We start from the raw sequence: 51,314 nt of genomic DNA on the forward strand, positions 1-51,314 counted from the left end.
GAGATGGTGATGCCGGGTGACAACCTGAAGTTCGACGTCGAACTGATCGCGCCGATCGCCATGGAAGAAGGCCTCCGCTTCGCCATCCGCGAAGGCGGCCGCACCGTCGGCTCCGGCGTCGTCTCCAAAATCGTCGCGTAAGACACCACACAGGTAGGTCGGACAGAATTGTCCGACCTACGGAAATTCGGGGACGGTCCAAAGCCGTTCCGACCGGTTCGAAGAAGGCGCAGGGTGGTCTTGCGTGGTCCTCTCAACCGCAACGCCAGTGAAGGCAAAGAAAAATGCAAAGCCAGAACATCCGTATTCGGCTCAAGGCGTTTGACTACCGTGTGCTCGACGCGTCGACACAGGAAATCGTCAACACCGCCAAGCGGACCGGCGCGCAAGTGCGCGGCCCGATCCCGCTGCCGAACAAGATTGAGAAATTCACCGTTCTGCGTGGCCCGCACGTGAACAAGAAGTCGCGCGACCAGTTCGAGATCCGTACGCACAAGCGTCTTCTCGATATCGTCGACCCGACCCCGCAGACCGTGGACGCTCTGATGAAGCTCGACCTCGCCGCAGGCGTGGATGTCGAGATCAAGGTGTAAGGAGAGTACGAGATGCGCTCCGGTATCATCGCAAAGAAAGTCGGTATGACCCGGCTGTTCCAGGAAGACGGAAAGCAGATCCCTGTGACCGTTCTCCAACTCGACAATCTTCAGGTGGTGGCACAGCGCACCCCTGATCAACATGGCTATTCGGCGGTCCAGCTTGGCACCGGTTCGATCAAGGCAAAGCGCGTGTCCAAAGCGATGCGCGGTCACTTCTCTGCCGCGAACGTGGAACCCAAGCGCAAGGTCGCGGAATTCCGTGTCGCGCCCGAGAACCTGATCAACGTGGGTGAAGAGATCACCGCTGACCACTACTTCGAGGGTCAGTTCGTGGACGTCTCCGGCACCTCGATCGGTAAGGGTTTCGCCGGTGCCATGAAGCGGCACAACTTCGGCGGCCTGCGTGCCTCGCACGGTGTATCGATCTCGCACCGCTCGCACGGCTCCACCGGTCAGTGTCAGGACCCCGGCAAGGTCTTCAAAGGCAAGAAGATGGCCGGCCATATGGGTGCCGTGAAGGTCACCACGCAGAACCTGCAGGTGGTCAAGACAGACGCAGAGCGTGGCATCATCATGGTCAAGGGTGCGGTTCCCGGCTCCAAAGGTGGCTGGGTGACGGTCAAGGACGCGGTTAAGAAACCGACGCCCGACAACGTGATCCTGCCAGCTGCCCTGCGCTCTGCCGCAGCGGAAGCCAAGCGTTTGGCCGAAGAGGCCGCCGCACAAGCCGCCGCTGAAGAAGCCGCCGCCGCAGAGGCCGCAGCTGCCGAAGCAGCAGCCGCAGAAGAAGCCGCGCTGAAAGAAGCCGAAGCTGACATCGCCGCCGAAAAGAGCGACGACGCAGCCGAGGCGCCTGAGAAGAAGGAAGGCGACGAATGAAACTCGACGTGATCAAACTGGACGGCGGCAAAGCCGGGTCGGTCGAGCTGTCGGACGAGGTTTTCGACCTCGACCCGCGCGCCGACATTCTGCACCGCGTGGTCCGCTGGCAGCGCAACAAGGCGCAGCAGGGCACCCACAAGGTGAAGACTCGGTCCGAAGTCAGCTACTCCAAGAAGAAGATCTATCGCCAGAAGGGCACCGGCGGCGCACGCCACGGCTCCCGCAACGCGCCGATCTTCCGCAAGGGTGGCGTCTACAAGGGCCCGACCCCGCGCAGCCACGCGCATGATCTGCCCAAGAAGGTCCGCAAGCTGGGCCTGATGCACGCTCTGTCCGCGAAGGCCAAGGAAGGCGCACTGGTCGTGATCGACACAGCCGAATCCGATGGCAAGACGGGCGCACTGGCCAAACAGGTCGCAAACCTGGGCTGGAAGCGTGCGCTGATCATCGATGGCGCGTCGGTCAATGAAGGCTTTGCCAAGGCCGCAGCCAATATCGACGGGCTCGATGTGCTGCCGTCGATGGGCGCAAACGTCTATGACATCCTCCGCCGTGACACACTGGTGCTCACGAAAGCGGGTGTCGAAGCACTGGAGGCTCGTCTGAAATGAGCGCGAAAGCAGAACACTACGACGTGATCCGCAAGCCGATCATCACCGAGAAAACCACGATGGCGTCCGAGAACGGCGCGGTGGTCTTCGAAGTGGCGATCGACGCCAACAAGCCGCAGATCAAGGACGCCGTCGAGGCGCTCTTCGGTGTGAAGGTGAAGGCGGTCAATACGACGATCACAAAGGGCAAGTCCAAACGCTTCCGCGGGACCATGGGTCGCCGGAAGGACGTGAAGAAAGCCTACGTGACGCTGGTTGAAGGCAACACGATCGACGTGACCACGGGTCTCTGATCGGGTTGGGCTGAGGTCCACGTTTTGAGAATGAGAAAGCCCCTCGCCAGTGATGGCGGGGGGCTTTTTTTGTTAGTTGCGAAGGCAGTTCAGCATAGTTTTGTGCGATGGGTAGTTTTGGATAATGATCGCACGACTCACAGGTACTGCGTCTCCGCAGGTGGCTCGGACAACCAAACCTGTAATGAGCTGATCCGAAGGAATGTGGGCCACACCTGAAAAAAGGCGCTCTTTTGATGACTGCTCTGAGGTTTCACGAACGACAAGCCCATGCCGATTCAGGATCGGTGCCAGCTTTCGCATAGCTGATGTGTGTGTTTCGAAGAAGCTTCCAAGAAGAAATTCAGCCGGTCCGCTCCAATAGAAGCTGAATGACGTTTTGAACCCATTCGGCAGCTGGATCGACCGACCTTCCAGAACCTGAGCGCCACGATACAGCGTGGCGTTTTGCTGTTTCGGATAGAAGCGGGTCAGTTTGAAATTTTCAATCCATGCGCAAACTTCGTAGTCGTCAATGCTTTCACATGACACATGCCCTTGAATTGGGGTTTTGATCTCAAATACTCCAACGCGATCTTCCAGAGATGTGCAACTGGACAATAAAAAACCGAAGACAGCACAAAAAAGGGACATATCGAAAATAGCCTCAGATGCAAGTTGTGGTCATTCGCGTTTTAGTTCTTGAAGGTAGCCGTGAATTCAATGATTTATTTATTTGTCGGAGTATTTCTTTGACAGGTAAACTTTGATTTCTCCGATGGTGTGTCCATTCCTTTGGGCAAGCGAACAGCGGCGCAGCCTCCGGGCCATCGCCAGACTGCCAGGACGGGCTGGCGATTTGGTGCAGCCAGTGCGTCGCTCGGATCATCCGCGAATTTGGTGAGGATGAAGCGCGGCTGAAGGCCGGTTGGATCGTCATCCCGCGGTCTGGCGTTGTTCTGCCTCAGGGACCCTTCGACTTCTGGGCCTCAGCATAGGCTTTCAACACGGCCGCCATACGTTGGGTGTAGCCGCGCGGATCGTCGCCCTGAAAGAACTCAATCACGTCCTCCGGTAGGCGAAGACTGACGACGGGTTTGGTGCGGGGTGGGGTCACCTTGGCGTTTTCCCAGAACTCCGGTCCGAGTTCGGGGATATCCGAATAATCGATGTCGCTGTCTGGCACCTTTGCCAGTTCATTAAGTATCAGGGCTCTCTTGTATCGCTTGCTCATAGCGTGCGCGTTCCGTTGTGTTGGCCTTTCGAGCCGATATGTCCCGTGCCGGTCCGTATGAACCACCAACAATACCGCGACCTGTTCGATCTGACCAAGTGTCTTGACCCGGACCTCGCCGTAGTCAAACCGGGTATCTTCAACGTCTAGTGTGAAGCCTTCGAAGATACGACAGGCGACGGCGAAGTCGATGCCGTGTTTGGTGATGTTGATGTGGTTTTTGTCTTCGTCCCATTCAAATTTCTGCATTATTTGTATTACATTTTGTCTTAAATTGCAACCTGAGCGTGTTCGCTAACTGTTCCTTTGCTTTGGTTAAGCTCGGGTTAAGAGGGCTGTGAGTTGCATCAGTTGACCCGAATAGCTGCGCAGCTGCCGGGCCATCGCCAGACTACCCGCACAGGCTGGCGATTTGGTGGGGGCGGGGCTTCGCTCGGACCATCTGCGGATCCGGGAGGGATTAAGCGCGGTCGAACCGCGACTTACTTCAGCGCACGGGCGAGGAAGGCTTGGGTGTCTGGGTGCTTGGGGGAGCCGAAGAGCGTCTCAGGCGGGCCCTCTTCGACGATCTTGCCGTCCTTCAAGAAACACACCTTATCCGCCGCCTGACGGGCGAAGCCCATTTCGTGGGTGGCGAGCAGCATGGTCATGCCTTCGGCCTTGAGCATCAGAAGCACGTCGAGCACTTCGCCCACCAGTTGGGGATCCAGGGCAGAGGTGATCTCGTCAAAGAGCATCACCTCGGGGCGCATCGCCAAGGCGCGGACGATCGCGACGCGTTGTTGTTGGCCGCCGGAGAGTTGGTCGGGGTAGTTCTGCATACGATCCGCCAGACCGAAGCGGGTAAACAGGGCTTCCACTTCCGGGCGCAGGTCGTCGCGGCTGCGCCCGAGCACGCGGCGGGGGGCGAGCATTGCGTTCTCCAGCGCGGTCATGTGGGGGAACAGGTTGTAGCTTTGGAACACCATCCCGATCCGCGCGCGCACACCTTGCGGGTCGAGACCGGGGACCGAGATATCCTCGCCATCGAGGTAGATTGCGCCGTCCTCGATGGGCTCCAACAGGTTGATGCAGCGCAAGAGTGTGGACTTGCCCGCCCCGGACGCGCCGATGAGGCAGACCATGTCGCCGGTATCGACCTGCAGGTCGATCCCATCGCACACTGTATTGTCGCCAAATCGTTTGACAACGCCGCGCAGGTCCAGCTTGGCCATCAGCGCCGTTCTTTCATCTGCTTTGCCATGAGGTAGTCGGCATATCGGGTGGCCGGGATGGTCACGGCGAGGAAGATGATCGCCGCGCCGACATAGGGCGTGAAATTGGCGGTCAGGGATTTAAAGACGCCCGCCTGACGGAAGATCTCGACCGGGCCGATAAAGCTCAGCAGCGAGACGTCCTTTTGCAGTGCGATGAGCATGTTCATCTGCGCGGGCACGACGTTCCGGACGGCTTGCGGCAACACCACGTCGCGCATGACTTGCCGTTCGGAAAGGCCCAGCGACAGCGCGGCAGAGCGTTGCGAGTGATGCACGGAGTCGATGCCGGAGCGGAAAATTTCGGCGACATAGGCGGAGTAGGTGAGGATCAGCGCAAGGGACCCCCAGATGTAGGGTGAATTCCACGGTCGTGGCAGGCCGAGGCCCGGGATGCCAAAACCGATGAGGTACACGGTCAGGATCACCGGCACGCCGCGAAAAACGTCCGTGAAGGTCGCTCCGAAGATGCGCAGGGGGAAAAGGGCCGGGGACTTTGCGTCGCGGGCGAGGGCGATGAGCAATCCAAGCACGGCGATGGCGGGGGCACACCACGCGAAGATCATGACGTTGATCAGAAACGCATCGAGCAGTTTCGGAAAGGTGTCGACCAGCACGTCGGCGTTGAAGAAGCTGCGTTTCACCTTGTCCCAGCCCGGCGTCAGCGGGACGAGCACAACAAGCGCGACCACCGCCAGAACGGTGCTTGTGCTTGCCACAAGAACCGACCGGCGGCGTTGCTGCGCCTCGTAGATCTCGCGGCGGGTGAGCCCCGCCGCTTTGGGTGTCTTCATTTTACTGGATCAGCGGCACACCGGTGGTGTCCTGAAGCCAGGTCGCTTCGATTTCAGCCAGACGTCCGCTGTCCTTGAGCGCACCCAGGGCGGCGTCGACGCATTCCTTGAGCGGGTTGCCGTCTTCCATCAGCATGCCGAAATGGTCCGGGTTATCGGTTTCGTCCGGTGCAAACTGGCCGATGACCTTAGAGCCTTCGATCATCACCGCGCTCAGGAAAAGCGCGGTCGGCAGGTCGAACAGGGCGGCGTCGATCTGGTTGGCGCTCATGGCCGCGTTGACGTCGGCATTGTCGCCGTAAAGCAGTGGGTCGCTGTCGGGCTGGATCACGTTCATCAGTTTCGGCACAGCTGTGGTGGAGCCGACAGCACCCCATTTCAACGCCTTGAGTGCCTCCATCGTGGGGGCGGTGTCGGTCGCGCCGGGGCTGACGAGAACGGCCATCGGGGCCGTGTAGTAGGGCTCGGAGAAGTCCACAACCTGCTCGCGCTCCGGTGTGATCGAGTATTGCTGCATGTTCACGTCGAAATTTTTGGCACCCGGCTGAATCGCCTCGTCGAAGGAGGACCGGACCCAAACGACATCCTCGGCGGCAAACCCCATCTCTTCGGCCACCGCATAGGCAACGGCGGCTTCAAACCCTTCGCCGCTTTCCGGCGCATCGTTGAGCACCCAAGGGTAGTAGGCGGGGTTGCCCGTGGCGATGGTGAACTTGCCATCGGTGAGCGTCTTGCCTGCCGCGCAATGCCCTGCGGCCATTGCGACTGTGGTGCTAAGCGCGAATGCTGTGAGTGTGGAGAGAACGTAGGCTTTCATGGATATGGACCCCGTGTTGGACTGTTTGCGAAAAAGGTATGAAGCGGACGGGGATGAGTCCAGCGCGATGCTCGCCTGCGTGCTAGAAAGCAGAAGCTGAGGCTACGCTTGCTTCTGACCGTGCAGGTCTGCGGTGAAGTGTGCTTGACCTCATAGGCGTCATTGCCTAGTAAGCCCCAACCGCGCAGCCCCGGATTCGTCCGGGGCTTCGTTGTTGCGATCATCGGGGACCTTCGGGGCCCTACAACACGCCGGGTAAATGCCCGGTCTACATAGGCGGGGCAACCCGCCGTCTGCTAAACGGAAGACAGAAAGCATGGCACTCAAGTCGTACAAGCCGACGACGCCGGGCCAGCGCGGGCTGGTGCTGATCGACCGTTCGGAGCTGTGGAAAGGCCGTCCGGTCAAAGCCCTTACAGAGGGTTTGACCAAGTCGGGTGGCCGGAACAACACCGGACGTATCACATCCCGTCGTCGCGGTGGTGGCGCCAAACGGCTCTACCGGATCGTTGATTTCAAACGCAACAAGATGGATGTGGGCGCAACCGTCGCGCGCATCGAATATGATCCCAACCGGACCGCGTTCATCGCGCTGGTGCAGTATGATGATGGCGAACAGGCCTACATCCTCGCGCCTCAGCGCCTTGCCATCGGCGATCGCGTGATCGCGTCTGCCAAGGCCGACGTGAAGCCGGGCAATGCGATGCCGTTCTCGGGCATGCCGATTGGTACAATCATTCACAATATCGAGCTGAAGCCGGGCAAGGGCGGTCAGATCGCACGCGCCGCAGGCACCTACGCCCAGTTCGTGGGTCGTGACGGCGGCTACGCGCAGATCCGTCTGAGCTCGGGTGAACTTCGCATGGTCCGTCAGGAATGCATGGCCACCGTTGGTGCCGTGTCGAACCCCGACAACTCGAACCAGAACTTCGGCAAAGCGGGCCGTATGCGCCACAAGGGCATTCGTCCGTCCGTCCGTGGTGTCGTGATGAACCCGATCGACCACCCGCACGGTGGTGGTGAAGGCCGGACTTCGGGTGGTCGTCACCCGGTGACCCCATGGGGCAAGCCGACCAAGGGCAAGCGCACCCGCAACAAGAACAAGGCGTCGCAGAGCCTCATCATCCGCTCGCGTCACGCTAAGAAGAAAGGGCGGTAACTGATGTCGCGCTCTGTATGGAAAGGCCCGTTTGTCGATGCCTATGTCTTGAAAAAGGCAGAAGCGTCGCGTGACTCCGGCCGCAATGAAGTGATCAAGATCTGGTCGCGCCGCTCGACGATCCTGCCCCAGTTTGTGGGTCTGACGTTTGGCGTCTACAACGGTCAGAAGCACATTCCTGTCAACGTCACCGAAGACATGATCGGTCAGAAGTTCGGTGAGTACTCACCGACCCGGACCTATTACGGTCACGCGGCTGACAAAAAAGCGAAGCGGAAGTAAGTCATGGGCAAGGAAAAGAACCCCCGCCGCGTGGCTGACAACGAAGCCATGGCGAAGCTGCGGATGCTGCGCACCAGCCCGCAGAAACTGAACCTCGTCGCTGGTCTGATCCGCGGCAAAAAAGTCGACAAGGCGCTGAACGATCTGACCTTCTCGAAGAAGCGGATCGCGGTGGATGTGAAGAAATGTCTTCAGTCCGCAATTGCCAATGCCGAGAACAACCACGGCCTCGACGTGGACGAATTGATCGTCGCTGAGGCCTATGTGGGCAAGAACCTCGTGATGAAGCGCGGCCGTCCGCGGGCGCGTGGCCGGTTCGGCCGCATCATGAAGCCGTTCTCGGAAATCACAATCAAGGTGCGTCAAGTTGAGGAGCAAGCCTAATGGGGAATAAGACAAACCCGATCGGTATGCGCCTGCAGGTCAACCGCACCTGGGACAGCCGCTGGTACGCCGACACGAAGGATTACGGTGATCTTCTGCTTGAAGACATCGCGATCCGCGAATTCATCGAAAAAGAATGCAAGCAGGCCGGTGTGGCGCGCGTGATCATCGAGCGTCCGCACAAGAAGTGCCGCGTGACCATTCATACCGCCCGTCCGGGCGTCATCATCGGCAAGAAAGGCGCGGATATCGAAACGCTGCGCAAGAAGCTGGCCGCGATGACCGATAGCGAGCTGCACCTCAACATCGTTGAAGTGCGCAAGCCGGAACTGGACGCGCAGCTCGTGGGCGAAAGCATCGCGCAGCAGCTTGAGCGTCGTGTGTCCTTCCGCCGTGCCATGAAACGCGCCGTACAGAACGCTATGCGCATGGGTGCCCTCGGCATTCGCGTGAACGTGGCCGGTCGTCTCGGCGGTGCGGAAATCGCACGGACCGAATGGTACCGCGAAGGCCGCGTGCCGCTGCACACTCTGCGGGCCGATATCGACTATGCCAATGTCGAGGCGGAAACGCCCTACGGCATCATCGGCATCAAGGTCTGGATCTTCAAAGGCGAGATCATGGAACATGATCCGTCCGCACGGGATCGCAAGGCGCAAGAACTACAAGACGGTCCCGCACCGCGTGGTGCCGGCGGCGGTCGGAGGAACTAATCATGCTTCAGCCAAAGCGAACGAAATTCCGCAAGATGTTCAAAGGCCGGATCAAGGGCGAAGCCAAGGGCGGATCCGATCTGAACTTCGGGACCTACGGTCTGAAGGCTCTTGAGCCTGAGCGTGTCACAGCGCGTCAGATCGAAGCCGCCCGTCGTGCCATGACGCGTCACATGAAGCGTCAGGGCCGTGTCTGGATCCGTATTTTCCCGGACACTCCCGTCACAGCCAAGCCCATCGAAGTGCGTATGGGTAAAGGTAAAGGCTCTGTCGACCGTTGGGTCTGCAAGGTTAAACCGGGCCGCGTGATGTTCGAGATCGACGGCGTGAACGAAGACATCGCCCGCGAGGCCCTGCGCCTTGCCGCGATGAAGCTGCCGGTCAAGACACGGGTTATGGTCCGCGAGGACTGGTAAGCCGGTTCGGTGCGTCACATCACGCACCCTACGAATTAGAAAACCCCTGGTGCCGAAGTGCCGGGGGTTTTTTATTAAGCGCCAAGGCCGTTCGAACGGCCTTGTGATGCGATTTCGAAATCGCGTTTGAAGCGTCTTCGAAGACGCTTTGGCCTATTCCCACTTGTAATTGAAGCTTACCGAAACGCGTTCATCCTCGGACTGGTTCATCACCACCTCATGCCGGAGCCAGCTTTCCCAGAGCAGGACATCACCGACCGCAGGCGAAACGTAGATGAAGTTCCGCATCTCCTCGCGCGCGTCTTTGATGCGGGGTGGGGCGGCCATCATCATGGCGTGGCGCGGGTCTTCGAGTTTAAGGGCGGATGCGCCTTCGGGCATGGACACGTAGGAGGTGCCGGAAATTACCGAATGCGGGTGGATGTGGGCCGAATGAAATCCGCCTTCGGGCAGGATGTTGATCCAAAGGTCTTCTAGTACCAAGGCGCGGCCGTCGAGGTCGAACTCCAGGTCTGTGGCAAAAGCCGCGACATGGGCGTCGAGGGATTTGACCAGATCGGCGAAGATCGGGAACCGCCATGGCAGGTCGGTGAGGGAGGCGTAGGATGTGTAGCCGGGATAGCCTTGCTCTTCGCACCAGTCTTGGCCCGCTTCATCGTCTTGGGCAATGGAGAAGCAGGAGGCTTCCATTTCCTCGGCGTCGATTTTTGGGCCATGCTCGGACAGGGGGGCTTGGTAGAGGCGGGTCACAAAGAGGGAGGAAATTTTGGTCATTTGTACTTTCTAGTTGAGCAAAGCGTCGTCGCAAAGTAGCTGGTCTAAAATATGCTTGTTCTTCTGTGTGGGTCGCTGATCCAACGAAACGGGAAGCGAGACTTATGGGTGAATTTGGTTATTACCAAGCTCAATTAGACTTAAAGTACGCAGCGCGTTTTTTGGTAGAGAAGCTGAAGAAAGAAGTGTCCTGTCTCTCGGACAAGACCGTTGACGGTTTAGGCTGCAGCGAGACCGATGTTCTTTCGGAGTGGAACGTAAGTCTCAGCCAAGGCGACCTTGACGCTGCTCTGACTTTGGTATGGGCAGATGACTCCGCTCAAAAGACTCTGTTAGGTACATGTCTTGCGTTAGTAGACAGGTTTGAACATCCTTCAAGAGGGACCGACTTCGACTGGGAGTGGCACAGTTTCCAAAGTGTCTACAAATCAGCGCCAGCTCCGTTACGCAGCGCGATAATGAATGGGCTTGAATGGGCGCGCAGATACCAAAAGGTAAGCGACACGGTATGTCCATCTATCACGGATCGCACCACTCGTTCTGTTGAAGACATTCTTCCAAGATTGAAAGCCATCGCACGGCGCATGACAGAACAACAAATCGAAAGGGTTGCCTTGGCGGATTACGGACAAGATGTTCAAAAACACAAGACCGCGTTGTCCTCTTTGATCGCAAGTGAGAGTTTGTTGTACCCTGATGGCGACGTCTGGTTCCCGGCTGAGGTGGTTGAATTGACGTCTCATTCTCCATCACAGCCGGCGTTTACAGAGTGCACCGCGATTGTGTTGATCAACTCTCTCGCCGACGACGATTGGGTAAGCAACGCAGAATTCCGCTTTTCGCAAAATGCAGGCGCTTACAATACCCTTTCTGAGCATGACCGAGGTGCGATTATTCAAGCTCTGAGGTACTTCTACGAAACGAATAATGAATGGCAACCGTTTGAAGGTCGCGCAGCAGCGCGCTTGCCGGTAAGCTCTTTTCTTCCGTGGGAACCACCAAGCGATACGCTGGAAGATAACAAGCGCAGCAGCTTCTAACACAAAACCACTTGCACCAACACACCATCCCGCCTATACGGCCCGCTCATCCACCTCCACCGGGAATCAGGGTGACCCGCACCAATGACGGGGCTCTCCGGTGATGTTGATAGAAAGGACTGGCGACATGAACGCCAAAGAGCTCGGTGAGAAGACACCGGACCAACTTCGTGATGAGTTGGTCACCCTCAAGAAAGAGGCTTTCAACCTTCGCTTCCAGCAGGCCACCGGCCAGTTGGAAAACACCGCGCGCATCCGTCAGGTGCGCCGTGACGTGGCACGCATCAATACCGTGCTGAACCAAAAGGCAGCGGCTGCTGCCAGCGACGCGTAAGAGGAGGCCTGATAGATGCCCAAACGTATCCTGTCCGGCACCGTCACATCGACAGCCAACGCCCAAACCGTGACTGTCTCTGTCGAGCGCCGCTTCAAGCACCCGGTTCTTCAAAAGACGATCCGGAAGTCCAAGAAATATCGCGCCCATGATGAGGCCGAGAAATTCGCAGTTGGGGACACAGTCCGCATTCAGGAATGCGCCCCCAAGTCGAAGACCAAACGTTGGGAGGTTATCGCTGAATAAGCGATAGCCTTTCGGCTTTTACGAAACCCCCGGGCCAATGTCTCGTCTGAGCGGTCCGGGACGTCGGGAGAAACACTATGATCCAGATGCAGACCAATCTGGATGTTGCTGACAACAGCGGCGCACGCCGTGTTCAGTGCATCAAGGTTCTGGGTGGGTCCAAGCGGAAATACGCGTCGGTGGGTGACATCATCGTCGTATCCGTGAAGGAAGCCATCCCGCGCGGTCGCGTGAAGAAGGGTGACGTCCGTAAGGCCGTCGTCGTGCGCACCGCCAAGGAAGTTCGCCGTGAAGACGGCACCGCCATCCGTTTTGACCGTAACGCCGCCGTTATCCTGAACAACGCAGGGGAACCGGTGGGCACGCGTATTTTCGGACCGGTCGTGCGCGAACTGCGCGCGAAGAACTTCATGAAGATTATCTCGCTCGCTCCGGAGGTGCTGTAATGGCTGCGAAACTCCGTAAAGGCGATAAGGTGATCGTGCTGGCCGGCAAAGACAAAGGCAAGCAAGGCACCATCGCGTCCGTGGACCCGAAGGCCGGCAAGGCCGTGGTTGACGGGATCAACATGGCAATCCGGCATCAGCGTCAGACCCAGAACAGCCAGGGTGGCCGCATGCCGAAGGCGATGCCTGTCGACCTATCGAACCTCGCCATCGTCGATGCAAACGGCAAGGCGACCCGCGTTGGCTTCCGCATGGAAGGTGACAAGAAAGTCCGCTTTGCCAAGACAACAGGGGATGTGATCGATGCTTGATGCTGCAAACTACACCCCGCGTCTGAAGGCTGCGTTTCATGATCAGATCAAGCCTGCTCTGAAAGAAGAGTTCGGCTACAAGAACGACATGATGATCCCGCGCCTTGACAAGATCGTACTGAACATCGGGTGCGGCGCCGAAGCTGTCAAAGACAGCAAGAAAGCCAAGTCCGCTGTTGAGGATCTGACGAAGATCGCCGGTCAGCAGGCCGTGACCACCAAGGCAAAGAAATCCATCGCGGGCTTCCGCGTTCGGGAAGAAATGCCGCTGGGCGCGAAAGTGACCCTGCGTGGTGATCGCATGTACGACTTCCTCGATCGCCTGATCACCATCGCGATGCCGCGTATTCGTGACTTCCGTGGCGTGAAGCCGTCCTTTGATGGTCGTGGCAACTTTGCCATGGGCATGAAAGAACACATCGTGTTCCCCGAGATCGACTTCGACAAGGTCGACGAGGTCTGGGGCATGGACATCATCATCACGACGACCGCTCAGACCGATGCGGAAGCCAAGGCGCTGTTGAAGCATTTCAACATGCCGTTCAACGCCTGAGGAGTTTAGACGATGGCGAAGAAAGCAATGATTGAACGCGAGAAGAAGCGCCAGAAGCTGGTAGAGAAGTATGCCGCCAAGCGTGCTGAGCTCAAGGAAATCGCGAACGATGAAAGCAAGCCGATGGAAGAGCGCTTCAAGGCGCGCCTCAAGCTTGCGAAACTGCCGCGGAACAGCGCGCCGACGCGCCTGCACAACCGCTGCCAACTCACCGGGCGTCCGCACGCCTATTACCGCAAACTCAAGGTCAGCCGTATCGCGCTTCGCGAACTTGCCAGCAATGGTAAGGCCCCCGGCATGGTCAAGTCGAGCTGGTAAGGAGGGCATGATATGAACGATCCTATCGGCGATATGCTCACCCGTATCCGCAACGCTCAGATGCGCGGCAAGTCGACCACGTTGACACCGGCGTCCAAGCTGCGTGCGCGTGTGCTCGATGTGATGGCGGACGAGGGCTACATCCGCGGTTACGAAGAAACCAAGGATGAGCGCGGCCACCCCGCATATGAAATCAGCCTCAAGTACTACGACGGCACCCCTGTGATCCGCGAACTCAAGCGCGTGTCCAAGCCGGGCCGTCGTGTGTATCTGGGTGTGGGCGACATCCCGCAGGTCCGTCAGGGCCTTGGCGTGTCGATCGTCTCCACCTCCAAAGGCGTCATGACCGATGCAAGCGCCCGCAGCCACAACGTTGGCGGCGAAGTGCTCTGCACCGTGTTCTAAGGAGGTCTGCAATGTCTCGTATTGGCAAACAACCGGTCGAGCTGCCCTCGGGGGTCACGGCATCCCTGTCTGGCCAGACCATCGAAGTGAAGGGCCCGAAAGGCACCCAGAGCTTCACCGCAACCGACGATGTGACCATCTCGGTCGAGGACAACGTGGTCCGCATCGACCCGCGTGGCAAATCCAAGCGCGCGCGTCAGCAGTGGGGCATGTCCCGCACGATCGTGGCGAACATGGTTCACGGCGTGACCGACACCTTCAAGAAAGAACTTGAAATCCAGGGTGTTGGTTATCGTGCGCAGCTTCAGGGCAATGTCTTGAAGCTCAACCTTGGCCTGTCGCATGACGTTGATTTTCAAATTCCGGACGGTGTGACCGTAACCGTGCCCAAGCAGACCGAGATCGTGATCGAAGGTCACGATCCTCAGCTGGTGGGCCAGGTGGCGGCGAACATTCGCGACTGGCGTCGGCCCGAGCCCTACAAGGGCAAAGGCATTCGCTACAAGGGCGAATACATCTTCCAGAAAGAAGGCAAGAAGAAGTAAGGACCGAAGGCAATGGCAAACAGTAAAAGACAGCTGTTCCAGAAACGCCGCCTGCGCGTTCGGAACAAACTTCGCAAGGTCAATGCAGGGCGTGCGCGCCTGAGCGTGCACCGTTCGAACAAGAACATCAGCGTTCAGCTGATCGACGACGTTCAGGGTGTGACGCTGGCAGCGGCCTCGACCATGGAAAAAGACCTCGCTGGCAAGAACACCGTCGAAGCTGCGGCCAAGGTGGGTGCGGCGATCGCCGAGCGCGCCAAAAAGGCTGGCGTCGAAGAAGCGTATTTCGACCGCGGTGGTTTCCTCTTCCACGGCCGCATCAAGGCACTTGCCGATGCAGCCCGCGAAGGTGGTCTGAAGATCTAAGCGAACGGTGCGTGTGAACACGCACCCTACAAACACCGTAGGCCGGGCATTAGCCCGGCTCACGATTTGCGGAAGGCCAGGTCCTTCCCGATGATCCGGGAGCGCTGATGCTCACCTGGATTGGACAACCGGGCAAAAAGCCCACAACACAAAGGATGCCTGTACATGGCAGAACGTGAAAACCGTCGGGGCAATCGCCGCGACCGCGAAGAACAAGCCCCGGAATTCGCCGACCGCCTGGTCGCGATCAACCGGGTGTCCAAAACCGTGAAGGGTGGTAAGCGCTTCGGCTTTGCAGCCCTCGTCGTTGTGGGCGACCAGAAAGGCCGCGTCGGCTTCGGCAAAGGTAAAGCCAAGGAGGTCCCCGAGGCCATCCGCAAGGCAACCGAGCAAGCCAAGCGCAAAATGATCCGCGTGCCGCTGCGCGAAGGCCGCACGCTGCACCACGACATCGAAGGCCGTCACGGTGCCGGTAAGGTGGTCATGCGCACAGCACCGACAGGTACTGGTATCATCGCAGGTGGTCCGATGCGCGCCGTGTTCGAGATGCTGGGCGTTCAGGACGTGGTCGCCAAGTCGATCGGCTCGCAGAACCCCTACAACATGATCCGCGCCACGCTGGACGGCCTGTCGAAAGAGGCAAGCCCGCGCTCCGTCGCGCAGCGTCGTGGCAAGAAAGTCGCCGACATCCTGCCCAAGCGTGAAGACACGCCGCAGGAAAGCGGCCAAGTCGCTGAGGAGGCCTGATCCCCATGGCTAAGACAATCGTCGTTAAGCAGGTCGGCTCGCCGATCCGCCGCCCGGAAATCCAGCGCAAGACGCTGATCGGCCTGGGCCTGAACAAGATGCACAAGACCCGTGAGCTTAAAGACACACCCGCCGTGCGCGGCATGGTCAACAAGATCCCGCACCTCGTCGAGATCATCGAAGAGCGCGGCTGACACGGTCGCACCGGTCTTAAAGACTGTTTAAGAAGGCCCTTCGTTGCTACGAAGGGCCTTCTTTTTTGTGCTGTTTTCGGAGAAAGCGGTCATTCCTGATTTGCACCGAAAAGTGCGCGACATTTCACCTGGGTTTGTTCCAACCATCGGGCTCGCTCCTCGGGTAAGCTGCCATTCACCGGGCGAAAGATCAGACGTTCGAAATGCTCAACTCCACAATAGGGCAATACGCAATTGCCCCAGATCAGTTGAAGAGGATCACCGAGATCACGATCCTCGCGCTCTGCCTCGGTATCTGATGTGTTGATGACCAAAGCCTTCGTCATTCCCAATAACCCGTCGGGCAAACCGTCCGTAGACTGAAGACGATACGCGACGCCAGGAACCAGAATACGATCTATCCAGCCCGCTAATATCGCTGGCGGCTTCCCCCACCAATTCGGATGAACAACCAGTAATCCTTCAGCTTTCCCAACACCCTCACGATGACTTCGCAGCACTGGATCAGCAGCCCGGGCGAGCGCTTCCTCGAGTGTGTCTCCGATCGTGTAAGCCTCATCAGGTGAAAGACACGGATCGAACCCTTCCTCGTAGAGGTCGTGATGCTCGATGGTGTGTCCCGCGGCCGACAGCGCGGATCGCGCGGTTGCAGATATCGCATGGCAAAAGCTATCCGAGCGAGGATGAGCAACGAGAGAGAAGATGTGCATACGGCGTCGTCCTATGTAAGCGGATGTGCCGTGAACAAGTGAGAAACACCTTCGGTTGCACCTAGATAATCCTGTCTCATCCGCGTGAATCACCGATCAGTGCGGCAACTCGGGCGATGTTCGGGTCGTCTTTCATGCAGCTGTCATACCAAAGAATCGAGCCCTTACATCCACGATACACCGCTGGCGTGACGCTATCGGAGCCTCATGTGGAGCAAAATCAGACTCCACGCTGTCAAGAAAGTCGACCGTACGGCGAAGCAACCGGGTTTTCTCATGCGACAGCGTACCGGGTTCATCACCGATCATCTCTTCAATGAACATCACTCCAGCCTGTTTCAGAAAAACGGACTCCGGCCGGCCATCGCGGGTGCAAACGCCGTATACGCCGTTAAGGAAGTGTCCCCAGGTCGAGTTTGCGTGCTCATCATCGAACTGATCCCCGACCGTCGGAGCCTGTGACTGCAACTCAGCGCCGAGAGGGCTCGAAAGGAACGCAGCTTTCGCATGGTCATATCGGCTGAAGAAATGTCCTCGGGCACGAGCTTCGGTATCAAGGCCCAATTGGGTGATGTCCCGATACCAATCGGTATGCCCGCGAAGATGAAATCGATACGTTTGCCGATCTGTGAAATCCGCGACGAAAGATACCGACCGCCCCTTGCCCTCATAAGCATAGGATGGGGCGGGAAAGACCTTTGCATCGATGAGGGCGTGAAGGTCGTCGGTCGTCGTGCCGACGACATCTGCAAACTGAGATTCTTCCATGAAGTTTGTGAACAGATAATTCAGTAGCATGGGACAGCCCTCGATGGTGGTCGTTGGCATGACCCTATCAAGCGCTGCTTCCCAAACGCTTCGTTCCGGATCGAAGTGTGAACGACAGCCCCCATCGGTCGCGCATCGCGGGAATAACGGGCTCATGCCCGATAATCGTCGTTGCCTCAATCCAATGCATCATCGCGCCCGTACGCTGCGAAAAATGCTCATATCCGCCTGACGTTCGCGCGCTCCGGGCAAGCGTCCGAGCATCCACGCGCCGATGATCGCGCCGTTGAGGACAAAGAGGTACATCGGGTAGGCCAAGAGCAGCCAATCCAGCGGCCCGACCGCAAGCAGCGCACAGCAGGACGCGATAAAGGACAAGACCCAGGTGGACATGGTTTCACTGTCCGGAAACCAGTAGGTCTTCTGCACGGTCAGCATGCCGCCCATCAGGCTGATGGTGATCGAGATCATGAGTGCATAAGCGGCGGAGTCGGTGATCGCCCATAGCCCGACACCAATGGCGGCAACTGCCAGAACAACGCCATCCGCACGTCCCATGAAGGTGCCGCTGCCTCGGATTACGGACAGCAGAAACACGATGGTCGTGCTCCCGGCCTGCGCCGCGGCAAACCCGAGGGACGCACCCGCGCCTTCGTAGAGTTGCGACAGAAACGAAATGATGGAAAGCACCGACCAGATCAGCCAGCAGGCGCGATGCGGTCGTGTTCGTCCGCGCAAGATGTTGGCGATATAGGGCAGATACGCAAACACACTGAGGATCGAGGCAAGTGCACCATAGAATACAGGGCCGTGCACGGCTTGCGATAACAATTCTGGCATCAAAAGGGCCCTAAGCGACCGAATGAAAAAGGTGGCGAATGAAAGGTCTTAAGTCTTGAGGTTCAACCTGCGCGAAACCGTGCTCTGTGGGAATGGGGGTATTCCTTACCTTGCGTCACCTTTTTCGCTGTTGCTGATGGAACAGGCGGCTTTTGCCCCCACCGCGTTTTTGCCGGGCAATCCTCGCACCGGTCTTGGCCGCTGGCCTTGCGAAAAAAGGCGGCTCAGCCTTCGGACAGAATTTCTGAACTTTGCAGGGTTTCAGGATCGCGCATCGCGCGACCAATGACCGGGCAACCAAGGGTCGTCTGCAATGCCGCGGCAAGTTCGTCGATGGTGTCCGTCGTGACGTAAAGCCCGCCGGTGGCATCGGCGAGGCAGCGCGTGACGTTTTCGTTGCCGAAAGTCTGTTCGGGATTGTTCCACTGGAAATAGGCGTCATGCGGGTTGAGCTGAAAACCGATGACATGGACGGTGAGATCGTAGGCCTGCGCTGCCAGGTAAGGCCCCAGCTCACAGGGACGCCCGCCGCAGGTCTCGTTTCCGTCAGTCAGAAGAACGATTACCCCCGGCTCTGACCGGTAGTTCATCACCTCGGCAGCGCGCGCCACCGACTTGGTCAGCGGTGTCAGCCCGCCCGGTGCGAAACCGCGCGTCGCCTGAAGGATCGGTTCGGCCGCCTTTTCCATCGGCATGAACTGTAGGGAAATTCCCTCGCAAGCCGCGCCAACCTGTTGTGGGCCATAGATCATCAGCCCGATGCGGCGGACGTCCTCGATCTGGGGCAGGGCGCGCGCCATCGCGCGTTGCGCCTCGGCGATCTTTGGCAGCCCGGTGATGCCGAACTCGGACTCGATCATGGAAGTCGAGCCGTCAAACACCAGCATGGCGTCCGTCGTGCAGTCGGGATGGACCACGGTGGGCAAGAGGGCAAGGGCAAGGGCGAACCGCATGGATCAATTATGATGCGCTGCATTGCACAGACAAGCGCCAAGTCTCTTGCACTGGCGCAATCTGCTCGCTATACGCCGCCGGTGGCCTGCGGGCCGCACGACTCAACATCAAATATGCCGTGTGCCGCTCTCGTTCGCTTCGGGGCGGAAGTCCGGCGAGGAGAAGCGATATGAAACTGCATGAACTGCGCGACAATGCCGGCGCAACCAAGCGCAAAAAGCGCGTCGGCCGTGGCCCCGGCTCTGGTATGGGCAAGATGGGTGGCCGGGGTATCAAAGGTCAGAAATCCCGTTCGGGTGTGGCCATCAATGGCTACGAGGGCGGCCAGATGCCGCTCTACCAGCGTCTTCCGAAGCGCGGCTTCAACAAGCCGAACCGGAAGTCCTTTGCCGTTGTGAACCTGGGTCTCATCCAGAAATTCGTCGACGCCGGCAAGCTCGACGCGAAAGGCACGATCGACGAGGATGCGCTCGTTGCCTCCGGTCTGGTGCGTCGCAAGCTCGACGGCATCCGTGTGCTTGCCAAGGGCGACATCACCTCCAAAGTGACCCTCAACGTCACCGGCGCCTCCAAATCGGCTGTCGAGGCGGTTGAGAAGGCAGGCGGCTCACTGACGGTCACAACCGCGCAGGCCGCTGAATAAGAGGTTGTGAGCGGGCACCCTCCCGCTTACATACTCCAAGAGCTTTCAAAACGCCGCCAGAGCCGGTCCGCTCATGGCGGCGTTCATCATAAAAGAGACCCGCATGGTATCAGCAGCAGAACAAATGGCCGCGAACACAAGCTGGTCTGCGCTCGGCAAAGCGACCGATCTGCGCAACCGCATCCTGTTCACGCTTGGCCTTCTGATCGTTTACCGCATCGGCACCTTCATTCCCGTTCCCGGGATCGATGGCATTGCCCTGCGCGAATTCATGGAGCAGGCCCAGCAGGGCATCGGCGGCATCCTGACGATGTTCACCGGTGGCGCGTTGGGGCGGATGGGCATCTTTGCCCTCGGCATCATGCCCTATATTTCGGCCTCGATCATCGTTCAGCTTCTGGCATCAATGTGGGAGCCGCTGGCACGCCTCAAGAAAGAGGGCGAGCAGGGGCGCAAGAAGATCAACCAGTACACGCGGTACGGGACCGTGGTTCTGGCCACCTTCCAGGCCTACGGTCTTGCCGTGAGCCTTGAGGCGGGGGATCTTGTCACCGATCCCGGCTGGTTCTTCCGCGCGTCCTGCGTGATTACGCTCGTGGGCGGCACCATGTTCCTGATGTGGCTCGGCGAACAGATCACGGCCCGCGGTGTGGGCAATGGTATTTCGCTCATCATCTTCGTGGGCATTATCGCTGAACTTCCCGCCGCATTGGCACAATTCTTTGCGTCCGGTCGTTCCGGCGCCATTAGTCCTGCCGTGATCGTCGGGGTGATCCTCATGGTGATTGCGGTGATCACCTTCGTGGTCTTCATGGAGCGAGCGCTCCGAAAAATCACGATCCAGTATCCGCGCCGCCAGATGGGCATGAAGATCGCCGAAGCGCAGAACAGCCACCTGCCGGTCAAGGTCAACCCGTCGGGCGTGATCCCGGCCATCTTCGCCTCGTCGCTGCTTCTGCTGCCGACGACGATCAGCACCTTCAGCGGTCAGCAGACCGGGCCGGTCATGTCGACGATCCTCGCCTATTTCGGGCCGGGTCAGCCGCTCTACCTGCTGTTCTTCGGAGCCATGATCATCTTCTTCGCCTACTTCTACACGTTCAATGTGTCGTTCAAGGTCGAAGACGTGGCCGACAACCTTAAGAACCAGAACGGGTTCGTGCCGGGCATCCGTCCGGGCAAGAAGACGGCAGAGTATCTGGAATACGTGGTCAATCGCGTGCTGGTTTTGGGCTCAGGCTATCTGGCGGCGGTCTGTCTTCTGCCGGAAGTGCTGCGCGGCCAGTTCGCCATCCCATTCTATTTCGGTGGCACATCCGTGCTGATCGTGGTGTCGGTGACAATGGACACGATCCAGCAGGTGCAAAGCCATCTGCTCGCCCATCAATACGAAGGTCTCATTCAAAAGTCGCAACTGCGCGGTAAGGGTAAGGGACGTAAAAAACGGGGGGCACCGGCGCGCCGATGAACATCATACTATTGGGCCCGCCCGGCGCGGGCAAAGGAACGCAGGCGCGTTTTCTCTGTGACGACCGCAACATGATCCAGCTTTCCACCGGCGATATGCTGCGGGAAGCGAAAGACAGCGGAACCGAGATGGGCAAGGTCGTCGCCCACGTGATGGCGCGGGGCGAGCTTGTGACCGATGAGATCGTCATCGGCCTGATCCGCGAAAAGCTTCAGGGCGACAAGCAGGGCGGCTTCATCTTCGACGGCTTCCCCCGCACACTGGCTCAGGCGGATGCGCTGGCGGCCCTGATGAGCGAAACCGGCGAAACACTCGACGCTGTCATCGAAATGAAAGTCGACGACAACGCGCTTGTGGCCCGCATCACGGCACGCTCGACCTGTGGGAACTGTGGCGAGGTGTACAACGACATCACCAAGCCGATCCCGGATGATGGCAAGTGCACCAACTGCGGCGGAACCGAATTCAAGCGCCGCGCGGACGATAACGAGGACAGCCTCAAGCAGCGTCTGATGGAGTATTACAAGAAGACCTCACCGCTTATCGGCTACTACTATGCCAAGGGGCAGCTGTCTTCGGTCGACGGACTAGGCGAGATGGCAGAGGTCAAGGCCGCCATCGCCGATGTGCTTGACGCCTAGCGACGTCTTTCCCGTGTTAACGAATGCGCCCCGGATAACCTCCGGGGCTTTTCTTTCTTGGCCATAAGTCACCGTTGCGAACAGGTGTGATCCCCGCCGGATGCGACTTTCATGGCAAGAGCTTCGGCAATAGGTGCATCGGTGATCAAGGGGCGAAACCGTCCGCCTTCTGTCATTGAGATAAACACCGAAAAGGTAGCGTCATCCGCCGGGCCCTCACCGACCGCGCAGGCCGCGATGGCGATTGAGAACTGACCACTGGTTGCGTCCGCATTCTCGTCTTCCCAGCGCGCAAACTGGTCGCGCAACCGAATGTATTCCGGCCGGTCATCCGGGGCCAACTGAAACAGCTTCTGACCTTGTGCCGTGTCCAGGACCTGAAGCAGGAACACACCGGCGTCGCCTTCGCCTGTATCCGTCCGTTCCGCCGAAAAGGTCAGCACCGCCCCATTTGGCGCAACGCTGACCCCCATTGGCAGCTCGACCGCGGCCCGAATGTCCTCGGGATCGGCGGTCAAAGGCGACAGGCTGGCGAGAGACAGCACGGTTTTGGGGCTGACATGTGAACATGCGGCGAGCATAACGGGCAGAATGATTGTCGTAAGTCGCATAAGTCTTTCCTTGATTCGATAATAAATTAATGTAAAACAGTAAAAAATGATGTTGGAAAGATGGAAATCATGGCGTATCGGCTTCCTACCGTTCTCTTCTACGCAACCTGGGCAACAATAATCGCGGCACCGGTGGTTTTGGCTGGGCTCATCCTCAACGGGGCGTTCGCACCAGAGGCGATCAAAGCGGCTTTTCCGCATGTTCCGGTGTCAGATGCGCAAAGCGTCGACGAAATCATCTGTGCGGGCGTCGTCGGTCTGGCGCCGTGGGCGATTGCGCTTTGGGTCCTTTATCAGGCGCAAGCGCTGTTTGGTCTTTACCGCGATGGCAAGGCGCTGACGCGCGATGCTGCGCACCGCATCTTTCAACTTGGCCTCGGGTTGGTCCTTGTGGCCATAACAGCCGTTTTGGCGCGGACAGCGCAAATCCTGATCCTCACGTGGGCCAATGAGGACGGCACGCGCATGCTTGCCGTGTCTTTCGGCTTCACACATGTCGCGCTTCTGCTGGCGGCCGGGCTGATGACCATCATTGGGCGCAGCATGATCGAGGCCGCCGATGCCGTGGATGACATGCGCGGGATCGTCTGATGGAGATCGTCGTGCGACTGGATGTGGTGCTGGCCTTGCGCAAGATGAAGGCGCGCGATCTGGCCGAGCAAATCGGCATTTCCGAACAGAACGTGAGCCTGTTGCGCACGGGCAAGGTGAAGGGTATCCGCTTCAACACGCTGGCCCGCATTTGCGAGGTTCTGGACTGTCAGCCCGGCGATATTCTGGAGGCGGTTCCGGCCCAAGACGCAAAGGCCTAAGCGCACTGAAGCAAAGCCCTTGACGTCCCGCGCCAACGCTCCTATTTACCGCCATCTCGTTAAGAGATTCGTCGTCGCAGACCGGGTCGCGCCCGGATGCGGATCACCTGATCAGCTCAAGGCCCAAAGGGTTCAAACCTGCGGGCCTTATGTTGTGAAAAAAGGGTCTGGAACTACGGACCCGCAACGAAAAGGAAGACCTACGTGGCACGTATTGCTGGCGTGAACATTCCCACTGGGAAACGCGTTCCGATCGCCCTCACTTACATCACCGGTATCGGCCATACCTCCGCAAAGCAGATTTGCGAGGCCGTCAATATCGACCCGACCCGCCGTGTGAACGAACTGAGCGATGCCGAAGTGCTCGCTGTTCGTGAACATATCGACGCGAACTACACCGTCGAAGGCGACCTGCGCCGCGAGACGCAGATGAACATCAAGCGCCTGATGGACCTTGGCTGCTACCGTGGCCTGCGTCACCGCCGCAACCTGCCCGTTCGCGGTCAGCGGACCCACACCAACGCACGTACCCGCAAAGGCCCCGCAAAGGCCATTGCCGGTAAGAAGAAGTAAGGGAGGGTCTGACAGATGGCACGTGATACCCGTCGCGGAGGCAAGAAAAAGGTCTCCAAGAATATCGCTGCTGGCGTTGCACATGTGAACTCCAGCTTCAACAACACCAAGATCCTGATCTCCGACGTGCAGGGCAACGCCATTTCATGGTCGTCCGCTGGCACCATGGGCTTCAAGGGCTCGCGGAAATCCACACCCTACGCGGCACAGCTGGCTGCAGAGGATGCGGGCCGCAAAGCGCAGGAACACGGTGTGAAGACGCTCGAAGTCGAAGTGCAGGGTCCCGGCTCGGGCCGCGAATCCGCGCTGCGCGCTCTGGCCGCCGTGGGCTTCAACATCACGTCGATCCGCGACGTGACACCGATCGCCCACAACGGCTGCCGCCCACCAAAGCGCCGCCGCGTCTAAGCGACACTGATTTCTCGGCATGGTCTCACCTTCGGGTGGGGCCATGCTTTCGTCATTTTAACCTCGGGCGTCTTTGCCTTTTGGACATGGGGCAAAGACAGGAATGGAGGGACGTATGATCCACAAGAACTGGGCAGAACTGATCAAGCCGACACAGCTCGATGTCAAGCCGGGCGCAGATCCGTCGCGTGTGGCGACCGTTGTGGCCGAACCGCTGGAGCGGGGCTTTGGTCTGACCCTCGGCAACGCGCTGCGCCGCGTGCTGCTGTCGTCGCTGCAGGGCGCCGCCATCACCTCCGTGCAGATCGACAACGTGCTGCACGAGTTTTCCAGCGTTGCCGGCGTCCGCGAGGACGTGACCGACATCGTACTGAACCTCAAGGGCGTGTCGCTCCGCATGGAAGTCGAAGGCCCGAAGCGCGTCTCGATCAACGCCAAGGGTCCGGCAGTCGTCACCGCCGGTGACATCTCTGAGACCAACGGTATCGAAGTGTTGAACCGCGACCACGTGATCTGCCACCTCGACGAAGGTGCGGACCTCTACATGGAACTGACGGTCAACACCGGCAAAGGCTACGTGTCCGCCGACAAGAACAAGCCGGAAGATGCGCCCATCGGCCTGATGCCGATCGACGCGATCTACTCGCCGGTCAAGAAAGTGTCCTACGACGTGCAGCCGACCCGTGAGGGCCAGGTGCTCGACTATGACAAGCTGACCATGAAGGTCGAAACCGACGGTTCCGTCACACCGGAAGACGCCGTGGCCTTCGCCGCGCGTATTCTTCAGGACCAGCTGTCGGTCTTCGTGAACTTCGACGAGCCGGAAAGCGCGCGTCCGCAGGACGACGACGACGGTCTGGAATTCAACCCGCTGCTGCTCAAGAAAGTGGACGAGTTGGAACTGTCGGTCCGCTCCGCGAACTGCCTGAAGAACGACAACATTGTCTATATCGGCGATCTCATCCAGAAAACCGAAGCCGAGATGCTCCGCACCCCGAACTTCGGCCGCAAGTCGCTGAACGAGATCAAGGAAGTGCTGTCCGGCATGGGTCTGCACCTTGGCATGGATGTCGAGGACTGGCCGCCTGACAACATCGAAGACCTGGCGAAAAAGCTGGAAGACAGTTTTTGAGCACGGTGGGTTGAAAACCCACCCTACGCCAACCCGTAGGGTGGGTTTGTAACCCACCAAACCCGGGCATCCGCCCCAAGGAGAGTGGCCCTCACGCAGGGGTCGTCAGACAAAGCAAAACCGCTCGTAGAGGGCACCTTAGGAGTATAGAAACATGCGTCACGCACGAGGCTACCGCCGCCTGAACCGCACCCATGAGCACCGCAAGGCGCTCTTTGCCAACATGGCCGGCTCGCTCATCGAACATGAGCAAATCAAGACAACCCTTCCGAAGGCGAAAGAACTGCGCCCGATCGTGGAAAAGCTGATCACGCTGGGCAAGCGCGGCGACCTGCACGCCCGCCGTCAGGCCGCGGCACAGCTCAAGCAGGACAAGGACGTCACCAAGCTCTTCGACGTGCTCGGCCCCCGCTACGCCGAACGTCAGGGCGGCTATGTCCGCATCCTGAAGGCCGGTTTCCGCTACGGTGACATGGCCCCGATGGCGATCATCGAATTCGTCGACCGCGACATCGACGCCAAGGGCGCCGCCGATAAATCCCGTCTCCAAGAGATGGAAACGGCAGACGAAGAATAAGACCGGTTCCCTTAAGGAACGGTCAAGCCCCGCTGGTCTCCAGCGGGGTTTTTTTGTTTTGCTCTCTGGCGCGAATAGCGGCAAAGCCGCCGCGCCATCGCGTCGTCCTTGTTGGTCGAACCAATGGCGCAAAAATGGCGACCGCCCCCCGGGCACGGCGATTTTGCCCCCATCCGAACGTCGTTCAACCAAAACGAAGATGTGGCCACCATAAACCGCGCTGACCCACCCAAGGATCACCGCACCGCGGCCCGTCAATCGCGCGCCTCACCGTACGCACCATTTCCACAGCATTAACCTCAACGCCCGATATCCCCCGCCATTGGATCCGATACCCGCTCCGTCTCTTGGCGGGGCACCCAAAGCGACTTTACTCTCTCTACGGACGCACAGCGTTCAGACCATGAGAGACGCGTCTCACAAGGCCCTTCGGGGTACAGGTTCGGAGCCTTCCGGGGCTCTGCACGGGGGAGAGGACGTCCACCCAACTGGGATGGCGCCATCCACTTTTTTGATCACCCGGCGCGTTGCCAAACCGCCGTAGGGTGCGTGATCTCACGCACCAACGATTGCCCATGCGGTGCGTGCAAGCACACACCCTACGAACATTACACCCGGTGCGGAACAGCACCGAAGGCGCCGCACCATCGCCAGACCGCCCCCCGGGCTGGCGATTAATTTCCGTATGCGCAACACTCTTATATCGCCCGGAGGTGGCAACCATAAAACGCGCCGCTCACCCCAAAGACGCCACCCCGCGGTCTGGCGCTCCGGACACGTTCTTACGTTAAACTATCAATCATCAGTCACAGGCCTAAACGCTGATGGACCGAATGCTTCGTAATCTGCACTCAAAGCGTCAAACATTTGTTTTCCTGCAACGACAAAATCAGCTTTCAGCATCGCTTCATCAACTACACGTTTTTGCTTCTCGGATAGGCTACGAATAAGCTCTTGTGCATTCGCTGCGCGATCAATGAGATAGTTCAAGAGGTAGGGAGGAATTATAGTGTGTCGGTTGTATACCTTTTTGGATTTAGGGGTTATTTCACAGGCAACCCATGGTTGACCGTCATTTTTCATCAGGTAGACAGACACCCAAGGGCCCAACTTGACATAAGAACCTAAAATTTTACCGCTATCGGAACCAAAAAGATCCAACTCAGTGTGACGACGAATGAAACGGTTCCAATTCGTGGGTAGGCCGTTGTGATCATTTATGTTTCCCAAGCCCAGTGGCAGCAAAAATTGCTTCGCGAACGTGCTTTGCCTCTTTGTCCCGCAAAGTATCTGCCGTAACTCTATAAGGCTGCTTAGGACTAAACGTTTCTCTGTGGGCGTATAGAAATCTGGATTGTCGGAGTTCTTAGTTAGATATGCAAGAATACGAAAATGAAGGCTTGCGAGAAACAGATAATCACTCTGTCCCAATTTCTTAGGCATTTTCGCTTCATTTACAGATGGAAGAAATACCTTAGTAGCGAAATTTGTTTCAAGTCTACTGAATTGTCCCTCACAATCGTTGCAAAGAAGTGGTAGTTTCAATCCATCTTGCACTCTTTTGTTGGGTGTAGCGCCGAAGCGCAGGTATCCTGTTCCACCGGTTTTTTGCATCCACCGGAATACAAACTTTGGAATAACATGGCTATTTTGGATTGACGGCGCTGATCTGCAAAGAACGCATTTACGGTATCCTTCCATCAAAGACGCTCTCTAAACATCCAACTCCTCGACAAACCGCGCGTTCTCTTGAATATACTGGAACCGCAGCTCGGGTTTCTTGCCCATCAGCCGCTCCACCAGATCACCCGTCTCGCCCGGTTCGTCCTCATCAATCGTCACGCGGATCAGTTTCCGCGAGCTAGGGTCCATCGTGGTTTCTTTCAGATCCTTCGCGTCCATCTCGCCCAGACCCTTGAAGCGCTGAACGTCGATCTTGCCTTTGCCGCCCAGACCCTTCTCCATCATCAGTTCCTTCTCGGCATCGTCCGCCACATAGAGCCGCTTGGCCCCCTGCGTCAGGCGATAGAGCGGCGGGCAGGCCAGATACAAATGCCCCGCGTCGATCATTGGGCGCATCTGGGTGAAGAAGAACGTCATCAGAAGCGACGCGATATGCGCGCCATCGACGTCGGCATCCGTCATGATGATCACCTTGTCATAGCGCAGATCATCAAGGTTGAACTTGGTGCCAAGGCCCACCCCCAGAGCCTGGGTCAGGTCATTGATCTCGTTGTTCGACCCCAGCTTCGACGAGGCCGCCCCCAGCACGTTCAGGATCTTCCCCCGCAGCGGTAACAGCGCCTGCGTTTTGCGATCCCGCGCCATCTTGGCCGAACCACCAGCCGAGTCGCCCTCGACGATGAACAGCTCCGTCCCCTCACGGGTGTTCGACGAGCAATCCACGAGCTTGCCCGGCAGGCGCAGCTTCTTCGTCGCCGATTTTCGCGCGGTCTCTTTCTCCTGCCTGCGCCGCAGCCGTTCCTCGGCCCGCAGGATCAGGAAGTCGAGGATGGCCCCGGCCGATTTCGTATCCGAGGTCAGCCAGTGGTCGAAGTGGTCGCGCACGGCGCCTTCGACCATCTTCGCCGCTTCCTCGTTCGACAACCGGTCCTTCGTCTGCCCAACGAATTGCGGGTTCTGGATGAAGATCGACACCAGAGCGCAGCCCCCGGTGATGAGGTCATCGCGGTTGATCTGGTTCGCCTTCTTGTTACCGACGCGCTCTCCATACGCCTTGATGCCTTTCAGGATCGCCGCCCAGAAACCACCTTCGTGCGTGCCGCCTTCCGGGGTGGGCACCGTGTTGCAGTAGGATTGGATGAAGCCGTCGCGCGAGGGCGTCCAATTGATCGTCCACTCCACCTTGCCCGGTGTGTTGAACTTTTCGGAAAAATCGACTGAGCCGGAAAACGGGACGTCCGCATAGGTCGAAACCGAGGACAGGGTTTCGTTGAGGTAATCGGACAACCCGCCCGGAAAATGGAACGTCGCTTCCCTGGGTGTCTCGCCATCGTCGATGCGCGACTTCCAGCGGATCTCGACCCCGGAGAACAAGTACGCCTTGGACCGCGCCATCTTGAACAGGCGGGCAGGCTTCAGGCGCAGAGAACCGAAAATCTCGCCATCGGGATGGAAGGTCACCGAAGTGCCCCGCCGGTTCGGTGCCGGTCCGACTTTTTCCAGCGGGCCTTTCGGAACGCCCCGGGAGAACTCCATCGCCACAAGCTGCCTGTCCCGCGCGACTTCGACACGCAGGTAATCGGACAGTGCATTGACGACCGATGACCCGACGCCGTTCAGACCGCCGGAGGTTTCGTAATTCTTGCCCGAGAACTTGCCACCCGCGTTGAGCGTGCAGAGGATGATTTCGAGCGCCGATTTGGTCGGATCCTTCGGATGCGGATCGGTCGGGATGCCGCGCCCGTTGTCGCGCACAGTGACGGAGCAATCCTCGTGCAGCTCGATCTCGATCCGCGTCGCGTGACCGGCGACCGCCTCGTCCATGGAGTTGTCGACGATCTCGGCCACCATGTGGTGGAGCGCACGGTCGTCCGTGCCGCCGATATACATCCCCGGGCGCAGGCGGACGTGCTCCATGTCTTCCAGCACGTCGATCGAAGAGGCGTTGTACTCAGTCGGTTCGGTTCCGGAAAGGAGATCCTCGGCCATGGCAGCTGCTCTGTCTTTGTTGGTTTGCGACAGTATGGCAGAGCAGGCGGGGTGGGGGAAGCGTCAGCGTGCCTTGGTGCGCAGCCAATCCGCGAGGTCTTCTTCGTGGATGATCCCCTGAGCCAATGCGATGATCTGGTTGCCGGTTTCTTCGGTGTCATGTGTGATCGAAATGCCGTTGAGCTTTAGGCACACGATCATCGTGCGATACGCCGTCCGCTTGTTGCCATCGTTGAAACAGTGACCACAGGCTACGGCTTGTGCGTAGGCTGCCGCCAACTCGAAGGCATCATTGATCATGCCATAGACCAGTCGATTGTCGACGCGCGCGAGAGCACCCTCAAGCGATTTGTCGAGGGCGCGTCCCTGCAGCTCTCCGGGATTCAATACCCCATCGTGAATCGACTCAACCTGATTGGCCGAGAGGAGAAGATAGTTCATTTGTCTTTAAGGTAGTGCAGAACCGGAGCGGCTTGGACCCTCGTATCGTCCAATGCCGCAGTCACTTCCTCCTTCGTTGCATAGCGCGGTTCTTCTTGCAAAGACGCCTCTTCCGGCACGAGGTAACCGACGCATTTGGAGTTCTTCATTATCGCTACCGGCTTGCCTCCGGACCGGGCCAGAACCTTTTGCGGCTCGCGCAGTTCGGTGATTGTGCAGATGTGATTGGTGTGAAGACGTGCCATTGGATGACCTCCTGAAATGTGCATTTGAATATATATTCTATCGCACAAAATTCCAGAGGGTTCCTCAGTCGGCCTTGTTATCCTTCATCAGCCGGTCCGCCTTGCGTCGCACCAGGACGCCGCGCAGGTCGTGCATGGCGAGCAGGAGCGCGTCTGTCACGGCGTCAAGCTGCTCATCCGTGGCCTTGGACTGGGCCCATTGCGTGGTCAGGTTGAGGTGATCGACCGCACGCAGGATGTCATCGACGTCCCGATCCGCAAGGATCGCTTGCCGCTCGGCCATCCAGTCCCGAATGACAGCGATATCCGCGTCACTCAAGTCGCGCCCGCCGTGGGGTTTGACTTCACCGTTTCGGATGTTGACGACGGCGATCTGGTCCATCTCGATCCGACGCTGCCGGTTTTCGGTGTCGACGCGGAAGACCAGCGCGCCGTTCTCGCGGACGCGGAAATAGTAGTCTGGCAGATCCGCGCCCACGGTCAGGTCAACCCCGCGCAGAAACTCTTGATGCGGGCGCACGCGTCTTCAAGCACCGCATCCGAGGTGGCGTAGCTCACGCGGAAATAGGGGCTTAAGCCGAAGGCTGCGCCAAAGACGACGGCAACGCCTTGTTCCTCCAGCAATGCCGTTGCAAATGCTTCGTCCGTGTCGATCAACGTGCCTCCGGCGCTTGTCTTGCCAATGCAGCCCGCGATGGACGGATAGACATAGAACGCGCCTTCGGGGACGGCGCAGGTGACCCCGTCGCAGGCGTTCAACCCCGCCACAACCAGGTCGCGGCGCTTGCGGAACGCATCGCAGCGTTCGGTCAGGAAGTCCTGCGGACCATTCAGCGCCTCGACGGTGGCCCATTGACTGATCGAACACGGGTTGGAGGTCGATTGCGATTGCACCTTCCGCATCGCGCCGATCAGCTGCTCTGGACCTGCCGCGTAGCCGATCCGCCAGCCGGTCATCGCGTAAGCCTTGGACACGCCGTTGACGGTCAGCGTACGGTCATAGAGACCCGGCTCCACCTGTGCCGGGGTGCAGAACTGGAACCCGTCGAAGGCCAGGTGTTCGTACATGTCGTCAGTCATCACCCAAACATGCGGGTTGCGCATCAGGACATCAGTCAGCGCTTTCAACTGGTTGTGGCCATAGCCTGCGCCGGTCGGGTTCGACGGCGAGTTGAAGATGAACCACTTGGTCTTGGGCGTAATCGCCGCCTCCAGCGCCTCTGGCGTCAGGCGGAACCCATTCTCCAGCGTGGTTTCAACGACAACAGGCGTCCCGCCGCCCAGTTTGACCATATCCGGATAGCTGACCCAGTAAGGGGCCGGGATGATGACCTCGTCTCCGGGGTTCAGTGTGGCGACTAGCGCGTTGAACAGCACCTGTTTACCGCCCGACGACACGGTGACCTGAGACGGTGCATAATCAAGGCCGTTCTCTCGTTTGAACTTGTCGCAGATGGCCTGCTTCACCTCGGGGATGCCGTCAACCTGGGTGTATTTCGTTTTTCCCGCCTCGATCGCCGCAATTGCGGCGGCCTTGATGTTGTCTGGCGTGTCAAAGTCCGGTTCACCGGCGCCAAGGCCGATGACGTCTTTGCCCGCCGCCTTGAGTTCCATGGCTTTTTGCGTCACGGCGATGGTGGGGGAGGGGCTGACACGGGCAAGGGCGTCGGACAGAAAGGACATCGTGGGCCTCTGTTTGTGCATAGGTCCCGACTGTCTTAGGGTGCGCCCGAAACACGATCAAGCGATGATCGCGAAAGGAGACGTGATGAGCGAGAGCGACCAAGACTGGTACGCCCCTGAAATTGCAACATTTGGCGACCGGCTGACCGCCGCGCGGGAAGCCGCTGGAATGTCCCAGGAAGCGCTGGCGAAACGGCTCGGTGTCAAGAAATCGACGATGCGGAACTGGGAGGACGACCTGTCCGAACCGCGCGCCAATCGGCTATCCATGCTGGCGGGCCTGCTGAACGTATCGATGATGTGGCTCATCAACGGAGAAGGTGAAGGGATCGAAAACCCCGACGCTGAACCGTTGCCCACCGACATGTCCGAAGTTATCCTTGAGGTTCGGGAATTGAAAGCCGATCTGCACGCCAAGGCGGAACAGATGGCCCGATTGGAAAAGCGTCTGCGTCAGATGATGGACACGTCCACATGAGCGAACTTCGCGAACACCGCCTCAAGCGTCTTTCCATGCGTTCCATGCGGCGCGGCATCAAGGAGATGGACATCATCCTGTCGCGCTATGCTGACCGCCGCCTGGGCGAGTTCGATGATGACATGCTCGATCGGTACGATGCGCTTCTGTCGGAAAACGATCAGGACCTGTACCAATGGGTGAGCGGTCAGAAACCGCCACCCGAGGGTCTGCAAGACATCATCTCGGACATCTCAAAAGTCGCATTTCAGCGCTGAATTTCAGCCTGTTAGCGCACTTAACTGATTATTTGCGATTTTACCTGATGCTCCGTCAAAACCGATTTGGCGGAGTACATAATGAGCATTCACGCATCTGTTGAGCAGGGCAAATCCAACGTCGTCCTGGACGGTTATCTGGAAGCGCTGGCGCTTGTCGAACGATTGCACCGGCTTCTGCTGGACGTGATCAAAGATGAATTCGAACGCGTCGGTATCATTGAGATCAACGCGGTGCAGGCGCTGCTTTTGTTCAATATCGGCGATAACGAGGTCACGGCGGGAGAGCTGAAAACCCGCGGCTACTATCAGGGCAGCAATGTCAGCTACAATCTGAAGAAGCTCGTCGAAATGGGCTACATGCATCACCAGCGATGCGAGATTGATCGAAGGTCGGTGCGGGTGCGCCTTACTGCGCGCGGGCGCGAGATCCGCGATCTGATTTCCGCCCTGTTCGCGCGGCACGCCCACGGATTGCTGAGCAAGAACGTCATCGATGACGACACGCTCTCGGACATGAGCGATACGCTGCGCCGGATGGAGCGGTACTGGACCGATCAGATCCGCTACATCTACTGACGCCTATCCGGGCCGATCCTGATCGACCGGGAGCGCACTCAGGATGCGGTCATTCAATTCGCGGAAAAGCTTGCGGGTCATCGCCTCGCGGTAGCCCTGATAGCCTAGGGACGTTTCGACAAACGCACCGAAACCGTAGCGCACCTCACGCTGAAAATAGTCGATCACCTCGGGCGCGCTGCCCAGAACAGCCAGACCGTTGACGGTGACATTGGCGAAGGGAAAGTTCTTGTAGGCAAGGCGCGGTGGGAAGCCATCGTTGTTCTCTCCATCGCCGGACACGTCGATGACCTGCCGGTCGCACTCTGGTCCGCGTGCGAGCAGGGTGGCTCCGTAGCCAAGGGCGTAGCCCATCGCGGTCGGGAACCGGGTGTGGCTGCGCGGGCTGGATGTAAGTGTAGCGATCAGATCATCAATCGCGGCGCCATCGGTGAGGGCGACCCAGTCACGCACCATCGTGCTTTGTCGCCGACCGCTCCATTCGTAGATGGCGATAGAGACATACCCCGGCCCTTCGAGGATCGCCGAGCGGATGGTGGGATCATCTAGAGCCGCCGCGAGGCCATCGCGCTGAAGCACGTATTCCTCGGCATCCACCGAAGATGACACATCGAGGGCAAGGACTAGGGCCAGCCTGCAATGCTCTTGCGCCACCGCCGCCACCGGCAGGACCGAGGCGGCGAGCGCTGCCAGCACTGCAAGCTGAATGCGCACGCAGCTTACCAGTGGCCGGTGTTCTCCATACTGGCCCAAGGCTCCTGCGGCGGCAGAGAGTCGCCCGCTTGCAGCAGTTCAATCGATATGTTGTCGGGCGAGCGCACAAATGCCATGTGACCATCGCGCGGCGGACGATTGATCGTGACGCCATTGTCCATCAGGTGCTGGCACATCTCGTAGATGTTATCGACGCGGTAGGCGAGGTGGCCGAAATGGCGGCTGTCCGACGGCAATCCGTCGTCTCCGTCCCAGTTGTAGGTCAGCTCGACCGGGCACTCTTCCTGACCTTCGGGCGCCATGAAGATCAGGGTGAATCGACCATTTTCGTTGTCCATCCGCCGCGTTTCCTTCAGGCCAAGCAGCCCGTAGAATTTCATCGACGCGTCCAGGTCTTTCACGCGCACCATCGTGTGGAGATATCGAAGAGCCATCTTATCCTCGCTGAGTCTGTTTCGACAAAGCTAAGCTATCGTCCCGCCGTGTCGAGCCGGAAACGCCTCTAGAATGCGGACCGAATGCCGAGACGAATGCCGAAGTTCTCGGTCTCATAGAGGTCGAGGTTGGCGTCCGTCCGCTCTGCTTTCAGCGTGACCGTCGGAATGAACCCATAGAAATCGAAGTCCGGCAAGGCGGCGGTGATCGACGCCTCGACGCTGCGCTCTTCGCGCCCGTCGGAGGTGAGGTTGGAAACCTCATGTGTCTTGTCGGACACCGTGACCCCGAAGTCCCACAGCGCCCGTCCAATCGGCTGGGACAGACTGTACCGCACTCCAATTTCGCGCTTCGTATAATCAAGGTAGTCGGCGTCGCTCTCCGACTCGATAAGAGTGGCGGACAGCGAAATCCGGTTGCCGTTTTCAAGGCGGTGGCCGTAGCCGACGGCTCCGGTCCAGATCGATGCATCATCGCGCCCGTTCAGCCCGTCCTGCGCCTCATGCGACAAGGACAGGTTCAGCAACCCACTCTCGCCAACGACGGTGCGATACTCCGTGCCAAGACGGCTGTATCGCAAAAGGTCGTCGCCGCCGAAGGTCACCTTCCCGACACGCGCGTTCCAGCCAAGGTGTGTGCCGGTTTCGGACAGCTGGAACAACTGCTGCACCCCAATCGCGGCTGAGCTGGTGGCGAAATCTGATCCGTCTGCATCGGGTGCAATCTCCTTGGCATCGTCGGACAGTACGTAGCTGCGATGCTGTGCGGAAAAGAAAAGATCGGTCCGTCGCGTGCTGGATTGCTGCAGGCGATAGCGCGTACTCAGACCGGTTGATATCTCGACCCCGGACAAAGCCCGCGCTTCGCCCTGCAGCTGGAAATCAAGCGGCAGGTCGAAGAGTTCCGACGTCTCGTTCCGACTGCCATTGTTGATGTTGGAGCTCGGGGAAATCGAAAAACTCAGGTAGGTCGACCACCGGTTCTGCGCCCGCACGTACTGAAAATCCCGCGCCGCGCGGGTTTTCAACTGATCATTCGGCGCAATCTGCGCCGCGCGCCGCAACCACCACTGCGCCCGAGTATTGTTGCCCGCCGACGCCAAAGCCTGAGCTTGGGCCAAGGCCGCCGCATAGCGCGCACGGTCGAAATCTGCCAAATCCCAGGCCCTGCGCGCGTGTTCGAGGGCTGTATCGTACCGCCCAAGATCGCGGGCGGCGCGTGACCTGATCAGCTGCGCGTCGATGTCGTTTGCGTCGCGCTGCAACAAGGCGCCGGCCAGATCGTAGGCCACGTCCGGACGCCCTTGGAGCACGGCCTGGCTGGCCACCTCGCGCATTTCAGCCGGGCTGAGCACGACCTCCGCAGACGCGGTGGCCCCCGTGAAGAGCAGGGCCACCGCCGCAACGATGTTTCTGGCAGCTATCAGGGACATGTTACTGTCGGTAAATGATGAAACCACCAGATTCCTGAACGGTGGAGTCGTTCCGTGGGTCGCCACCTTCGATCACGAGGACGCCGACGATCTCGCTCGCATCCGTCCCGGAAACGATGCCGAAATAAGTACCTTCCGCGGTTGTGACGATAGAACCATCGTCGAAGCGCGCGCGCTCTGCGATGTCTCCCGTGATTTCCCCGTTGGTATCGGCATTCGTGGGTGACACAATCGATGCAAGGTTCGGCAGTACCGGGTTGCCAGCATCATCTGTGAGAATGATGAGGTTGCGCGACGGGGCGCCATCGCCGGAAGCGCCGCCGTTGTCCGCTCCGATGGCCGCGAGGTAGTCGTTGGTAATGTCGTTCCCGTTCACATCGAACAGGCGACGGTCACGTACGAAAAGGGCGACACCGCGCTGGCCGTTGTTAAAGTCTTTGAAATCGAGGAACAGTTCCGCCTCACCCGAAACATATTCGAGCCCGGACTGGCCATCGAAGATCCGGATCCCAGCATATTCGCCGACATACTGCGCATCACCGTCCTCCGGCAGCACGAGCCGCACTGGGTCGCCGTTAAAATCAGTTGAGTTGCGCTGATAGACGAAGCCGCCGAAGCCGTAGTCGATATAAGAGCCGGTGCGCACGATGGCGAATTCGGTCTGGCCGGTGCGGCTGCGACCGTAGACGGCTCGATACTGGAAGGTTCCCAGCACGTTGCCGGTGTCGGGGTCGACAGTGCTTTCCGCGCCTTCATAAACGCCGAAGCCGGCAAGCTGGCTGACGGCCGTACCGCGCTCGTAGACGTTGTCACCGTCGAAGGCGAGGTTGTCGACGACGAACTGGTCCTGACCCTGATCGTTCAGGTAGCGCACGTTTTCGGCGAAACCGCCGCCATCGTCCGTCCGTTCTTCGGTGCGCACGATGCTCGAGTCGGGCGTCGGTTCCGCCGTCCCGGGAGGCAATTCCCGGTCGCTGTCGATGGGTGTGGCATCCGGATCGGTTTCGCCATCCGTGGGCGTATCGGTATCCGGATCTTCTTCCACGGGCGGGTTCAAAACATCGCCGCCACCGCTGTCACAGGCGGCTACGAAACCAAAACACAGGATCAGGAATAGAATGCGCGTCATCGGAAAGTCTGCCTCGGTTTGCTCTGGTCTTTTTCACGACCTCTGGCGGGACCGTCCGGCAGAGGCGTGTGAAAGTCAACGCAAAGCAACCGGGGGTGGATGAAAAAGCGGCGAAGTGCGGCGCGGATGCAAGACACCATCCTTGGTGGTTCCTACATACGCACCCCCGAGATATAGTAAGGTCCGACTCATCCTAGTGGAAAGGATTCGCCATGCCCCTGTCGCTGGAACAAGAGGCCGAAATCAAGGAGTTGCGCGCTGCGCCGCAGAACACGCTGCGCGCGGTGAGTGAGGGGATGGAGCGCCACCTCTACACGGCGTACCCGGTGCTCGACCACGGGTTCATCCGGGTGGTGGATTACATGGGCGACGATGCCGCGATCTGTCAGGCGGCGCGGGTGTCGTACGGCAAGGGCACGAAATCCGTACAGAACGACGAAGGGCTGATCCGCTACCTCATGCGGCACTGGCATTCGACGCCGTTCGAGATGTGCGAGATCAAGCTGCACGTCAAACTGCCGGTCTTCGTCGCGCGGCAGTGGATCCGGCACCGCACCGCAAACGTCAACGAATACTCGGCCCGGTACTCGATCCTCGACCGGGAATTCTACATCCCCGCGCCCGAACACCTGGCCGCGCAATCGGTGGTGAACAACCAGGGCCGCGGTGCGGCGTTGGAGGGCGAGGAAGCCGACCGCGTGCTGCGCTACCTGCGCGACGATGCAATGCGCTGCTACGACCATTACGAGGAAATGATCAGCCAGGACGGCCAGCAGGGCCTTGCCCGCGAGTTGGCGCGGATGAACCTGCCCGCCAATATCTACACGCAATGGTATTGGAAGGTGGATCTGCACAATTTGCTGCACTTCCTGCGCCTGCGAGCGGACGCCCACGCGCAATTCGAGATCCGCGTCTATGCCGAGGAAATCTGCAAGGTCGTCGCCGACTGGGTGCCGTTTGCCTATCGCGCGTTCGAGGACTACCGCATGGGCGGCGCGACGCTGTCTTCTACAGCGTTGGACTGTGTCCGGCGGATGCTGAAGGGCGAGACGGTGACGCAGGAGAATTCCGGCATGTCCAAGGGGGAATGGCGGGAGTTTGAAGCGGTTTTGAACTGAATGATGCGCGCGAACAGCACCGAAGGTGCCGCGCGATCGCCAGACCGCCCGGACGGGCTGGCGATTTGAGTCACGCTGTGAGCCGCTCACACTGTGTTAGGATTTGGCTTTCATAAAGTTCCGCAGATCGACGGTCGGATCGCCATCCCGCGGTCTGGCGGTCACGCGGGCTTTGCCGGGCTGGAGTCCGGCCCACGGGTGCAAATGTGGTGGGTTTGAAACCCACCCTACGCGGCGGTTCAGTTGTGGGTCAGTGGGCCGGTGAGATCTGCGATGGGAATGGTGCCGGTTTTCGGCAGGAGCGCGAGGTCCAGCTGTGCCTTGGCGCGGAGCTCTTCAACGAGGTCGGGATTGGCGGCCTCCCACGCCTTGAACCCGGCATAGCCCAAGCGGTTCTGCGCGGCGCGGGCCGGGGTGCCGAGGGGTGCGGGCACTTCGTCGATGAATTCGAGCTTGATCTGATTGTAATTCGCCATGCAGGTGGCGACGTCGCCGGAAGACAGAACCTGCGTCGCGGCGGCCTGATCGCAGAGATAGTAAAAAGCAAGAAGTTTCAGGATGGGAGACATGATGGTCCTCACGCATGAGTGTCTGGACCAGCCTCCCGTCCGATCCGGTTACAGGGGTGTGGAAACGGTAACCGGAAATGTCTGAAGATCGGATGAATGCGCCGCGCGCTGCGGTGGGATGCCACAGAGCGCGGGTGTGTCCTGCCTCTTTTTCGGGCAATTGTAGGGGTGATCCCGCCTCATGCCAGCGTCAGCCCAGTATGCCGGGCCAGTTGGCGTTGCCCTTGGCGATGTTGCCGGGGATGTCCTGCAGCCAGAGTTCACGGGCGCGGAGGTTGGCGTTGAGATAAAGCTTGTCTTCGTAGATCGTCCACGCCTCGGGCGTAGTCGGCGCGAGGTAGCCGCGGGAGGCGGCGAAGGCGCAGTAGCCGCCAAAGGCCGGTTCGTAGGCAGTGGGGTTGGATTGGAATGCATCGGCGGAGGCCTGATCGGCAAAGCGCCAGGTTGCACCCTTGTAGTTGACGGTGACGGAGGATGATCCGGCAACAGGGCCATTATTCGTGAAGTAGCCGACCGGGTCGGAGCCATCGATGGCGACACCGCCTTCCTGATAGATTTCCGGCTCGCGCGCCAGGGCGGGGCGGGCGAAGAAGAGTGCCGGGGCGGCGAGGGTAAGCTTGGCGAAGGTACGGCGGTGCATGGGCGTTGGTCCTTTGTTAACGGGTACAGAGTAGACATGGGCAACCCGTTCGGCAAAGGAAGGAGGCTGATACAATCATCCCGCAGCTGTGAAACGCTGTCACATTCCGCCGCCTCTTGGCATTGGCCGTGGTCCCGCATATACGCCCGGTCTGATCCGGAACAGCGGGAGGCCCATCATGCAGGGCAGCGCCAATCTCAACATCATGATCAAGGCCGCGCGCAAGGTCGGACGGTCGCTGAACAAGGATTTCCGCGAGGTCGAGAACCTGCAGAGCTCGGCCGTGAACGCGGCGGCGTTTGTGGCGCGGACCGTCGCAGCGACGGCGGATCTGTTGCGCGAGGAACTGACCGGTGTGCGACGCACGTACGGGTATCTCGACGCGCGTGGCGAAACCGAGGGCGAGGACCCGACGCGACGCTGGATCGTCAACGCGCTGGACGGGCAGACGAATTTCCTGCACGGTCAGCCGCATTATGCCGTGACGATTGCACTGGAGCACAAGCGACAGATCGTGTCGGCGGTGGTGTTCGACCCGGCCAAGGACGAGATGTTCTATTCCGAAAAGGGACAGGGCGCCTGGCTGAATGACAATAAACGCGTGCGCGTGTCCAACCGCGACAGGCTGGTCGATGCGGTTCTGGCCCATGGCGTGCCGAACGGTGTCAAGCGGACGCTGCCCGCGACGCTCAAGGATATGGCGCGGGTGATGCCGGAATGCGCCGGGCTGCGCGCGTCGGGGTCGGCGGCGCTGGACCTTGCCTATGTGGCCTCCGGACGGTTTGACGGGTTCTGGCAGCGCGAGGCGACGGTGATCGATCTGGCGGCGGGAATGCTCATCGCGTCTGAGGCCGGCGCGCTGATCGAAGGGATCCGGAGCGGTCAGAAACCCCTGGAAGACGGCGCGATCCTGAGTGCCAACAATCAGCTGTTTTCCGCCCTCGCCAAGGTGATCCGCACCACCGACTAAGGCGGGACTGTTCCCGGAACGCGGGATGTGTATCATAATCTCCGGTTCTTTCTGGGGATGGATGACATGCGTCTAAGAGGTGTTCGCGGCAGTCGGAATATCGAAGATCGCCGGCGGCGCGGCGGCGGTGGCAAGGCGGGCATCGGCGGTGTTGGCCTTCTCGTGGTGCTGGCTATCGGCTATTTCGCTGGTGTCGATGTGACGCCGCTGTTGCAACAGACGACGCAGGCGTCCCAGGCGCCGCGCGAGCTGAGTGCCGAGGAAGAGCGCGCGGCGGAGTTTACGTCGCGGGTGCTGGCAACCACTGAAGAGGTATGGGGCCAGATCTTTCCGGCGCAAGTGGGGCGTCCCTACGACCCGCCGGTGCTGGTTCTGTTTTCGGGCGCGACCAGTTCGCCCTGTGGCAACGCAAGCGGGGCGACGGGGCCGTTCTACTGCCCGGCGGACGAAAAGGCATATCTCGACACGGAATTCTTCGCGACCCTGTCGCGCCAGCTTGGCGCGCGGGGGGATTTCGCCGCGGCCTATGTGATCGCACATGAGGTGGCGCATCACGTGCAGAACGAGCTGGGCATTCTGGGGCAGGTCAACGAACGGCGTCAGGTCGTGGGGCAAACGCAGGCCAATGCGCTGACGGTGCGGCTCGAATTGCAGGCCGATTGCCTGTCGGGTGTCTGGGCGCGATCGGTGGATGGGTTGCTTGAACCCGGCGATCTGGAAGAGGCGCTGAACGCGGCGCGGATGATCGGTGACGATCACCTGCAAAAACGCGCGGGTCGGGTGCCGCAACCGCACACGTTCACACATGGCACGTCCGAACAGCGGTCGCGCTGGTTCGCGACGGGTTACCAGACGGGCGATATCCGAAGCTGCGATACGTTCAGCACTGACAGGCTCTGACATGATCATCTACGCGCTGCCGGTCGGCCAGGGAATCCTGGGTATTTCGCCCATCCCCGGCGCACGGGGCGACTACGCGGGCGATGTGCAGCATCTGATCGAGTGGAAGCCCTCGATTGTGATGTCGCTTGTCACCGAGGTTGAACTGGTCACGGCGGGCGCGGCCGGTCTGTGGCGCGATCTGGTGGATACCGGCACGCGATGGGAACATCTGCCGATCAGCGATTTCGGCGTGCCGGATGACGCGTTCGACGAGGCGTGGCCGGATGTGAGCGCGACGGCACGGCGCGCGCTCTTGGGCGGCGGACGGGTGCTGGTCCATTGCCGAGGTGGGTGCGGGCGATCCGGCATGGTGGCGTTGCGCTTGATGATCGAGGTGGGCGACGCACCCGAGGACGCCCTGACCCGTCTGCGCGCGGTACGCGCCTGCGCGGTGGAGACCGACGACCAGATGCGCTGGGCGTTCGAGGCGAAACGCGCGCCTGCGGTGTTCCTGCGACATGAGGGGGAGTAGGTGAGAGGCTGGACAACGACCCAAGCGGGGCTCGTTACGGCTGCTTCCTTCCGGACCTGACCGGGTTGGCGAGGCGCTCGCCCGCGCCAACCTCTCGACATGTCAATTAATTCGCGCCGACCGGAATTGCAAGACGGGGACCGTACCGACGGCGGGGACACATTGCCCTTGGCGCAGAAGCGTGGCATCGGCGTGTGCACGAGAAAATCGGGGGGACAGGGCATGCGGTTTGCGGAACAGGTGACCTTTGGCGGGTCCGCGCTGGATCGCGCGGCAGAGTTGCGAGGCGATATGCCCGGTCTTGCCGCCGCGATGCAGGATCCCGCTGCGCGAACTTTGGTGCTTTGGAAAGGCAAACCGCTTTTGATCGGGGATGGGCCGAGCCGCATGCTGGCGCGTCTGCCGCTTGACCATCCGATCCTGAAGGACGCGCGCGTGCCGCCGATTCTTCTGGGTCGCGAAGACGGGGCCGCGCGGTTTGCGCATGACATCTCGGGCTGGCAGCCGGTGGAGGACACAACCGAGGTCGGCGCATTTGTCGACCGGAGCGAACAACATCACCCCGCCGTTCCCGATGATCACCGGTTTGCCGAGCTGCGCATGGTGATGACCGCGCTGACCGCGCGGGATGCGGAACTGGCGGCGACGGCCAAGGCGATCATCGGCTGGCACGAGACGCACCAGTTCTGTGCAAGATGCGGTGCGCCGAGTGATGTGACCCAGGCGGGATGGCAACGCGTGTGCCAGGCCTGCGGCGGCAGTCACTTTCCGCGGACGGACCCGGTGGTGATCATGCTGATCACACGCGGCAACAAGGTACTTCTCGGGCGCTCGCCCGGATGGCCGGAGGGCATGTATTCCTGCCTCGCCGGATTCGTGGAGCCTGGCGAAACCATCGAGGCGGCGGTACGCCGCGAGGTTTGGGAAGAGGCTGGCATCCGGGTGGGTCAGGTCACGTACCTGTCGAGCCAGCCGTGGCCTTTTCCGGCCTCTCTGATGTTCGGGTGCCATGGCGCGGCCCTGACCGATGAGATCACGATTGATCCAGTCGAGATCGAGGATGCGATCTGGGTCAGCCGCGAAGAGGTGATGGACGCCTTTGCGGGGTTGCGAGACGGGCTCTTGCCCGCGCGAAAAGGCGCGATTGCACATTTTTTGCTACGCCACTGGGTTGCCGATACACTGGATTGACGCAACTCTAGTTCAAGGTGGACAGGAAAGGGCATGCCATGCAGGTGACAGCGACCGAAGATGTGGCCGCACCCATAGACCACGTATTTGCAGAGCTTACCGATTTTGCGATGTTTGAACGTCAGGCGTTGCGGCGCGGCATCGACGTGCGGCGGCAATTCAAAGGGGCGGTGCCGCAGATCGGCGAAGGCTGGGACACCAAATTCACCTTTCGCGGCAAGGAGCGGGAGGCGAAGATCGCGCTTGAGGCGTTCGCGCATCCAGACACGCTTGGCTTCAGCGGCGCCTCCGGCGGGCTTGAGACCGCGACCCAGATCGAACTTGTGCCGTTGTCACCGACCCGTACGCGGGTCAACGTGGTGTTCAAGATGTTCCCGAAAACCCTGTCGGCGCGTCTGCTGGTTCAGTCCTTCAAACTGGCGCGGTCCAACATCAACAAGAGGTTCAAGAAACGCATGGCACATTATGCGCGCGAGATCGAAGGCAAGGTGGTGAAATCGGCATGACGTATCTTGGATGGATCACGGCGGCCTGTGTCGCGCTGACGCCGCTCATGGCCAGTGCCCATGAATTCTGGATTGAGCCGAGGGCCTATCAGGTTGACCCGGGCGGATCGATCGTGGCGACGCTGCGCATTGGCGAAGAGTTCGGTGGCGCCGAACAGGCCTATCTTCCGCGCAGCTTCGCGCGCTTCGAGATGCGCTGCGCGGGATCGAAGGCGGGCGTGCCGGGCCGTGCCGGAGACCGTCCGGCACTGGCGGTGAAGGCCCCCGCTGACGGTTTGTGCGTCGCCATCCACCAGACCCAAAGCTATTCGCTGACCTACCAGGAATGGCAGAAGTTTCTGAATTTCGTGGATCACAAGGATTTCGCGACTGCGGTCGCCGACCATAAGGCGCGTGGTTTGCCTGAGACCGGGTTCACGGAGCGCTATAGCCGCTACGCCAAAAGCCTGATTGCGGTTGGCTCTGGTCAGGGCAAAGATCGCGCCGAAGGCCTTGCGACCGAGATCGTGGCGGAGGCGAACCCCTATACCGACAACGTCTCTGGCGGGATGCCCGTGCGGGTTCTCTACAACGGCAAGCCGCGCGCGAATGCGCAGGTCGAACTGTTTGCGAAATCGCCCGGTGGATCGGTAAAGATCACGCTGCACCGGACCGATCGGCAAGGTCGGGTTCGTCTTCCGGTGCGCGCGGGGTATTCGTATCTGGCCGATGCCGTGGTGTTGCGCCCGCTGAAGCCTGCGAAAGACGGCGACCCGGTATGGGAGACGCTATGGGCCTCGCTCACCTTCGCGGTGCCACGCTAGGGCGCGGATGCGTGGGCGCCATCGGCGCCTAGGCGGAATGCCAGTCGAAGAATCCGGGGCCTGCGCGGTCCAGCAAGGTGCGCGCGAGCGCTTTTCCCATGTCCGCGCCGTCGGAAATCGGTCCGCTGACCTCATCGGCATGGGACGCGGACCCGTCCGGTCGCAACACCTCTCCGCGCAGGCGGAGTGTGTCTCCGTCCAGTTCCGCCAATCCGGCGATGGGTGTTTCGCAGGAGCCATCAAGTTCGGCGAGGAAAGCGCGTTCGGCAGCCAGCCGGTGTCCGGTCTCGGTGTGGTGGATCGCGGCAAGCATTTCGGCGGCGCGGTTGTCGTCGGCACGCCGTTCGATCCCGATCGCCCCTTGCGCCACGGCGGGGAGCATATCGTTCGTCTCAATGGCGGTTTTCGGCACCTCGTCCATCTTGAGGCGGTTGAGCCCGGCCATGGCAAGGAAGGTGCAGGAGGCGACACCGTCGGAGAGCTTCTTGAGGCGTGTCTGCAGGTTGCCGCGAAACTCGACCACGTTCAGGTCCGGACGCCGGTTCAGAAGCTGCGCGCGGCGACGCAAGGATGAGGTACCGACAATCGCGGCCTCGGGGAGTTGCGCGATGCCCGTGAGTTCTGGCGAGATGAACGCGTCGCGCACGTCCTCGCGCGGCAGGTAGGTGTCGAGCAACAACCCGTCGGGTTGCAGCACCGGCATATCCTTCATCGAGTGCACTGCGATGTCGATCTTGCCTGACAGCATGTCCTCTTCGATTTCGCGGGTGAAAAGGCCCTTGCCGCCGATCTCCTTGAGCGGGCGGTCGATGATCCTGTCGCCGGTGGTCTTGATGACGACGATGGTAAATGCCTCAAATGGCAGATCAAATGCGAGCGCCAACCGCTCGCGGGTTTCGTTCGCCTGGGCCAGTGCCAGCGGAGAACCGCGTGTGCCGATGTTCAGGGGTTTGTCGGGTGTGGGCAAGTCAATCGTCATGTGTGGATCTTTAGGCGTGTAAACTTCGACTGACAACCATGCTTGTCTTGACATATTGCCGCCAAGGGTTGATCCGAAGGCAAGAACACAAGGAACGACTATGGCCGAGACCAAGACCATCCTGCGCGCACTGGCAGGTGAGACCCTCCCGACACCCCCGATCTGGATGATGCGACAGGCCGGCAGGTACCTGCCAGAATACCGCGCCACGCGGGCGCAGGCCGGGGATTTTCTATCCTTGTGTTACAATTCCGAACTTGCCGCCGAGGTCACGTTGCAGCCGATCCGCCGCTACGGATTCGATGCGGCGATTCTGTTTGCCGATATTCTGCTGCTGCCTCAGGCGTTGGGTGCGGATCTCTGGTTCGTGACCGGTGAAGGCCCGCGTTTGTCCACGATCACGACGCAGGTTGAGTTTGACAAGCTCGGATCCGGCGAGATGATCCACGACACCCTCAACCCGATATACGAAACGGTGCGCATCCTGCGGCGGGAGTTGCCCGAAGAAACGACGCTGATTGGCTTTGCCGGCGCGCCGTGGACGGTGGCAACCTATATGATCGCGGGCCGGGGCACGCCGGATCAGGGTCCGGCGCATGCGCTGAAAGACGAAAACCGCGCACTTTTCGAGGCGATCATCGAGCGGCTCACCGAGAGCACCATCGACTACCTGTCGGCGCAGATCGACGCCGGTGCAGAGGTCGTGAAGATTTTCGACAGCTGGGCGGGGTCTCTCAAGGGAGACGATTTCGACCGCTATGCCAAGTATCCGGCCAAGGTCATCACCGAAGAGATCAAGCGCCGTCATCCGGGTATTCCGGTGATTGCCTTCCCGCGTCAGGCGGGGGACGGGTATATCGGCTTCCACGCCGCGACCGGCGCGGATTGTGTGGCTGTCGACGACAGCGTGACGCCCGAATGGGTGGCAGAGCATGTTCAGCCGGGCGGCTGCGTGCAGGGCAATCTGGCGTCAAAACACATGGTGACGGGCGGCCAGGCTTTGGTTGATGAGACCCGCCACGTGGTCGAAGCGCTGAAAAACGGGCCGCATATCTTCAACCTTGGTCATGGCATCACGCCAGACGCCGATCCTGAAAACGTCCAGCTCATGATCGACACCGTCCGCGGAGGCTAGACCCGCTTTTTGAGCTGTCGCTCTCGCAGGAACACGAACAGACCGGCGCTCAGGATCAGTGTGCATCCGGCCCAGACGCTGGGTGTCGGCCATTCGGCAAAGACGAGCCACCCCCAGAAGAAGGCAAGCGGCAGGCCGATATATTCGAACGGAGCGACGGTGGCCGACGGCGCGATGCGATAGGCCGCGTTCAGGCAGTAGGCCATCGTTGCGTTCAGCACACCCATCGCCGCGAATGTCGCCCAGTCGCTGCGTGCGGGCCATTCCCAGGCGCGTAGCAGAAAGTGCAGGCTCGGGCTGTCCGGTCCGGGGTCGAAACGACCGTCGCCGACACTCAGGAAAAACAGGGCAGATACCCCGATAAAGGCCAGTTGGTTGTAGATCGCCATGGCGGAGGCTTTGCTGGTCAGCCCCAGCGCGCGGGTCATGGTCGCCATACCCGCGTAGAGCGTGGCCGCCACGACCGGCAGCACCAGTACCCAGCGCGAGGTGAGTTCCACATCCAGTGCGCTGGGGTCCTGCATGATCGCCACGCCGACAAAGCCCGCGACAATGGCACCGCCGCGCAGCGGGCCGACACGTTCGCCAAGGAACAGAGCCGAGAAAAGCGTCAGCAGCAGAGGCCCGACGTAGAACAGAGCCGTCGTCAGACCAAGCGGTAAGACGGCCAGAGAGGCAAAGAAGGTGAGGTTCGCGCCCACCAGCATCAGACCCTTCACCGCGTGCAGGACGGGCTGATGGGTGCGCAGCAGGCTGAAACCGCCCTCGATCCGCAGGATCACGAAGCTGATGCAGATGGCGAGTGATGTGCGCGAAAACACGATGAGGTGCAGGGCGTAATCGTCGGAAAGCACCTTGATCAGCAGATCGTTGATCGAGATGGCGACCATCCCGATGCAGAGAAACAGAATGCCCAGACCGGGCCGGTTTTCGCGCTGCGCTGCCATCCTTTCCGGCTAGCGGTTTCGGACGCCGTCGTCACGGTTGAAAGCGACATGCACAGGCAGGACCGGATCCGCGCACAGCTTTGGCCGTTGCGTTCGGGTCGAACGCCGCTAGGTTGCCGGGTCTCGAACGGTGGAGATGTTTCATGGCGGCGATGGTTCAGATCAGCGATGTGAAGAAGGTCTATGGCGACGGCTTCGAAGCGCTCAAGGGCGTGTCCCTCGACATCGAGGATGGCGAGATCCTTGCGCTGCTCGGCCCCAATGGCGCGGGCAAGACCACGCTGATTTCCACGATCTGCGGGATCACCCAGCAAAGCGCGGGGACGATCCTTGTCGGCGGGCACGACAATGTGCGCGACTATCGCCGGGCACGTGAGCTGGTGGGTCTCGTACCGCAGGAGATCAACCTCGAACCGTTCGAGCGGGTGATGAATACGGTCAAATTTTCGCGGGGGTTGTTTGGCAAGCCGCGCAACGATGCATTCATCGAAAAGATCCTCCGCCAGCTGTCGCTTTGGGACAAGCGGGACAACCGGATCATGGAGCTGTCGGGCGGCATGAAACGGCGGGTGCTGATCGCGAAGGCGCTGTCGCACGAACCGCGGGTTCTGTTTCTGGATGAACCGACCGCCGGTGTCGATGTCGAGCTGCGCCGCGACATGTGGGAGATCGTGGCCGGGCTGAAACGCGATGGTGTCACCATCATCCTGACCACGCATTACATCGAAGAGGCCGAGGCCATCGCCGACCGGGTCGGCGTCATCAACAAGGGCGAGATCCTGTTGGTCGAGGCCAAGGAAGACCTGATGACGCGGCTGGGGCAGAAAGAACTGCGGATCGAATTGCAGGAGCCGGTGGCGACACTGCCGGAGGTGTTGCAGGACCGCGGATTGCGGATCGACGAAGACGGTCGCGTGTTGATCTACACTTACGACACGGGGCAGGACCGGACGGGAATCGCGTCGCTGATCCGGGAGGTCACCGAGGCCGGTCTAGTGCTGCGCGACCTGCAGACGACGCAGAATTCGCTTGAAGACATCTTTGTGGGTCTGGTGAACAATCAGGAGGACGCGGCATGAACTGGCAGGCGATCCGGGCAATCTATGTCTTCGAGATGGCGCGATTCTTCCGCACGTTATTGCAGAGCTTCGTGTCGCCGGTAATCTCGACCTCGCTCTATTTCGTGGTCTTCGGCGCGGCGATTGGCTCTCGGATCGATCAGGTGGAGGGGGTATCCTATGGCGCGTTTATCGTGCCGGGGTTGATTATGTTGTCGGTGATGACGCAGGCCATCTCGAATGCGTCGTTCGGCATTTATTTCCCCAAGTTCATCGGCACGATTTACGAATTGCTGTCGGCACCGATCAATTTCCTCGAAATCGTCATGGGCTATGTCGGCGCGGCGGCGACGAAAGCGCTGTTCATCGGCGTGGTGATCCTTGGCACCTCTGCGCTGTTTGTGGACCTCACGATCCAGAATCCACTGGCGATGCTGGCCTTTCTGGTGCTGACCTGCCTGAGCTTTTCGCTCTTCGGGTTCATCATCGGTATCTGGGCCGGGAATTTCGAGCAGTTGCAGCTGATCCCGCTGCTGGTCATCACGCCCTTGGTCTTCCTTGGCGGATCGTTCTATTCGATCTCGATGCTGCCGCCGGTGTGGCAGACGATCTCGTTTTTCAACCCGGTGGTCTACCTCGTGTCGGGCTTCCGCTGGTCGTTCTTTGGTCTGGCGGATGTGCCGATCGGTCTATCGTTGCTGGCGATCCTCGCTTTCACGCTGCTGTGCCTCGGGACGATCTGGTGGATTTTCAAGACAGGATGGCGGATCCGTCAGTAAGCCGATCAGAAGCTGACCAGCGCCGCGCCGAAGATCACGAAGCCGCCGCCGACGAGTTCCCGGGCGGACAGGGGCTCGCCGACGAGGTATGTGGCGGCGAGGACGAGGATGCTTTCGGTGGCGATGATGGCCACGTAGGCGAGGCCAAGAGAGACCTGTCGCAGCAGCAGGATCTCGGCGGTGGCGACGCCGGTGAGGACGATGGCAATCGCCCCGATCACAAAGATCGTTGCATCGTCCGAGGCCATTTTCATGAGAAGTGTGGCAAGCGCGTAGCCGACACCGGCTGTGATCGCCAAAAGGGATTTGTTGGAAAGTACGTCCAAAACATGCATATGAGTCACCGCTGAATGAGTGCGATTTGGTTTTCGAAATATCAGCAAACTTACCATAAAACCGGCGCGGGGCAGAGGCTGGTATACCTGACCTCGGCGGATTGCCGCCGTACGGTGCCCTTGGCTCTAGACCGCTGCGGGCTGTCCCCGACCTCCCATGACCCAGTCCATGGTCATGCCGCCGATCCACATGCAGAACAGGGCGAGCCACGCGGTGCCGGCAAAAATCGACCCGCCGGTCACGCCTGCGCCGATGGCACAGCCTCCGGCCAGCATACCGCCAAACCCCATGAGCGCTGCACCGATCATGGCGTTGCGCATCGGAGTGGGGCCTTCGAAGCCCTGAAACTTGAGCTCACCTGCAACGAACGCGGCGAGGAAGGATCCGACGACGACCCCCGGTACGAGGCCGATGTCGAATTCGAGGATCGACGAACGGTCAAGGAAAAACATCAGGGTGTTCGCCGAGGGGCCGGTGAAGGTCGCGCTTTCGATCTGCACAGGGTCGAAAGCGACCTGGCTCAACGCGTAGGTCAGCGCCCAGCCAAGCGCGACGGCAAAGCCCACGCCGGACGCGAAGACCAGACGGGAAAACCCGATCCGGTTGCGTCGGGACAACTCCAGCGCCAGAAGCGCCGTGGCGAGGCCGAAGACCAGCCCGCTGCCATCGGGCAGGCGCAGAGTGGTGAGGAGCTCCATGTTGCGTCCGCCTTCGGTGATCCACATCGCGGCGAGGCTGTCGCGGATCGGGGCAAGCCATCCGGTCAGAGACATCTGCGCAACAACGGCGAAGATAAGGCCCGAGACGACAGAGCGGAGGTTGCCGGTCGCCGCCAGAACCAGAAGCCGCCCGGAACAGCCGCGTGCCAGCACCATGCCCGCGCCGAACGTCAGCCCGCCGATGATCGCGCCGGACCAGCTTCCCGGAACGGCCATCATTCTGGCCTCTGACGTGTCGATCAGGCCGAACATCTGTGCCGCCTGAACCCAGACCACCGCTGTGGAGAAGGTCAAAAGCCATACCGCGACCTTGTCTTCCATACGTCCGCGCGCGAACTCGACGGCGGCAGCGCGGAGGCAGAAGCGCGAGCGCTGGGCGGCGATGCCGAAGACGATGCCGGTCAGCAGCCCGAATAGTGCGGCAGTCGGCGCTTCGCCGATGCGGTCAACCAATGCGATCAGGTCCATATGGCGCCTCCGTCATGCCGCGTGTTGCATGCGCGAGGTGGAATATGTGCGCCTTGATGTGGATCAGAAACCGCGGCTTTTCCCTCGCCAAGGGTGACAAGCAGGCGTAAAGGACACCCATGCGGCGCATCGTACCCCTTGGTGAAGCCCGGCACTTGCCGATCTGGCGGCGGCCCGTGACGCTTCTGTTTCTGATGGCGATTGCCATGCCGCTGAGCTTTGCGACGTGGTCGGCGCTTCTGAACAATTTCGTCATCGAGGTGGCGCAGTTCGATGGTGCCGACATCGGTTGGCTGCATACCGTGCGGGAAATCCCGGGCTTTCTGGCCATCGGGGTGATCGTGGTCATCCTTTTCATCCGGGAACAGACGCTGGCGATGATCTCATTGACGATGCTGGGAGTTGCGACGGCGCTGACGGCTTTCTTTCCGACGATGGGCGGGATCCTTTTCATCACGCTCATCAGTTCAATCGGGTTCCACTATTACGAGACGGTGAACCAGTCACTGCAGCTGCAATGGCTGCCGAAAGACCGCGCGCCGCAGGTGCTTGGCCTACTGTTGTCGGCGGCGTCAGCGGCAACGTTGGTGGCCTATGGCGTGATCGTGGTGACGTGGCGCGCCTATGATCTGAGCTATCACAGTGTCTACATGGTGTCGGGCGCGCTCACGATTGTCATCGTGATCTACTGCGTCATCGCCATGCCGCAGTTTGAATCGCCAAACCCGCAGACCAAGAAATTCATCCTGCGGAAACGCTACTGGCTCTACTACGCGCTGCAGTTCATG

Annotated in this window: 72 protein-coding genes and 1 other RNA gene (1 of these 73 running past the window's edge); 45 read left to right on the top strand and 28 right to left on the bottom strand. The window is 59.9% G+C overall.

From position 1 onward, the window contains the following. From BUA42_RS19435 to BUA42_RS19455, 5 genes are all read left to right on the top strand, one after another. Nucleotides 1-141: EF-Tu C-terminal domain-related protein (locus tag BUA42_RS19435; RefSeq protein WP_483869262.1), on the top strand; the 141-nt coding region annotated here is incomplete at its 5' end. Nucleotides 142-284: 143 nt separating this feature from the next. Beyond that, on the top strand, nucleotides 285-593 hold the full coding sequence (rpsJ, locus tag BUA42_RS19440) for a 30S ribosomal protein S10 (RefSeq protein ID WP_007792792.1): 309 nt from the start codon (nucleotides 285-287) through the stop codon (nucleotides 591-593). A gap of 12 nt (nucleotides 594-605) precedes the next feature. Then, nucleotides 606-1,475 (top strand): 50S ribosomal protein L3, encoded by an 870-nt coding sequence (rplC, locus tag BUA42_RS19445; protein ID WP_072780014.1) that lies wholly within the window; start codon nucleotides 606-608, stop codon nucleotides 1,473-1,475. Beyond that, on the top strand, nucleotides 1,472-2,089 hold the full coding sequence (rplD, locus tag BUA42_RS19450) for a 50S ribosomal protein L4 (protein ID WP_072780015.1): 618 nt from the start codon (nucleotides 1,472-1,474) through the stop codon (nucleotides 2,087-2,089). The genes rplC and rplD overlap by 4 nt, the downstream gene beginning before the upstream one ends. Next, a complete protein-coding gene (locus BUA42_RS19455) occupies nucleotides 2,086-2,382 on the top strand; it encodes a 50S ribosomal protein L23 (protein ID WP_072780016.1) in 297 nt (98 codons plus the stop codon). The genes rplD and BUA42_RS19455 overlap by 4 nt, the downstream gene beginning before the upstream one ends. 72 nt (nucleotides 2,383-2,454) lie before the next feature. Here the strand turns inward: BUA42_RS19455 and BUA42_RS19460 are convergent, their stop codons facing one another. The 5 genes from BUA42_RS19460 to BUA42_RS19485 all read right to left on the bottom strand — a co-directional run bounded on the left by BUA42_RS19460 (nucleotide 2,455) and on the right by BUA42_RS19485 (nucleotide 6,459). After that, nucleotides 2,455-3,015: a hypothetical protein gene (locus BUA42_RS19460; protein WP_072780017.1), complete on the bottom strand. Its 561-nt coding sequence runs from the start codon at nucleotides 3,013-3,015 to the stop codon at nucleotides 2,455-2,457. Nucleotides 3,016-3,325: 310 nt separating this feature from the next. Beyond that, nucleotides 3,326-3,844, bottom strand: coding sequence for a BrnT family toxin (locus BUA42_RS21350; protein WP_218588652.1), 519 nt, complete (start codon nucleotides 3,842-3,844; stop codon nucleotides 3,326-3,328). 233 nt (nucleotides 3,845-4,077) lie between these two features. Beyond that, nucleotides 4,078-4,809, bottom strand: a complete 732-nt coding sequence (locus BUA42_RS19475) for an amino acid ABC transporter ATP-binding protein (protein WP_072780019.1) — start codon at nucleotides 4,807-4,809, stop codon at nucleotides 4,078-4,080. Next, the gene (locus tag BUA42_RS19480) at nucleotides 4,809-5,642 is read right to left on the bottom strand and encodes an amino acid ABC transporter permease (RefSeq protein ID WP_072780020.1); all 834 of its coding nucleotides are present in this window, start codon (nucleotides 5,640-5,642) and stop codon (nucleotides 4,809-4,811) included. Before BUA42_RS19480 ends, BUA42_RS19475 begins: the two co-directional genes overlap by 1 nt. A 1-nt stretch (nucleotide 5,643) precedes the next feature. Continuing rightward, nucleotides 5,644-6,459 carry an ABC transporter substrate-binding protein gene (locus tag BUA42_RS19485; protein ID WP_072780021.1) on the bottom strand — a complete coding sequence of 272 codons (816 nt, stop codon included), beginning with the start codon at nucleotides 6,457-6,459 and terminating at the stop codon, nucleotides 5,644-5,646. A gap of 316 nt (nucleotides 6,460-6,775) precedes the next feature. Between BUA42_RS19485 and rplB the strand changes: the two genes are divergently transcribed. The 5 genes from rplB to rplP are packed head-to-tail and all read left to right on the top strand — an operon-like array spanning nucleotide 6,776 to nucleotide 9,413. Further along, nucleotides 6,776-7,618 carry a 50S ribosomal protein L2 gene (rplB, locus tag BUA42_RS19490; protein WP_072780022.1) on the top strand — a complete coding sequence of 281 codons (843 nt, stop codon included), beginning with the start codon at nucleotides 6,776-6,778 and terminating at the stop codon, nucleotides 7,616-7,618. A gap of 3 nt (nucleotides 7,619-7,621) precedes the next feature. Further along, nucleotides 7,622-7,900 (top strand): 30S ribosomal protein S19, encoded by a 279-nt coding sequence (rpsS, locus tag BUA42_RS19495; protein ID WP_072780023.1) that lies wholly within the window; start codon nucleotides 7,622-7,624, stop codon nucleotides 7,898-7,900. Nucleotides 7,901-7,903: 3 nt separating this feature from the next. Beyond that, nucleotides 7,904-8,284 (top strand): 50S ribosomal protein L22, encoded by a 381-nt coding sequence (rplV, locus tag BUA42_RS19500; protein WP_072780024.1) that lies wholly within the window; start codon nucleotides 7,904-7,906, stop codon nucleotides 8,282-8,284. Further along, the gene (rpsC, locus tag BUA42_RS19505) at nucleotides 8,284-8,997 is read left to right on the top strand and encodes a 30S ribosomal protein S3 (RefSeq protein ID WP_072780025.1); all 714 of its coding nucleotides are present in this window, start codon (nucleotides 8,284-8,286) and stop codon (nucleotides 8,995-8,997) included. Before rplV ends, rpsC begins: the two co-directional genes overlap by 1 nt. Nucleotides 8,998-8,999: 2 nt before the next feature. Continuing rightward, nucleotides 9,000-9,413 (top strand): 50S ribosomal protein L16, encoded by a 414-nt coding sequence (rplP, locus tag BUA42_RS19510; protein WP_072780026.1) that lies wholly within the window; start codon nucleotides 9,000-9,002, stop codon nucleotides 9,411-9,413. A gap of 153 nt (nucleotides 9,414-9,566) precedes the next feature. Here rplP and BUA42_RS19515 read toward each other — a convergent pair whose 3' ends face one another. Then, nucleotides 9,567-10,187, bottom strand: coding sequence for a 2OG-Fe(II) oxygenase family protein (locus BUA42_RS19515; protein WP_072780027.1), 621 nt, complete (start codon nucleotides 10,185-10,187; stop codon nucleotides 9,567-9,569). A 104-nt stretch (nucleotides 10,188-10,291) separates the two neighbouring features. On the opposite strand from BUA42_RS19515, the gene BUA42_RS19520 reads away from it, so the two are divergent. The 12 genes from BUA42_RS19520 (at nucleotide 10,292) to rpmD (ending at nucleotide 15,692) form a co-directional block, all read left to right on the top strand. Further along, entirely contained in the window at nucleotides 10,292-11,227 is a 936-nt protein-coding gene (locus BUA42_RS19520) for a hypothetical protein (RefSeq protein WP_072780028.1), read from the top strand. 127 nt (nucleotides 11,228-11,354) lie between these two features. Further along, the gene (rpmC, locus tag BUA42_RS19525; protein WP_072780029.1) at nucleotides 11,355-11,561 is read left to right on the top strand and encodes a 50S ribosomal protein L29; all 207 of its coding nucleotides are present in this window, start codon (nucleotides 11,355-11,357) and stop codon (nucleotides 11,559-11,561) included. Nucleotides 11,562-11,576: 15 nt separating this feature from the next. Continuing rightward, nucleotides 11,577-11,807 carry a 30S ribosomal protein S17 gene (gene rpsQ / locus BUA42_RS19530; protein WP_072780030.1) on the top strand — a complete coding sequence of 77 codons (231 nt, stop codon included), beginning with the start codon at nucleotides 11,577-11,579 and terminating at the stop codon, nucleotides 11,805-11,807. Nucleotides 11,808-11,884: 77 nt separating this feature from the next. After that, on the top strand, nucleotides 11,885-12,253 hold the full coding sequence (gene rplN / locus BUA42_RS19535; RefSeq protein WP_007427594.1) for a 50S ribosomal protein L14: 369 nt from the start codon (nucleotides 11,885-11,887) through the stop codon (nucleotides 12,251-12,253). Beyond that, nucleotides 12,253-12,564 carry a 50S ribosomal protein L24 gene (gene rplX / locus BUA42_RS19540; protein ID WP_072780031.1) on the top strand — a complete coding sequence of 104 codons (312 nt, stop codon included), beginning with the start codon at nucleotides 12,253-12,255 and terminating at the stop codon, nucleotides 12,562-12,564. The genes rplN and rplX overlap by 1 nt, the downstream gene beginning before the upstream one ends. After that, entirely contained in the window at nucleotides 12,557-13,117 is a 561-nt protein-coding gene (gene rplE, locus BUA42_RS19545; RefSeq protein WP_072780032.1) for a 50S ribosomal protein L5, read from the top strand. The genes rplX and rplE overlap by 8 nt, the downstream gene beginning before the upstream one ends. Nucleotides 13,118-13,129: 12 nt before the next feature. Next, on the top strand, nucleotides 13,130-13,435 hold the full coding sequence (rpsN, locus tag BUA42_RS19550; protein WP_072780033.1) for a 30S ribosomal protein S14: 306 nt from the start codon (nucleotides 13,130-13,132) through the stop codon (nucleotides 13,433-13,435). 12 nt (nucleotides 13,436-13,447) lie between these two features. After that, nucleotides 13,448-13,840, top strand: a complete 393-nt coding sequence (gene rpsH / locus BUA42_RS19555; RefSeq protein WP_072780034.1) for a 30S ribosomal protein S8 — start codon at nucleotides 13,448-13,450, stop codon at nucleotides 13,838-13,840. Nucleotides 13,841-13,851: 11 nt separating this feature from the next. Next, nucleotides 13,852-14,385: a 50S ribosomal protein L6 gene (gene rplF, locus BUA42_RS19560; RefSeq protein WP_072780035.1), complete on the top strand. Its 534-nt coding sequence runs from the start codon at nucleotides 13,852-13,854 to the stop codon at nucleotides 14,383-14,385. Between the two features lie 12 nt (nucleotides 14,386-14,397). Beyond that, entirely contained in the window at nucleotides 14,398-14,751 is a 354-nt protein-coding gene (rplR, locus tag BUA42_RS19565; protein WP_072780036.1) for a 50S ribosomal protein L18, read from the top strand. A gap of 165 nt (nucleotides 14,752-14,916) precedes the next feature. Beyond that, nucleotides 14,917-15,498, top strand: coding sequence for a 30S ribosomal protein S5 (gene rpsE, locus BUA42_RS19570; protein WP_072780037.1), 582 nt, complete (start codon nucleotides 14,917-14,919; stop codon nucleotides 15,496-15,498). Between the two features lie 5 nt (nucleotides 15,499-15,503). After that, nucleotides 15,504-15,692 carry a 50S ribosomal protein L30 gene (gene rpmD / locus BUA42_RS19575; RefSeq protein WP_072780038.1) on the top strand — a complete coding sequence of 63 codons (189 nt, stop codon included), beginning with the start codon at nucleotides 15,504-15,506 and terminating at the stop codon, nucleotides 15,690-15,692. 89 nt (nucleotides 15,693-15,781) lie between these two features. On the opposite strand, the gene BUA42_RS19580 is transcribed toward rpmD, so the two are convergent. From BUA42_RS19580 to BUA42_RS19595, 4 genes are all read right to left on the bottom strand, one after another. Then, nucleotides 15,782-16,402, bottom strand: a complete 621-nt coding sequence (locus BUA42_RS19580) for an NAD(P)H-dependent oxidoreductase (protein WP_072780039.1) — start codon at nucleotides 16,400-16,402, stop codon at nucleotides 15,782-15,784. Nucleotides 16,403-16,534: 132 nt separating this feature from the next. Further along, entirely contained in the window at nucleotides 16,535-17,230 is a 696-nt protein-coding gene (locus BUA42_RS19585; protein ID WP_072780040.1) for a DUF6058 family natural product biosynthesis protein, read from the bottom strand. 129 nt (nucleotides 17,231-17,359) lie between these two features. Continuing rightward, on the bottom strand, nucleotides 17,360-18,010 hold the full coding sequence (locus tag BUA42_RS19590; RefSeq protein WP_143152757.1) for a hypothetical protein: 651 nt from the start codon (nucleotides 18,008-18,010) through the stop codon (nucleotides 17,360-17,362). A 224-nt stretch (nucleotides 18,011-18,234) separates the two neighbouring features. After that, nucleotides 18,235-18,963, bottom strand: a complete 729-nt coding sequence (locus BUA42_RS19595; protein ID WP_072780042.1) for a vWA domain-containing protein — start codon at nucleotides 18,961-18,963, stop codon at nucleotides 18,235-18,237. Between the two features lie 170 nt (nucleotides 18,964-19,133). Here BUA42_RS19595 and rplO point away from each other — a divergent pair, with 170 nt between their 5' ends. From rplO to BUA42_RS19610, 3 genes are all read left to right on the top strand, one after another. Next, the gene (gene rplO, locus BUA42_RS19600; protein ID WP_072780043.1) at nucleotides 19,134-19,607 is read left to right on the top strand and encodes a 50S ribosomal protein L15; all 474 of its coding nucleotides are present in this window, start codon (nucleotides 19,134-19,136) and stop codon (nucleotides 19,605-19,607) included. Nucleotides 19,608-19,710: 103 nt separating this feature from the next. Continuing rightward, nucleotides 19,711-21,075, top strand: a complete 1,365-nt coding sequence (secY, locus tag BUA42_RS19605) for a preprotein translocase subunit SecY (protein ID WP_072780093.1) — start codon at nucleotides 19,711-19,713, stop codon at nucleotides 21,073-21,075. Continuing rightward, nucleotides 21,072-21,716 (top strand): adenylate kinase, encoded by a 645-nt coding sequence (locus tag BUA42_RS19610; protein WP_072780044.1) that lies wholly within the window; start codon nucleotides 21,072-21,074, stop codon nucleotides 21,714-21,716. The genes secY and BUA42_RS19610 overlap by 4 nt, the downstream gene beginning before the upstream one ends. Nucleotides 21,717-21,784: 68 nt before the next feature. Here the strand turns inward: BUA42_RS19610 and BUA42_RS19615 are convergent, their stop codons facing one another. Continuing rightward, nucleotides 21,785-22,327 carry a hypothetical protein gene (locus BUA42_RS19615; RefSeq protein WP_143152758.1) on the bottom strand — a complete coding sequence of 181 codons (543 nt, stop codon included), beginning with the start codon at nucleotides 22,325-22,327 and terminating at the stop codon, nucleotides 21,785-21,787. 69 nt (nucleotides 22,328-22,396) lie between these two features. Here BUA42_RS19615 and BUA42_RS19620 point away from each other — a divergent pair, with 69 nt between their 5' ends. From BUA42_RS19620 to rplQ, 6 genes are all read left to right on the top strand, one after another. Further along, nucleotides 22,397-22,918, top strand: coding sequence for a hypothetical protein (locus BUA42_RS19620; protein WP_072780046.1), 522 nt, complete (start codon nucleotides 22,397-22,399; stop codon nucleotides 22,916-22,918). Next, a complete protein-coding gene (locus BUA42_RS19625) occupies nucleotides 22,918-23,139 on the top strand; it encodes a helix-turn-helix domain-containing protein (protein WP_072780047.1) in 222 nt (73 codons plus the stop codon). The genes BUA42_RS19620 and BUA42_RS19625 overlap by 1 nt, the downstream gene beginning before the upstream one ends. Nucleotides 23,140-23,343: 204 nt before the next feature. Continuing rightward, nucleotides 23,344-23,712: a 30S ribosomal protein S13 gene (gene rpsM / locus BUA42_RS19630; protein ID WP_072780048.1), complete on the top strand. Its 369-nt coding sequence runs from the start codon at nucleotides 23,344-23,346 to the stop codon at nucleotides 23,710-23,712. A gap of 15 nt (nucleotides 23,713-23,727) precedes the next feature. After that, entirely contained in the window at nucleotides 23,728-24,120 is a 393-nt protein-coding gene (gene rpsK, locus BUA42_RS19635; protein WP_072780049.1) for a 30S ribosomal protein S11, read from the top strand. A 115-nt stretch (nucleotides 24,121-24,235) separates the two neighbouring features. Beyond that, nucleotides 24,236-25,252 (top strand): DNA-directed RNA polymerase subunit alpha, encoded by a 1,017-nt coding sequence (locus BUA42_RS19640; RefSeq protein ID WP_072780094.1) that lies wholly within the window; start codon nucleotides 24,236-24,238, stop codon nucleotides 25,250-25,252. 154 nt (nucleotides 25,253-25,406) lie between these two features. Then, nucleotides 25,407-25,829, top strand: a complete 423-nt coding sequence (rplQ, locus tag BUA42_RS19645; RefSeq protein WP_072780050.1) for a 50S ribosomal protein L17 — start codon at nucleotides 25,407-25,409, stop codon at nucleotides 25,827-25,829. A 795-nt stretch (nucleotides 25,830-26,624) separates the two neighbouring features. Here rplQ and BUA42_RS19650 read toward each other — a convergent pair. The 6 genes from BUA42_RS19650 to BUA42_RS19675 all read right to left on the bottom strand — a co-directional run bounded on the left by BUA42_RS19650 (nucleotide 26,625) and on the right by BUA42_RS19675 (nucleotide 31,870). After that, entirely contained in the window at nucleotides 26,625-27,443 is an 819-nt protein-coding gene (locus tag BUA42_RS19650; protein WP_218588653.1) for a hypothetical protein, read from the bottom strand. Between the two features lie 99 nt (nucleotides 27,444-27,542). After that, entirely contained in the window at nucleotides 27,543-29,501 is a 1,959-nt protein-coding gene (gene parE / locus BUA42_RS19655) for a DNA topoisomerase IV subunit B (RefSeq protein WP_072780052.1), read from the bottom strand. A gap of 63 nt (nucleotides 29,502-29,564) precedes the next feature. Then, nucleotides 29,565-29,942 carry a type II toxin-antitoxin system death-on-curing family toxin gene (locus BUA42_RS19660; protein WP_072780053.1) on the bottom strand — a complete coding sequence of 126 codons (378 nt, stop codon included), beginning with the start codon at nucleotides 29,940-29,942 and terminating at the stop codon, nucleotides 29,565-29,567. Further along, complete coding sequence (locus BUA42_RS19665) at nucleotides 29,939-30,187, bottom strand: hypothetical protein (protein ID WP_072780054.1); 249 nt, start codon at nucleotides 30,185-30,187, stop codon at nucleotides 29,939-29,941. The genes BUA42_RS19660 and BUA42_RS19665 overlap by 4 nt, the downstream gene beginning before the upstream one ends. Before the next feature lie 64 nt (nucleotides 30,188-30,251). Continuing rightward, nucleotides 30,252-30,665, bottom strand: coding sequence for a hypothetical protein (locus BUA42_RS19670; RefSeq protein ID WP_072780095.1), 414 nt, complete (start codon nucleotides 30,663-30,665; stop codon nucleotides 30,252-30,254). A 2-nt stretch (nucleotides 30,666-30,667) separates the two neighbouring features. Continuing rightward, nucleotides 30,668-31,870, bottom strand: a complete 1,203-nt coding sequence (locus BUA42_RS19675) for a pyridoxal phosphate-dependent aminotransferase (RefSeq protein WP_072780055.1) — start codon at nucleotides 31,868-31,870, stop codon at nucleotides 30,668-30,670. A gap of 85 nt (nucleotides 31,871-31,955) precedes the next feature. On the opposite strand from BUA42_RS19675, the gene BUA42_RS19680 reads away from it, so the two are divergent. The 3 genes from BUA42_RS19680 to BUA42_RS19690 all read left to right on the top strand — a co-directional run bounded on the left by BUA42_RS19680 (nucleotide 31,956) and on the right by BUA42_RS19690 (nucleotide 33,184). Next, on the top strand, nucleotides 31,956-32,348 hold the full coding sequence (locus BUA42_RS19680; RefSeq protein ID WP_072780096.1) for a helix-turn-helix domain-containing protein: 393 nt from the start codon (nucleotides 31,956-31,958) through the stop codon (nucleotides 32,346-32,348). Further along, on the top strand, nucleotides 32,345-32,605 hold the full coding sequence (locus BUA42_RS19685; protein ID WP_072780056.1) for a succinate dehydrogenase assembly factor 2: 261 nt from the start codon (nucleotides 32,345-32,347) through the stop codon (nucleotides 32,603-32,605). The genes BUA42_RS19680 and BUA42_RS19685 overlap by 4 nt, the downstream gene beginning before the upstream one ends. An 81-nt stretch (nucleotides 32,606-32,686) precedes the next feature. Continuing rightward, on the top strand, nucleotides 32,687-33,184 hold the full coding sequence (locus BUA42_RS19690) for a MarR family winged helix-turn-helix transcriptional regulator (RefSeq protein WP_072780057.1): 498 nt from the start codon (nucleotides 32,687-32,689) through the stop codon (nucleotides 33,182-33,184). 3 nt (nucleotides 33,185-33,187) lie between these two features. Here the strand turns inward: BUA42_RS19690 and BUA42_RS19695 are convergent, their stop codons facing one another. The 4 genes from BUA42_RS19695 to BUA42_RS19710 all read right to left on the bottom strand — a co-directional run bounded on the left by BUA42_RS19695 (nucleotide 33,188) and on the right by BUA42_RS19710 (nucleotide 36,894). Continuing rightward, complete coding sequence (locus BUA42_RS19695) at nucleotides 33,188-33,898, bottom strand: DUF1194 domain-containing protein (RefSeq protein WP_245819078.1); 711 nt, start codon at nucleotides 33,896-33,898, stop codon at nucleotides 33,188-33,190. Nucleotides 33,899-33,903: 5 nt separating this feature from the next. Then, a complete protein-coding gene (locus BUA42_RS19700) occupies nucleotides 33,904-34,332 on the bottom strand; it encodes a VOC family protein (RefSeq protein ID WP_072780058.1) in 429 nt (142 codons plus the stop codon). Nucleotides 34,333-34,400: 68 nt separating this feature from the next. Next, nucleotides 34,401-35,765 (bottom strand): tetratricopeptide repeat protein, encoded by a 1,365-nt coding sequence (locus BUA42_RS19705; protein ID WP_072780059.1) that lies wholly within the window; start codon nucleotides 35,763-35,765, stop codon nucleotides 34,401-34,403. Between the two features lies 1 nt (nucleotide 35,766). Further along, nucleotides 35,767-36,894 carry a hypothetical protein gene (locus BUA42_RS19710; protein ID WP_072780060.1) on the bottom strand — a complete coding sequence of 376 codons (1,128 nt, stop codon included), beginning with the start codon at nucleotides 36,892-36,894 and terminating at the stop codon, nucleotides 35,767-35,769. Nucleotides 36,895-37,106: 212 nt separating this feature from the next. On the opposite strand from BUA42_RS19710, the gene thyX reads away from it, so the two are divergent. After that, a complete protein-coding gene (gene thyX / locus BUA42_RS19715; RefSeq protein ID WP_072780061.1) occupies nucleotides 37,107-38,012 on the top strand; it encodes an FAD-dependent thymidylate synthase in 906 nt (301 codons plus the stop codon). Nucleotides 38,013-38,251: 239 nt separating this feature from the next. Here thyX and BUA42_RS19720 read toward each other — a convergent pair whose 3' ends face one another. Continuing rightward, nucleotides 38,252-38,581, bottom strand: coding sequence for a hypothetical protein (locus tag BUA42_RS19720; RefSeq protein ID WP_072780062.1), 330 nt, complete (start codon nucleotides 38,579-38,581; stop codon nucleotides 38,252-38,254). A 190-nt stretch (nucleotides 38,582-38,771) separates the two neighbouring features. Then, a complete protein-coding gene (locus tag BUA42_RS19725; protein ID WP_072780063.1) occupies nucleotides 38,772-39,221 on the bottom strand; it encodes a YHS domain-containing (seleno)protein in 450 nt (149 codons plus the stop codon). A gap of 178 nt (nucleotides 39,222-39,399) precedes the next feature. Here BUA42_RS19725 and BUA42_RS19730 point away from each other — a divergent pair, with 178 nt between their 5' ends. The 3 genes from BUA42_RS19730 to BUA42_RS19740 all read left to right on the top strand — a co-directional run bounded on the left by BUA42_RS19730 (nucleotide 39,400) and on the right by BUA42_RS19740 (nucleotide 41,605). Next, a complete protein-coding gene (locus BUA42_RS19730) occupies nucleotides 39,400-40,191 on the top strand; it encodes an inositol monophosphatase family protein (RefSeq protein WP_072780064.1) in 792 nt (263 codons plus the stop codon). A 66-nt stretch (nucleotides 40,192-40,257) separates the two neighbouring features. Continuing rightward, nucleotides 40,258-41,091, top strand: a complete 834-nt coding sequence (ypfJ, locus tag BUA42_RS19735; protein WP_072780098.1) for a KPN_02809 family neutral zinc metallopeptidase — start codon at nucleotides 40,258-40,260, stop codon at nucleotides 41,089-41,091. A 1-nt stretch (nucleotide 41,092) separates the two neighbouring features. Then, complete coding sequence (locus BUA42_RS19740; protein WP_072780065.1) at nucleotides 41,093-41,605, top strand: protein-tyrosine phosphatase family protein; 513 nt, start codon at nucleotides 41,093-41,095, stop codon at nucleotides 41,603-41,605. On the opposite strand, the gene ffs is transcribed toward BUA42_RS19740, so the two are convergent. Further along, nucleotides 41,605-41,701, bottom strand: an RNA gene (gene ffs, locus BUA42_RS19745) — signal recognition particle sRNA small type. The genes BUA42_RS19740 and ffs overlap by 1 nt on opposite strands. A gap of 126 nt (nucleotides 41,702-41,827) precedes the next feature. On the opposite strand from ffs, the gene nudC reads away from it, so the two are divergent. From nudC to BUA42_RS19760, 3 genes are read left to right on the top strand one after another with little or no spacing between them, the layout of a single operon-like run. Next, nucleotides 41,828-42,796, top strand: a complete 969-nt coding sequence (gene nudC / locus BUA42_RS19750; protein ID WP_072780066.1) for an NAD(+) diphosphatase — start codon at nucleotides 41,828-41,830, stop codon at nucleotides 42,794-42,796. Between the two features lie 38 nt (nucleotides 42,797-42,834). Further along, nucleotides 42,835-43,302, top strand: a complete 468-nt coding sequence (locus BUA42_RS19755) for an SRPBCC family protein (RefSeq protein WP_072780067.1) — start codon at nucleotides 42,835-42,837, stop codon at nucleotides 43,300-43,302. Continuing rightward, on the top strand, nucleotides 43,299-44,105 hold the full coding sequence (locus tag BUA42_RS19760) for a DUF4198 domain-containing protein (protein ID WP_072780068.1): 807 nt from the start codon (nucleotides 43,299-43,301) through the stop codon (nucleotides 44,103-44,105). Before BUA42_RS19755 ends, BUA42_RS19760 begins: the two co-directional genes overlap by 4 nt. A 28-nt stretch (nucleotides 44,106-44,133) precedes the next feature. Here the strand turns inward: BUA42_RS19760 and hemC are convergent, their stop codons facing one another. Beyond that, nucleotides 44,134-45,084, bottom strand: coding sequence for a hydroxymethylbilane synthase (gene hemC, locus BUA42_RS19765; RefSeq protein ID WP_072780069.1), 951 nt, complete (start codon nucleotides 45,082-45,084; stop codon nucleotides 44,134-44,136). A 100-nt stretch (nucleotides 45,085-45,184) separates the two neighbouring features. Between hemC and hemE the strand changes: the two genes are divergently transcribed. Further along, entirely contained in the window at nucleotides 45,185-46,219 is a 1,035-nt protein-coding gene (hemE, locus tag BUA42_RS19770) for a uroporphyrinogen decarboxylase (protein WP_072780070.1), read from the top strand. On the opposite strand, the gene BUA42_RS19775 is transcribed toward hemE, so the two are convergent. Continuing rightward, the gene (locus tag BUA42_RS19775) at nucleotides 46,216-47,166 is read right to left on the bottom strand and encodes a DMT family transporter (protein WP_072780071.1); all 951 of its coding nucleotides are present in this window, start codon (nucleotides 47,164-47,166) and stop codon (nucleotides 46,216-46,218) included. The two genes, hemE and BUA42_RS19775, sit on opposite strands and share 4 nt — an antisense overlap. Nucleotides 47,167-47,309: 143 nt before the next feature. On the opposite strand from BUA42_RS19775, the gene BUA42_RS19780 reads away from it, so the two are divergent. Continuing rightward, on the top strand, nucleotides 47,310-48,245 hold the full coding sequence (locus tag BUA42_RS19780) for an ABC transporter ATP-binding protein (RefSeq protein WP_072780072.1): 936 nt from the start codon (nucleotides 47,310-47,312) through the stop codon (nucleotides 48,243-48,245). Further along, nucleotides 48,242-49,003 (top strand): ABC transporter permease, encoded by a 762-nt coding sequence (locus tag BUA42_RS19785; protein WP_072780073.1) that lies wholly within the window; start codon nucleotides 48,242-48,244, stop codon nucleotides 49,001-49,003. The genes BUA42_RS19780 and BUA42_RS19785 overlap by 4 nt, the downstream gene beginning before the upstream one ends. 5 nt (nucleotides 49,004-49,008) lie before the next feature. On the opposite strand, the gene BUA42_RS19790 is transcribed toward BUA42_RS19785, so the two are convergent. Next, complete coding sequence (locus BUA42_RS19790) at nucleotides 49,009-49,338, bottom strand: hypothetical protein (protein WP_072780074.1); 330 nt, start codon at nucleotides 49,336-49,338, stop codon at nucleotides 49,009-49,011. A gap of 126 nt (nucleotides 49,339-49,464) precedes the next feature. Beyond that, nucleotides 49,465-50,526 carry a YeeE/YedE family protein gene (locus tag BUA42_RS19795; protein ID WP_072780075.1) on the bottom strand — a complete coding sequence of 354 codons (1,062 nt, stop codon included), beginning with the start codon at nucleotides 50,524-50,526 and terminating at the stop codon, nucleotides 49,465-49,467. A 119-nt stretch (nucleotides 50,527-50,645) separates the two neighbouring features. Here BUA42_RS19795 and BUA42_RS19800 point away from each other — a divergent pair, with 119 nt between their 5' ends. Further along, a protein-coding gene (locus tag BUA42_RS19800; RefSeq protein ID WP_072780076.1) for an MFS transporter crosses the window boundary here: on the top strand, nucleotides 50,646-51,314 show its 5' portion. It continues 564 nt past the right edge of the window; 669 of the gene's 1,233 nt are visible here — the first part of the coding sequence; the start codon lies at nucleotides 50,646-50,648; its stop codon lies beyond the right edge, outside the window.

The organism is Marivita hallyeonensis, from assembly GCF_900129875.1.
Taxonomy (GTDB): Bacteria; Pseudomonadota; Alphaproteobacteria; order Rhodobacterales; family Rhodobacteraceae; genus Marivita; species Marivita hallyeonensis.

Bases quoted from the DNA above. Each gene is read 5' to 3' on its own strand.
- rpsJ (WP_007792792.1), top strand. From the start codon at position 285: ATGCAAAGCCAGAACATCCGTATTCGGCTCAAGGCGTTTGACTACCGT.
- rplC (WP_072780014.1), top strand. From the start codon at position 606: ATGCGCTCCGGTATCATCGCAAAGAAAGTCGGTATGACCCGGCTGTTC.
- rplD (WP_072780015.1), top strand. From the start codon at position 1,472: ATGAAACTCGACGTGATCAAACTGGACGGCGGCAAAGCCGGGTCGGTC.
- BUA42_RS19455 (WP_072780016.1), top strand. From the start codon at position 2,086: ATGAGCGCGAAAGCAGAACACTACGACGTGATCCGCAAGCCGATCATC.
- BUA42_RS19460 (WP_072780017.1), bottom strand. From the start codon at position 3,015: ATGTCCCTTTTTTGTGCTGTCTTCGGTTTTTTATTGTCCAGTTGCACA.
- BUA42_RS21350 (WP_218588652.1), bottom strand. From the start codon at position 3,844: ATGCAGAAATTTGAATGGGACGAAGACAAAAACCACATCAACATCACC.
- BUA42_RS19475 (WP_072780019.1), bottom strand. From the start codon at position 4,809: ATGGCCAAGCTGGACCTGCGCGGCGTTGTCAAACGATTTGGCGACAAT.
- BUA42_RS19480 (WP_072780020.1), bottom strand. From the start codon at position 5,642: ATGAAGACACCCAAAGCGGCGGGGCTCACCCGCCGCGAGATCTACGAG.
- BUA42_RS19485 (WP_072780021.1), bottom strand. From the start codon at position 6,459: ATGAAAGCCTACGTTCTCTCCACACTCACAGCATTCGCGCTTAGCACC.
- rplB (WP_072780022.1), top strand. From the start codon at position 6,776: ATGGCACTCAAGTCGTACAAGCCGACGACGCCGGGCCAGCGCGGGCTG.
- rpsS (WP_072780023.1), top strand. From the start codon at position 7,622: ATGTCGCGCTCTGTATGGAAAGGCCCGTTTGTCGATGCCTATGTCTTG.
- rplV (WP_072780024.1), top strand. From the start codon at position 7,904: ATGGGCAAGGAAAAGAACCCCCGCCGCGTGGCTGACAACGAAGCCATG.
- rpsC (WP_072780025.1), top strand. From the start codon at position 8,284: ATGGGGAATAAGACAAACCCGATCGGTATGCGCCTGCAGGTCAACCGC.
- rplP (WP_072780026.1), top strand. From the start codon at position 9,000: ATGCTTCAGCCAAAGCGAACGAAATTCCGCAAGATGTTCAAAGGCCGG.
- BUA42_RS19515 (WP_072780027.1), bottom strand. From the start codon at position 10,187: ATGACCAAAATTTCCTCCCTCTTTGTGACCCGCCTCTACCAAGCCCCC.
- BUA42_RS19520 (WP_072780028.1), top strand. From the start codon at position 10,292: ATGGGTGAATTTGGTTATTACCAAGCTCAATTAGACTTAAAGTACGCA.
- rpmC (WP_072780029.1), top strand. From the start codon at position 11,355: ATGAACGCCAAAGAGCTCGGTGAGAAGACACCGGACCAACTTCGTGAT.
- rpsQ (WP_072780030.1), top strand. From the start codon at position 11,577: ATGCCCAAACGTATCCTGTCCGGCACCGTCACATCGACAGCCAACGCC.
- rplN (WP_007427594.1), top strand. From the start codon at position 11,885: ATGATCCAGATGCAGACCAATCTGGATGTTGCTGACAACAGCGGCGCA.
- rplX (WP_072780031.1), top strand. From the start codon at position 12,253: ATGGCTGCGAAACTCCGTAAAGGCGATAAGGTGATCGTGCTGGCCGGC.
- rplE (WP_072780032.1), top strand. From the start codon at position 12,557: ATGCTTGATGCTGCAAACTACACCCCGCGTCTGAAGGCTGCGTTTCAT.
- rpsN (WP_072780033.1), top strand. From the start codon at position 13,130: ATGGCGAAGAAAGCAATGATTGAACGCGAGAAGAAGCGCCAGAAGCTG.
- rpsH (WP_072780034.1), top strand. From the start codon at position 13,448: ATGAACGATCCTATCGGCGATATGCTCACCCGTATCCGCAACGCTCAG.
- rplF (WP_072780035.1), top strand. From the start codon at position 13,852: ATGTCTCGTATTGGCAAACAACCGGTCGAGCTGCCCTCGGGGGTCACG.
- rplR (WP_072780036.1), top strand. From the start codon at position 14,398: ATGGCAAACAGTAAAAGACAGCTGTTCCAGAAACGCCGCCTGCGCGTT.
- rpsE (WP_072780037.1), top strand. From the start codon at position 14,917: ATGGCAGAACGTGAAAACCGTCGGGGCAATCGCCGCGACCGCGAAGAA.
- rpmD (WP_072780038.1), top strand. From the start codon at position 15,504: ATGGCTAAGACAATCGTCGTTAAGCAGGTCGGCTCGCCGATCCGCCGC.
- BUA42_RS19580 (WP_072780039.1), bottom strand. From the start codon at position 16,402: ATGCACATCTTCTCTCTCGTTGCTCATCCTCGCTCGGATAGCTTTTGC.
- BUA42_RS19585 (WP_072780040.1), bottom strand. From the start codon at position 17,230: ATGCCAACGACCACCATCGAGGGCTGTCCCATGCTACTGAATTATCTG.
- BUA42_RS19590 (WP_143152757.1), bottom strand. From the start codon at position 18,010: ATGCCAGAATTGTTATCGCAAGCCGTGCACGGCCCTGTATTCTATGGT.
- BUA42_RS19595 (WP_072780042.1), bottom strand. From the start codon at position 18,963: ATGCGGTTCGCCCTTGCCCTTGCCCTCTTGCCCACCGTGGTCCATCCC.
- rplO (WP_072780043.1), top strand. From the start codon at position 19,134: ATGAAACTGCATGAACTGCGCGACAATGCCGGCGCAACCAAGCGCAAA.
- secY (WP_072780093.1), top strand. From the start codon at position 19,711: ATGGTATCAGCAGCAGAACAAATGGCCGCGAACACAAGCTGGTCTGCG.
- BUA42_RS19610 (WP_072780044.1), top strand. From the start codon at position 21,072: ATGAACATCATACTATTGGGCCCGCCCGGCGCGGGCAAAGGAACGCAG.
- BUA42_RS19615 (WP_143152758.1), bottom strand. From the start codon at position 22,327: ATGCGACTTACGACAATCATTCTGCCCGTTATGCTCGCCGCATGTTCA.
- BUA42_RS19620 (WP_072780046.1), top strand. From the start codon at position 22,397: ATGGCGTATCGGCTTCCTACCGTTCTCTTCTACGCAACCTGGGCAACA.
- BUA42_RS19625 (WP_072780047.1), top strand. From the start codon at position 22,918: ATGGAGATCGTCGTGCGACTGGATGTGGTGCTGGCCTTGCGCAAGATG.
- rpsK (WP_072780049.1), top strand. From the start codon at position 23,728: ATGGCACGTGATACCCGTCGCGGAGGCAAGAAAAAGGTCTCCAAGAAT.
- BUA42_RS19640 (WP_072780094.1), top strand. From the start codon at position 24,236: ATGATCCACAAGAACTGGGCAGAACTGATCAAGCCGACACAGCTCGAT.
- rplQ (WP_072780050.1), top strand. From the start codon at position 25,407: ATGCGTCACGCACGAGGCTACCGCCGCCTGAACCGCACCCATGAGCAC.
- BUA42_RS19650 (WP_218588653.1), bottom strand. From the start codon at position 27,443: ATGCAAAAAACCGGTGGAACAGGATACCTGCGCTTCGGCGCTACACCC.
- parE (WP_072780052.1), bottom strand. From the start codon at position 29,501: ATGGCCGAGGATCTCCTTTCCGGAACCGAACCGACTGAGTACAACGCC.
- BUA42_RS19660 (WP_072780053.1), bottom strand. From the start codon at position 29,942: ATGAACTATCTTCTCCTCTCGGCCAATCAGGTTGAGTCGATTCACGAT.
- BUA42_RS19665 (WP_072780054.1), bottom strand. From the start codon at position 30,187: ATGGCACGTCTTCACACCAATCACATCTGCACAATCACCGAACTGCGC.
- BUA42_RS19675 (WP_072780055.1), bottom strand. From the start codon at position 31,870: ATGTCCTTTCTGTCCGACGCCCTTGCCCGTGTCAGCCCCTCCCCCACC.
- BUA42_RS19680 (WP_072780096.1), top strand. From the start codon at position 31,956: ATGAGCGAGAGCGACCAAGACTGGTACGCCCCTGAAATTGCAACATTT.
- BUA42_RS19685 (WP_072780056.1), top strand. From the start codon at position 32,345: ATGAGCGAACTTCGCGAACACCGCCTCAAGCGTCTTTCCATGCGTTCC.
- BUA42_RS19690 (WP_072780057.1), top strand. From the start codon at position 32,687: ATGAGCATTCACGCATCTGTTGAGCAGGGCAAATCCAACGTCGTCCTG.
- BUA42_RS19700 (WP_072780058.1), bottom strand. From the start codon at position 34,332: ATGGCTCTTCGATATCTCCACACGATGGTGCGCGTGAAAGACCTGGAC.
- BUA42_RS19705 (WP_072780059.1), bottom strand. From the start codon at position 35,765: ATGTCCCTGATAGCTGCCAGAAACATCGTTGCGGCGGTGGCCCTGCTC.
- BUA42_RS19710 (WP_072780060.1), bottom strand. From the start codon at position 36,894: ATGACGCGCATTCTATTCCTGATCCTGTGTTTTGGTTTCGTAGCCGCC.
- thyX (WP_072780061.1), top strand. From the start codon at position 37,107: ATGCCCCTGTCGCTGGAACAAGAGGCCGAAATCAAGGAGTTGCGCGCT.
- BUA42_RS19720 (WP_072780062.1), bottom strand. From the start codon at position 38,581: ATGTCTCCCATCCTGAAACTTCTTGCTTTTTACTATCTCTGCGATCAG.
- BUA42_RS19725 (WP_072780063.1), bottom strand. From the start codon at position 39,221: ATGCACCGCCGTACCTTCGCCAAGCTTACCCTCGCCGCCCCGGCACTC.
- BUA42_RS19730 (WP_072780064.1), top strand. From the start codon at position 39,400: ATGCAGGGCAGCGCCAATCTCAACATCATGATCAAGGCCGCGCGCAAG.
- ypfJ (WP_072780098.1), top strand. From the start codon at position 40,258: ATGCGTCTAAGAGGTGTTCGCGGCAGTCGGAATATCGAAGATCGCCGG.
- BUA42_RS19740 (WP_072780065.1), top strand. From the start codon at position 41,093: ATGATCATCTACGCGCTGCCGGTCGGCCAGGGAATCCTGGGTATTTCG.
- nudC (WP_072780066.1), top strand. From the start codon at position 41,828: ATGCGGTTTGCGGAACAGGTGACCTTTGGCGGGTCCGCGCTGGATCGC.
- BUA42_RS19755 (WP_072780067.1), top strand. From the start codon at position 42,835: ATGCAGGTGACAGCGACCGAAGATGTGGCCGCACCCATAGACCACGTA.
- BUA42_RS19760 (WP_072780068.1), top strand. From the start codon at position 43,299: ATGACGTATCTTGGATGGATCACGGCGGCCTGTGTCGCGCTGACGCCG.
- hemC (WP_072780069.1), bottom strand. From the start codon at position 45,084: ATGACGATTGACTTGCCCACACCCGACAAACCCCTGAACATCGGCACA.
- hemE (WP_072780070.1), top strand. From the start codon at position 45,185: ATGGCCGAGACCAAGACCATCCTGCGCGCACTGGCAGGTGAGACCCTC.
- BUA42_RS19775 (WP_072780071.1), bottom strand. From the start codon at position 47,166: ATGGCAGCGCAGCGCGAAAACCGGCCCGGTCTGGGCATTCTGTTTCTC.
- BUA42_RS19780 (WP_072780072.1), top strand. From the start codon at position 47,310: ATGGCGGCGATGGTTCAGATCAGCGATGTGAAGAAGGTCTATGGCGAC.
- BUA42_RS19785 (WP_072780073.1), top strand. From the start codon at position 48,242: ATGAACTGGCAGGCGATCCGGGCAATCTATGTCTTCGAGATGGCGCGA.
- BUA42_RS19790 (WP_072780074.1), bottom strand. From the start codon at position 49,338: ATGCATGTTTTGGACGTACTTTCCAACAAATCCCTTTTGGCGATCACA.
- BUA42_RS19795 (WP_072780075.1), bottom strand. From the start codon at position 50,526: ATGGACCTGATCGCATTGGTTGACCGCATCGGCGAAGCGCCGACTGCC.